The sequence below is a fragment of the Xanthomonas albilineans genome (genome assembly GCF_002939705.1).
Lineage (GTDB): Bacteria > Pseudomonadota > Gammaproteobacteria > Xanthomonadales > Xanthomonadaceae > Xanthomonas_A > Xanthomonas_A albilineans.
The window spans coordinates 173,015-230,685 of sequence record NZ_MDCB01000001.1 but is presented as its reverse complement, the minus strand read 5'-3'; the positions used below and the strand labels follow the sequence as shown (position 1 = coordinate 230,685).

General features: G+C 60.5%; 48 protein-coding genes (2 of these 48 running past the window's edge). 43 read left to right on the top strand and 5 right to left on the bottom strand.

Translation table 11 applies throughout. The features are described 5' to 3' along the window. From XalbCFBP2523_RS00975 to XalbCFBP2523_RS00850, 26 genes are all read left to right on the top strand, one after another. Window positions 1-1,028: the 3' portion of a FliI/YscN family ATPase gene (locus tag XalbCFBP2523_RS00975; protein WP_012915904.1), read on the top strand. It extends 349 nt beyond the left edge of the window; only the last 1,028 of its 1,377 coding nucleotides appear in the window; the start codon falls outside the window, past its left edge; the stop codon is at window positions 1,026-1,028. Window positions 1,029-1,031: 3 nt separating this feature from the next. Further along, window positions 1,032-1,499, top strand: a complete 468-nt coding sequence (gene fliJ / locus XalbCFBP2523_RS00970) for a flagellar export protein FliJ (RefSeq protein WP_012915903.1) — start codon at window positions 1,032-1,034, stop codon at window positions 1,497-1,499. Then, window positions 1,496-2,884 carry a flagellar hook-length control protein FliK gene (locus XalbCFBP2523_RS00965; protein WP_052687926.1) on the top strand — a complete coding sequence of 463 codons (1,389 nt, stop codon included), beginning with the start codon at window positions 1,496-1,498 and terminating at the stop codon, window positions 2,882-2,884. Before fliJ ends, XalbCFBP2523_RS00965 begins: the two co-directional genes overlap by 4 nt. Window positions 2,885-3,073: 189 nt before the next feature. Continuing rightward, window positions 3,074-3,601, top strand: coding sequence for a flagellar basal body-associated FliL family protein (locus XalbCFBP2523_RS00960; RefSeq protein WP_012915901.1), 528 nt, complete (start codon window positions 3,074-3,076; stop codon window positions 3,599-3,601). Between the two features lie 9 nt (window positions 3,602-3,610). After that, complete coding sequence (gene fliM, locus XalbCFBP2523_RS00955; RefSeq protein WP_104629878.1) at window positions 3,611-4,624, top strand: flagellar motor switch protein FliM; 1,014 nt, start codon at window positions 3,611-3,613, stop codon at window positions 4,622-4,624. Beyond that, window positions 4,621-4,959: a flagellar motor switch protein FliN gene (gene fliN, locus XalbCFBP2523_RS00950; RefSeq protein WP_012915899.1), complete on the top strand. Its 339-nt coding sequence runs from the start codon at window positions 4,621-4,623 to the stop codon at window positions 4,957-4,959. Before fliM ends, fliN begins: the two co-directional genes overlap by 4 nt. After that, window positions 4,956-5,372 (top strand): flagellar biosynthetic protein FliO, encoded by a 417-nt coding sequence (gene fliO, locus XalbCFBP2523_RS00945; protein ID WP_012915898.1) that lies wholly within the window; start codon window positions 4,956-4,958, stop codon window positions 5,370-5,372. Before fliN ends, fliO begins: the two co-directional genes overlap by 4 nt. Window positions 5,373-5,374: 2 nt before the next feature. Continuing rightward, the gene (fliP, locus tag XalbCFBP2523_RS00940) at window positions 5,375-6,190 is read left to right on the top strand and encodes a flagellar type III secretion system pore protein FliP (RefSeq protein ID WP_045760643.1); all 816 of its coding nucleotides are present in this window, start codon (window positions 5,375-5,377) and stop codon (window positions 6,188-6,190) included. Between the two features lie 4 nt (window positions 6,191-6,194). Beyond that, entirely contained in the window at window positions 6,195-6,464 is a 270-nt protein-coding gene (locus tag XalbCFBP2523_RS00935) for a flagellar biosynthetic protein FliQ (protein WP_012915896.1), read from the top strand. A 13-nt stretch (window positions 6,465-6,477) separates the two neighbouring features. After that, on the top strand, window positions 6,478-7,269 hold the full coding sequence (fliR, locus tag XalbCFBP2523_RS00930; RefSeq protein ID WP_012915895.1) for a flagellar biosynthetic protein FliR: 792 nt from the start codon (window positions 6,478-6,480) through the stop codon (window positions 7,267-7,269). Between the two features lie 139 nt (window positions 7,270-7,408). Further along, the gene (flhB, locus tag XalbCFBP2523_RS00925) at window positions 7,409-8,539 is read left to right on the top strand and encodes a flagellar biosynthesis protein FlhB (RefSeq protein WP_012915894.1); all 1,131 of its coding nucleotides are present in this window, start codon (window positions 7,409-7,411) and stop codon (window positions 8,537-8,539) included. Further along, window positions 8,536-10,620: a flagellar biosynthesis protein FlhA gene (gene flhA, locus XalbCFBP2523_RS00920; protein WP_045764426.1), complete on the top strand. Its 2,085-nt coding sequence runs from the start codon at window positions 8,536-8,538 to the stop codon at window positions 10,618-10,620. The genes flhB and flhA overlap by 4 nt, the downstream gene beginning before the upstream one ends. Before the next feature lie 169 nt (window positions 10,621-10,789). Beyond that, window positions 10,790-12,373, top strand: a complete 1,584-nt coding sequence (flhF, locus tag XalbCFBP2523_RS00915; protein WP_045765675.1) for a flagellar biosynthesis GTPase FlhF — start codon at window positions 10,790-10,792, stop codon at window positions 12,371-12,373. After that, window positions 12,360-13,244: a P-loop NTPase gene (locus XalbCFBP2523_RS00910; protein WP_012915891.1), complete on the top strand. Its 885-nt coding sequence runs from the start codon at window positions 12,360-12,362 to the stop codon at window positions 13,242-13,244. Before flhF ends, XalbCFBP2523_RS00910 begins: the two co-directional genes overlap by 14 nt. Beyond that, window positions 13,241-13,990, top strand: coding sequence for an RNA polymerase sigma factor FliA (locus XalbCFBP2523_RS00905; protein WP_012915890.1), 750 nt, complete (start codon window positions 13,241-13,243; stop codon window positions 13,988-13,990). Before XalbCFBP2523_RS00910 ends, XalbCFBP2523_RS00905 begins: the two co-directional genes overlap by 4 nt. Before the next feature lie 18 nt (window positions 13,991-14,008). Further along, entirely contained in the window at window positions 14,009-14,401 is a 393-nt protein-coding gene (gene cheY / locus XalbCFBP2523_RS00900) for a chemotaxis response regulator CheY (RefSeq protein WP_012915889.1), read from the top strand. Next, window positions 14,401-15,009 (top strand): protein phosphatase CheZ, encoded by a 609-nt coding sequence (locus XalbCFBP2523_RS00895; protein WP_012915888.1) that lies wholly within the window; start codon window positions 14,401-14,403, stop codon window positions 15,007-15,009. Before cheY ends, XalbCFBP2523_RS00895 begins: the two co-directional genes overlap by 1 nt. 4 nt (window positions 15,010-15,013) lie before the next feature. Beyond that, the gene (locus tag XalbCFBP2523_RS00890) at window positions 15,014-16,762 is read left to right on the top strand and encodes a chemotaxis protein CheA (protein ID WP_045765674.1); all 1,749 of its coding nucleotides are present in this window, start codon (window positions 15,014-15,016) and stop codon (window positions 16,760-16,762) included. Window positions 16,763-16,984: 222 nt separating this feature from the next. Further along, window positions 16,985-17,725 (top strand): flagellar motor protein, encoded by a 741-nt coding sequence (locus XalbCFBP2523_RS00885; protein WP_012915886.1) that lies wholly within the window; start codon window positions 16,985-16,987, stop codon window positions 17,723-17,725. 7 nt (window positions 17,726-17,732) lie between these two features. Continuing rightward, window positions 17,733-18,686, top strand: a complete 954-nt coding sequence (gene motD, locus XalbCFBP2523_RS00880; protein ID WP_012915885.1) for a flagellar motor protein MotD — start codon at window positions 17,733-17,735, stop codon at window positions 18,684-18,686. Beyond that, window positions 18,686-19,468, top strand: coding sequence for a ParA family protein (locus XalbCFBP2523_RS00875; protein WP_012915884.1), 783 nt, complete (start codon window positions 18,686-18,688; stop codon window positions 19,466-19,468). Before motD ends, XalbCFBP2523_RS00875 begins: the two co-directional genes overlap by 1 nt. Then, window positions 19,465-20,571 carry a chemotaxis protein CheW gene (locus XalbCFBP2523_RS00870; protein WP_045765673.1) on the top strand — a complete coding sequence of 369 codons (1,107 nt, stop codon included), beginning with the start codon at window positions 19,465-19,467 and terminating at the stop codon, window positions 20,569-20,571. Before XalbCFBP2523_RS00875 ends, XalbCFBP2523_RS00870 begins: the two co-directional genes overlap by 4 nt. Before the next feature lie 109 nt (window positions 20,572-20,680). Further along, window positions 20,681-20,989 (top strand): STAS domain-containing protein, encoded by a 309-nt coding sequence (locus XalbCFBP2523_RS00865; protein WP_012915882.1) that lies wholly within the window; start codon window positions 20,681-20,683, stop codon window positions 20,987-20,989. Beyond that, window positions 20,986-21,351 carry a response regulator gene (locus XalbCFBP2523_RS00860; protein ID WP_012915881.1) on the top strand — a complete coding sequence of 122 codons (366 nt, stop codon included), beginning with the start codon at window positions 20,986-20,988 and terminating at the stop codon, window positions 21,349-21,351. Before XalbCFBP2523_RS00865 ends, XalbCFBP2523_RS00860 begins: the two co-directional genes overlap by 4 nt. Window positions 21,352-21,381: 30 nt before the next feature. Beyond that, the gene (locus tag XalbCFBP2523_RS00855) at window positions 21,382-23,382 is read left to right on the top strand and encodes a chemotaxis protein CheA (RefSeq protein WP_012915880.1); all 2,001 of its coding nucleotides are present in this window, start codon (window positions 21,382-21,384) and stop codon (window positions 23,380-23,382) included. Window positions 23,383-23,924: 542 nt separating this feature from the next. Then, window positions 23,925-24,230, top strand: a complete 306-nt coding sequence (locus tag XalbCFBP2523_RS00850) for a hypothetical protein (RefSeq protein ID WP_196296866.1) — start codon at window positions 23,925-23,927, stop codon at window positions 24,228-24,230. A gap of 297 nt (window positions 24,231-24,527) precedes the next feature. On the opposite strand, the gene XalbCFBP2523_RS16180 is transcribed toward XalbCFBP2523_RS00850, so the two are convergent. Beyond that, window positions 24,528-24,785 carry a hypothetical protein gene (locus tag XalbCFBP2523_RS16180; protein ID WP_146084000.1) on the bottom strand — a complete coding sequence of 86 codons (258 nt, stop codon included), beginning with the start codon at window positions 24,783-24,785 and terminating at the stop codon, window positions 24,528-24,530. A gap of 39 nt (window positions 24,786-24,824) precedes the next feature. Here XalbCFBP2523_RS16180 and XalbCFBP2523_RS00845 point away from each other — a divergent pair, with 39 nt between their 5' ends. From XalbCFBP2523_RS00845 to XalbCFBP2523_RS00770, 16 genes are all read left to right on the top strand, one after another. Beyond that, entirely contained in the window at window positions 24,825-27,056 is a 2,232-nt protein-coding gene (locus tag XalbCFBP2523_RS00845) for a methyl-accepting chemotaxis protein (protein WP_045765672.1), read from the top strand. A gap of 462 nt (window positions 27,057-27,518) precedes the next feature. Continuing rightward, window positions 27,519-29,759 (top strand): methyl-accepting chemotaxis protein, encoded by a 2,241-nt coding sequence (locus XalbCFBP2523_RS00840; protein WP_104629875.1) that lies wholly within the window; start codon window positions 27,519-27,521, stop codon window positions 29,757-29,759. Window positions 29,760-30,068: 309 nt separating this feature from the next. Further along, the gene (locus tag XalbCFBP2523_RS00835; protein WP_045765671.1) at window positions 30,069-30,833 is read left to right on the top strand and encodes a transporter; all 765 of its coding nucleotides are present in this window, start codon (window positions 30,069-30,071) and stop codon (window positions 30,831-30,833) included. A gap of 376 nt (window positions 30,834-31,209) precedes the next feature. Next, window positions 31,210-33,462: a methyl-accepting chemotaxis protein gene (locus XalbCFBP2523_RS00830; RefSeq protein ID WP_045765670.1), complete on the top strand. Its 2,253-nt coding sequence runs from the start codon at window positions 31,210-31,212 to the stop codon at window positions 33,460-33,462. Between the two features lie 575 nt (window positions 33,463-34,037). Beyond that, a complete protein-coding gene (locus tag XalbCFBP2523_RS00825; RefSeq protein ID WP_080928078.1) occupies window positions 34,038-36,581 on the top strand; it encodes a methyl-accepting chemotaxis protein in 2,544 nt (847 codons plus the stop codon). A 476-nt stretch (window positions 36,582-37,057) separates the two neighbouring features. Then, a complete protein-coding gene (locus XalbCFBP2523_RS00820; RefSeq protein WP_045765669.1) occupies window positions 37,058-37,852 on the top strand; it encodes a flagellar brake protein in 795 nt (264 codons plus the stop codon). A gap of 108 nt (window positions 37,853-37,960) precedes the next feature. Beyond that, entirely contained in the window at window positions 37,961-38,452 is a 492-nt protein-coding gene (locus XalbCFBP2523_RS00815) for a chemotaxis protein CheW (protein ID WP_012915870.1), read from the top strand. A 185-nt stretch (window positions 38,453-38,637) separates the two neighbouring features. Continuing rightward, complete coding sequence (locus tag XalbCFBP2523_RS00810; protein ID WP_012915869.1) at window positions 38,638-39,018, top strand: hypothetical protein; 381 nt, start codon at window positions 38,638-38,640, stop codon at window positions 39,016-39,018. Between the two features lie 98 nt (window positions 39,019-39,116). Then, a complete protein-coding gene (locus XalbCFBP2523_RS00805; protein ID WP_045765668.1) occupies window positions 39,117-41,495 on the top strand; it encodes a methyl-accepting chemotaxis protein in 2,379 nt (792 codons plus the stop codon). Between the two features lie 368 nt (window positions 41,496-41,863). Continuing rightward, entirely contained in the window at window positions 41,864-42,730 is an 867-nt protein-coding gene (locus XalbCFBP2523_RS00800) for a CheR family methyltransferase (RefSeq protein WP_012915867.1), read from the top strand. Next, window positions 42,727-43,329, top strand: a complete 603-nt coding sequence (cheD, locus tag XalbCFBP2523_RS00795) for a chemoreceptor glutamine deamidase CheD (RefSeq protein WP_012915866.1) — start codon at window positions 42,727-42,729, stop codon at window positions 43,327-43,329. Before XalbCFBP2523_RS00800 ends, cheD begins: the two co-directional genes overlap by 4 nt. Next, window positions 43,326-44,402 (top strand): protein-glutamate methylesterase/protein-glutamine glutaminase, encoded by a 1,077-nt coding sequence (locus tag XalbCFBP2523_RS00790; protein WP_012915865.1) that lies wholly within the window; start codon window positions 43,326-43,328, stop codon window positions 44,400-44,402. Before cheD ends, XalbCFBP2523_RS00790 begins: the two co-directional genes overlap by 4 nt. Before the next feature lie 4 nt (window positions 44,403-44,406). Continuing rightward, window positions 44,407-47,001, top strand: coding sequence for an EAL domain-containing protein (locus XalbCFBP2523_RS00785; protein WP_080928077.1), 2,595 nt, complete (start codon window positions 44,407-44,409; stop codon window positions 46,999-47,001). Window positions 47,002-47,316: 315 nt separating this feature from the next. Continuing rightward, the gene (locus tag XalbCFBP2523_RS00780; protein ID WP_045765667.1) at window positions 47,317-47,517 is read left to right on the top strand and encodes a ribbon-helix-helix domain-containing protein; all 201 of its coding nucleotides are present in this window, start codon (window positions 47,317-47,319) and stop codon (window positions 47,515-47,517) included. Between the two features lie 130 nt (window positions 47,518-47,647). Continuing rightward, window positions 47,648-49,840: an argonaute/piwi family protein gene (locus XalbCFBP2523_RS00775; protein WP_045765666.1), complete on the top strand. Its 2,193-nt coding sequence runs from the start codon at window positions 47,648-47,650 to the stop codon at window positions 49,838-49,840. Then, window positions 49,765-50,985: a PD-(D/E)XK nuclease domain-containing protein gene (locus XalbCFBP2523_RS00770; RefSeq protein ID WP_211286551.1), complete on the top strand. Its 1,221-nt coding sequence runs from the start codon at window positions 49,765-49,767 to the stop codon at window positions 50,983-50,985. Before XalbCFBP2523_RS00775 ends, XalbCFBP2523_RS00770 begins: the two co-directional genes overlap by 76 nt. Before the next feature lie 116 nt (window positions 50,986-51,101). Here the strand turns inward: XalbCFBP2523_RS00770 and XalbCFBP2523_RS00765 are convergent, their stop codons facing one another. From XalbCFBP2523_RS00765 to tcmP, 3 genes are all read right to left on the bottom strand, one after another. Continuing rightward, on the bottom strand, window positions 51,102-52,382 hold the full coding sequence (locus XalbCFBP2523_RS00765) for a three-Cys-motif partner protein TcmP (protein ID WP_045765664.1): 1,281 nt from the start codon (window positions 52,380-52,382) through the stop codon (window positions 51,102-51,104). A gap of 9 nt (window positions 52,383-52,391) precedes the next feature. Beyond that, window positions 52,392-53,135 (bottom strand): DUF5131 family protein, encoded by a 744-nt coding sequence (locus XalbCFBP2523_RS00760; protein WP_045765663.1) that lies wholly within the window; start codon window positions 53,133-53,135, stop codon window positions 52,392-52,394. Between the two features lie 207 nt (window positions 53,136-53,342). Beyond that, window positions 53,343-54,170 carry a three-Cys-motif partner protein TcmP gene (gene tcmP / locus XalbCFBP2523_RS00755; protein ID WP_045765662.1) on the bottom strand — a complete coding sequence of 276 codons (828 nt, stop codon included), beginning with the start codon at window positions 54,168-54,170 and terminating at the stop codon, window positions 53,343-53,345. 1,017 nt (window positions 54,171-55,187) lie between these two features. On the opposite strand from tcmP, the gene XalbCFBP2523_RS00750 reads away from it, so the two are divergent. Continuing rightward, window positions 55,188-56,240 (top strand): IS1595 family transposase, encoded by a 1,053-nt coding sequence (locus tag XalbCFBP2523_RS00750; RefSeq protein WP_249027706.1) that lies wholly within the window; start codon window positions 55,188-55,190, stop codon window positions 56,238-56,240. Window positions 56,241-56,725: 485 nt separating this feature from the next. Here the strand turns inward: XalbCFBP2523_RS00750 and acnB are convergent, their stop codons facing one another. Then, window positions 56,726-57,671, bottom strand: partial view of a bifunctional aconitate hydratase 2/2-methylisocitrate dehydratase gene (acnB, locus tag XalbCFBP2523_RS00745; RefSeq protein WP_045765660.1) — the 3' portion only. 1,646 nt of this gene lie beyond the right edge of the window; 946 of the gene's 2,592 nt are visible here — the last part of the coding sequence; its start codon lies beyond the right edge, outside the window; the stop codon is at window positions 56,726-56,728.

The window sequence follows — 57,671 nt, the reverse complement described above, 5'->3', positions numbered from 1 at the left end:
TGCTCGGCCGGGTCATCGACTCCGACGGCGTGCCGCTGGACGGCAAGGGTCCGATCCGCGCCGAAGGCTCTGTGGGCATGGCCGGTGTGTCGATCAACCCGTTGGCTCGCGAACCGATCACCACTCCGTTGGACGTGGGCGTGCGCGCGATCAACGCACTATTGCCGATCGGCCGCGGCCAGCGTGTCGGCCTATTCGCCGGTTCCGGCGTCGGCAAGTCCACGCTGCTCGGCATGATGACCCGCTATACCGCTGCCGACATCATCGTCGTCGGGCTGATCGGCGAACGCGGCCGCGAAGTGCGCGACTTTGTCGAAACCACGCTGGGCGAGGAAGGCTTGCGTCGCGCCGTGGTCGTCGCCGCACCGGCCGACCGACCGCCGCTGGCGCGCCTGCATGGCGCTTACCGCGCCACCGCCATCGCCGAATGGTTCCGCGACCAGGGACTGAACGTCCTGCTGCTGATGGATTCGCTGACCCGTTTCGCCCAGGCGCAGCGCGAAATTGGCCTGTCGGTCGGCGAGCCACCGACCACCCGCGGCTATCCGCCCTCGGTCTTCGCCAAGCTACCGGCACTGGTCGAGCGCGCCGGTAATGGCGCCAAGGGCCGCGGCTCGATCACCGCGTTCTACACCGTGCTGACCGAAGGCGACGACCCGCAAGACCCGATCGCCGACGCCGCCCGCGCCATTCTCGATGGCCACATTCTGCTCTCCCGGCGCGTCGCCGATAGCGGCCTGTATCCGGCCATCGACATCGAATCCTCGGTCAGCCGCGTGGTTCAGGACATCGCCGACGAACCATGGCGGCTGCGCATCCGCGCACTCAAACGACTTGTATCGGCATATTCGTCCAACCGCGACCTGATCACCATCGGCGCCTACCAACGTGGCAACGATCCGGCCGTGGACGAAGCACTGGAACGCTGGCCGGAGATCATGGAATTCCTCGGACAAGACGTCGCCAAAGCTGCAGACCTTCCCCATAGCCAAGACGCACTGAAGCGGCTGGTTGAACGTGAGAACTAACCCATGATGCAATCAAAGCGTCTCGCACCTTTGCTCAACCGCGCCCAGCAACACCAGGACGAGGTCGCGCGCGATTTGGCCGAACGCCAGCGTGTGCTGGCGACCCACGAGTCGCGACTGGAGGAATTGCGCCGCTATGCCGAGGAATACGCCAACAGTCAGATGTCGGCCACCAACCTGGCACAATTAGCCAACCGTCGCGCATTCCTGGACCGTTTGGAAAGTGCTGTAGAACAGCAATGCCAGACCGTGGACCGCAACCGCGAGAAAGTGGAAATAGAACGTAGCCGGCTGCTGCTGGCCAGCCGTGACAAGCAAGTGCTAGAGCAGTTAGCCGCCAGCTACCGCGCGCAGGAACGCAAAGTCGACGACCGCCGCAGCCAACGCGAGATGGACGACCTGGGCGCGCGTCGCGTTCGCATTACCGCAGCGACAGCGCAGCGCGAGCACAGCAACGGAGACGGACAATGAATAACGCACTTTCCGCGCTGAGCGGCAGCGGTCGTTCCAGCCAACTCGGTAATAACGGCACCGAGACGCAGAGCAACGACTACAGCGGCGACAAGGATTTTGACAAGCTGCTCGGTGGCGACGGGCCGCGTGACGCATCCACGCCGACCCCACAGCCGAGCACACCGCAAACCACAGAGCCGAGCAAAAAAGCGCAACCATCCGCATCCAACCAAGACGACGCCGGCAAACGCCCTGTAGCAAGCGGCGACAGCGCCAACGATCCAGCACGCAGCGCACAGACTGGCGGTAACGTCGCGCAGGCAGGTGGCAACGTCGCTCAGGCTGGTGACAAGGTCGCGCAGGAAAGCGACAAAAGCAGCGCCGACGCCAAAGTACCGACCAAGGACAAGGCAGCAGCCAAGCAGGGCGACCAAAATAAGGACGATAGCGCCTGGCCACCGACCGGCTTGGCCGGGATCGGCTTGGGCCTGTTGCCGGCGATTGGTGCAGCTGTACTGCCCGCCGCGAATACCGCCCCTCTAGGTGCTGCCACCGGACTTGCGATCGGTATCGCCGGAACCGCCACCAAGGAGATCGGCGCCTTACTCGGCGGAGACACCTTATCTCCTGGCGTATCCCAGGGCGTGGGCGCCAGCGCAACGACCACAACGACCGCAAGCGGCACCGATACCACAACCACGTCGGCGACCAGCGCCACGGCTAATGCTGGGGTCAACGCCGCCAACAGTTTCGGTACAATGCTGGCCCAAGTCGCCAGCAACGCCAAGACGACTGGCAGCGAAACCGCAGCCCCAGTGGCGACCTTGGCAGCGATCACCGCTGCGATCGACGACAAGCACACCGACAGCAGCGACGCCACCCACGCAGATAGCACACCGATCAATCTGCTCGCATCAACCGGTATACAAACCGCCGCCAGGGCGATGGACGCGGCCACGCCGTTCACTGGCTCACCAACCCCGACCCCAAACCTGCACAGCACGCACTTCGACGAGGAACTGGGGGCACGCATTAGTTGGTTGGCCGACCAGACAATCGGCCATGCGCACATCAAACTCAATCCAGCCGAACTGGGGCCGATCGAAGTGCGCCTGCACTTGGCCGGTGACCAGGTCAACGCCAGCTTCACTAGTGCCCAAGCCAACGTCCGCCAAGCAGTGGAAAACAGCCTGCCGCGGCTACGCGAAATGCTGGGGCAGCACGGATTCCAACTCGGTCAGGCCGATGTTGGCCACCAGCCACAACAGCAACAAGCCGGAACGCCGAACATGCCGCAGCAGTATGCCAATGGCAGCGGCGAAGTGGCCGAAGAGCGGATCGGCAACGTCGAAATTCCGACGATGATGCTGCGCCAGCGAGGCCTGTTGGACGCCTACGCATAATCGGCACGCCCCGCTCTGTCGCACGGGACAGGGCACCGCATCGCACGGGAAGCTTGAGCCCTATAGAAATCAAGCTTTCCCAGATGACGAAGAGGGGACGATTACCCGTCAAATGTCCGGCACTTCGCCGGCGTCATTTCGGCACACAGATTGCATTCACAGGGGGAGCCTCCATTTTAGGAACGATCCGTGTCAGCCGCCGACAAATCGAATAAAGACGCCAAGGACGCCCCTGAGGGCGGCAAGTCGAAGAAGAAACTGCTGATCGTCGTCATCGCGGCGGTGCTGTTGCTCGGCGGCGGTGGCGCTGGCGCATTTTTCTTCCTGAAGAAGAAGCCGGAGGCAGGGGCAGGCCACGAAAAAGCCGAGGCCAAGGCCGCCGAGGTCCCCAAGCCAGCACAATACTTCGCGATGGAACCGGCATTCGTGGTCAATCTCAACGGGGGGCCTCAGGACGGCCCGCACTACCTGCAACTGGAGGTGCAACTGATGACCCGTGACCCGGAAGAACTGAAACTAATCACCGAAAACGCACCGGCAATCCGTGCTCACCTGCTGATGTTGTTCTCGCAGGTCAAGGCGCAGGACATCACCGATATCGCTGGACGTAAAAAGCTACAAGAAAGCGCACTGGCCGACGCGCAGAAGCTGATGACCAGCGAAACCGGCAAGAAGTGCGTGGAAGAATTGCTTTTCACCAGCTTCGTGACCCAGTAATAAGGCGCCATCACCATGAGCGACCTGCTTTCCCAAGACGAAATCGATGCCCTGTTGCATGGGGTCGATGCCGGCGTGGTGGATACCGAGCCTGCGCCTACGTCACCAGGCGAGGCGCGCCAATACGACTTCTCCAGTCAGGATCGGATCATCCGTGGGCGCATGCCCACGCTGGAGATGGTCAACGAGCGTTTCGCGCGGCTGTGCCGGATCGGCCTGTTCAACCTGATCAGGCGCTCGGCCGACCTGTCAGTGCGCGGCATCGATCTGGTCAAGTTCAACGACTACATGCATTCGCTGTACGTCCCCAGCAACTTGAACCTCATTAAATTCAAACCGCTGCGCGGCACCGGCCTGATCGTGTTCGAACCAACCCTGGTGTTCACGGTGGTCGATAACTTCTTCGGTGGCGATGGCCGCTACCCCACCCGCATCGAAGGCCGCGAGTTCACCCCCACCGAGATGCGGGTGATCCAACTGATGCTCAAGCAAACCTTCGCCGACCTGCACGAAGCCTGGGCACCGGTGATGAACGTGGAGTTCGAATACCTCAACTCCGAGGTCAACCCGCACTTCGCGAACATCGTCACCCCACGCGAGTACGTAGTGGTCAGCCGCTTCCACGTCGAGCTGGAAGGCGGCGGCGGGGAAATACACGTGACCCTACCGTACTCGATGCTGGAGCCCATCCGTGAACTGCTCGACGCCGGCATCCAGAGCGACCGCGTGGACCGCGACGAAAGCTGGAACATCATGCTGCGCGAGCAGCTGTACGGTTCGGAAGTCACTATTTCCAGTGTGCTAGCACAGAAGGAAATGAGCTTGCGCGAGCTGACCCGACTGAGGATCGGCGACATCCTGCCAATCGATCTGCCCAAGCAAGTACCGCTGTGCGTAGAAAACATCCCGGTGTTCACTGGGGAATTCGGCGTCTCCCAAGGTCAAAACGCGGTCAAGATCACCGCCACTCATCCCCCCGGCGCGCTGCGCCGCCGCCCCGCTTTCCAGGAAGACGCACCATGAGTCAGAACGAGACTAACCAGGCCGAACCGGCCCAGTTCGAAAGCCTCCAGCAGGAGACCGTGGCAGAAACCAACGACCTGAATCTGGACGTGATCCTCGACGTACCGATCACCCTGTCGCTGGAAGTCGGTCGCAGCCGCATCCCGATCCGCAACCTGCTGCAACTCAACCAGGGCTCGGTGGTGGAACTGGAGCGCGGCGCCGGCGAGCCACTGGACGTGTACGTCAACGGCACCTTGATCGCGCACGGCGAAGTGGTGACGATCAACGACCGCTTCGGCGTGCGCTTGACCGATGTGGTCAGCCCCAGCGAACGCATCCGGAGACTGCGGTGAGCACATTGCTTGCGGTCGCCACGCAGGCAGCCAAGAGCACCTCGGGAATCGGCAGCGCGGCGCCGTCACCGCCCAGCCTGCTCGGTGCGGTGTTCGCCCTGCTACTCGTGCTGGGCCTGATTCTGGCGATGGCATGGGTACTCAAGCGCCTGCCCGGCAGCGGCTTCCGTCCAACCGATGGCTTGCGCGTCGTCGCCAGCCTGGCGGTCGGGGCCAAGGAGCGCGTGGTGGTAATCGATGTCAACGGCGAACAATTGCTGCTCGGGGTCTCGCCTGGTGGCGTCAGCACCTTGCATCGCCTGCCCGAGCCGCTACCGCAGGTATCGGCACCATCGCTACCCACCCTCAAGCCACTCAAGCACCTTCCCGATTTCGCCCAGTTGCTGGCGCAGAAGCTACGCAAGGAAAAATAATCATGTCGCTTCGTTGGAACCGGAACGCGCGCCGCCTGCGTCTGTTACTGCTCCTGCTGACGTTGAGCCTGCTACCGACACTGGCCTGGGCGCAGGCGGCGCACACCGTTGCAGCGACCGCACAGAACAGCGGCCCCGCCCTGCCCTCGTTGCCAGACGTCAATGTCGGCAAGATCGGTGCACAGTCGGTCAGTCTGCCGCTGCAAACCCTGCTGTTGATGACCGCTATCACCCTGCTGCCATCGATGCTGCTGGTGCTGACCGCGTTCACTCGCATCACCATCGTGCTCGGCTTGCTGCGCCAGGCGATGGGCACCGGGCAAACTCCATCCAATCAGGTATTGATGGGCCTGGCGCTGTTCCTGACCGCCTTGGTGATGATGCCGGTGTGGGAAAAAGCCTGGGACCATGGCATGAGTCCTTACCTCAACGGGCAGATCGATTTTCAAACTGCCTGGACCCTGACCACCCAGCCGCTACGCGCCTTCATGCTGGCCCAGATCCGCGAAAGCGACCTGATGACCTTCGCCGGCATGGCCGGCAACGGCACTTATAGCAGTCCCGACGCGATCCCGTTCCCGGTGCTGGTGGCCTCCTTCGTCACCAGCGAACTGAAAACCGCTTTCGAAATCGGCTTCCTGATCTTCATTCCGTTCGTGATCATCGACCTGGTGGTCGCCAGCGTACTGATGTCGATGGGCATGATGATGATGTCGCCGATGTTGATCTCGGCACCGTTCAAGATCCTGCTGTTCGTGCTGGTCGACGGCTGGGTACTGACCGTCGGCACGCTCGCCGCGAGTTTCAACGGAGTGTGAGCCGATGAGTCCCGAACTGGCCCTGACCGAACTGCGTGGCGGCCTGGTCACCGTGTTATGGGTCGCCGGCCCATTGCTGCTGGCGATGCTGGTGGTCGGCGTGGTGATCGGCGTGTTTCAGGCTGCGACACAGCTCAACGAGCCGACCATCGCCTTCATCGCCAAGGTCATCGCCCTGACCGCGATGCTATTTGCCACCGGCAGTATGCTGCTCGCGCACCTGGTGGAGTACACCACGCTGCTGTTCCAGCGCATCCCGCATCTAATCGGCTAGCGGCCGCACCGGGATGGACGCCGCCACACAAATGGTCATCGACGGCTCGCGTGCATTCGCGATGATCGGCGCAATCCTGTGGACCATGCTGCGCATCGGCGCGATGCTGATGGTGATGCCACTGGTCGGCACCCGCGCGATTCCGGCTCGCATCCGAGTAATCCTGGCCGCCACCCTGGCAATGGCACTAGCCCCGCTGTTGCCGCCAGTGCCGGACTGGAATGGCTTTGACGCCACGGTCGTCCTCAGCGTGGCACGTGAATTGGCCGTCGGTGCCAGTATGGGCTTCATGTTGAGGATGATCTTCGAGGCCGGCGCAATGGCCGGGGAAATGATCTCGCAGAGTACGGGACTGGGCTTCGCGCAAATGGCCGACCCACTGCGCGGAGTCAATTCCGGCGTGATCGGGCAATGGTTTTACCTGGCTTTCGGCCTGCTGTTCTTCACCGCCAATGGGCATCTGGCGGTCGTGGCGCTACTCGTGGATAGCTACAAAGCGCTGCCGATCGGCAGTGCGTTGCCGGATGCGCAGGCCATGATCACCGTCGCACCGGACTTTTTTATGAGCATGATGCGCGGTGCGCTGACCTTGGCGTTGCCAGTGATAGTGGCGATGTTGGCGGTCAACCTGGCCTTCGGCGCATTGGCCAAGGCCGCGCCAGCGCTGAATCCGATCCAGATCGGTCTGCCGGTGGCGATGGTGCTTGGATTAGCGCTGCTGGCAATTCTGGTCAACGAAATGGGGCCGCCGGTGCAACGGCTGTTCGACGCCGCCTTCGATGCCGCGCGCCAGCTCACTGCGTAACGACGTCCCCCCGTCCTGAGTAGCAGTCGGGTTTAGAGTCCGGGGTTGGGTCACGTGCCAACAACAGGCCCGGCGGGCGTCAGCATCGCGGCATGGCCCTTGCAACAGGCAGGGGCACTCCCCCGCCACGCACACGCCCATGTCCGAAAACGAAGAAGGCGCAGAACGCACAGAACAACCGACCGAAAAGCGTCTGCGCGAAACCCGCGAGCAGGGCAATATCCCGCGCTCGCGCGAACTGGCCACAGCGGCGGTGTTCAGCTCCAGCATCTTCGCGCTGATGGGTATGTCCGGTTCGCTGACGGCAGGCGCGGTGGCGTGGATGAAACACGCACTGCAGCCCGATCCGCATCTACGCGACACTCCACAGGCACTGTTCGGCTATTTCGGCGACCTACTGATCGGGCTGTTCTGGGTGGTCCTGCCGCTGATCGGCATCTGCGTGGCCGCTGGCTTTATCGCACCGCTCCTAATGGGCAGCCTACGTTTCTCCGGCCAAGCGCTCATCCCCAAACTCGATCGGCTCAACCCAATGGCTGGGCTGGCCCGCCTATACGGTACTGAAAGCCTGGTCGAACTGCTCAAGTCGATGCTGCGTATGGGCTTCGTTGGCGGTGCCGCGTTTCTATGCATCTGGAAAGGCCTGGACGGCCTACGCGGCCTACTGCAGCAGCCGCTCGAACAAGCCATCGGCCATGGCCTGGGATTCACCCTGAGCATGCTGCTGTACACAGCCGGTGCGCTAGCGCTACTGGCCGCGATCGACGCCCCTTATCAAAAGTGGCATTACATCAACAAATTGAAGATGACCCGCGAGGAAGTCCGCCGAGAAATGAAGGAAAACGACGGCAGTCCCGAGGTCAAGGGACGCATCCGCCAGATGCAGATGCAAATGTCGCAGCGGCGCATGATGGAAGCCGTGCCCAAAGCCGACGTGGTCGTGGTCAACCCGACCCACTACGCCGTCGCGCTGAAATACGAGAGCGGGCGCATGCGCGCACCCACCGTGCTCGCCAAGGGCGTGGACGAGATCGCCTTCCGCATCCGCGAAGTTGGCGAGCAGCACCGCGTCGCAGTGGTGTCTGCGCCACCGTTGGCACGCGCCTTGTATAGGGAAGGCCAGCTCGGCAAGGAAATTCCCGTGAGACTTTATTCGGCGGTCGCCCAGATCCTCTCCTACGTGTATCAGTTGCGTGCCTGGCGCAGCGGCCCGATGCCGCCATTACCGGCACTGGAAGTGGATGAGTTCGCCCCGGAGAGCAAGCCATGAGCCAGCCCGCCGCGCAAATGAATACGCGCAAGATGATGGACATGATCAAGCACGGGCTCGGCGCCCCGCTGATCGTGTTGGTGATGCTGGCGATGGTGGTGGTACCGCTAGCCGCCCCGGTGCTGGACGCGATGTTCACCTTCAATATCGCCATTTCGCTGATGGTGCTGTTGGCCGTGGTGTACGTGAAACGGCCTTTGGAATTCAGCATCTTTCCCATCGTGCTGCTGATGACCACGATGCTGCGCCTGGCCCTGAACGTGGCCTCCACCCGCGTCATCCTGATCAACGGTCAAAACGGACACAGCGCCGCCGGCAAGGTGATCGAGGCTTTCGGCGAGTTCGTGATCGGCGGCAACTACGCGGTCGGCATCGTGGTGTTCGCGATTCTGACCATCATCAACTTCGTGGTCATCACCAAAGGCGCCGGGCGTGTGTCGGAAGTGACCGCACGCTTCATCCTCGACGCCATGCCCGGCAAGCAGATGGCGATCGACGCCGACCTCAATGCCGGCTTGCTGACCCGCGAAGAAGCTAAAGCACGGCGCGAGGAAGTGCGGGAGGAAGCGGACTTCTACGGTTCGATGGACGGTGCCAGCAAATTCATCCGCGGCGACGCGATCGCCGGCATCTTGATCCTATTCATCAATTTGATCGGCGGCATGGCGGTCGGCGTACTCCAACACGGCATGCCCGTGGCCCAGGCCGCCTCCACCTATACCTTGCTGTCGATCGGCGACGGTCTGGTCGCACAGTTGCCAGCGCTATTGGTGTCTTCGGCGGTGGCGATGCTGGTCACCCGTGCTTCGCGTTCGCAGGATATGGGCGCTTCGATGATGGGCCAGGTGTTCGGCCAACACAAAGCGTTGGCGGTGGCTGCGGCGATCATGGGCCTGGTCGGCCTGATCCCAGGCATGCCCAACGTCGCTTTCTTGACGCTGGCGCTGATCCTGGGCCTGTTGGCCTGGAAAATGTGGAAGCGCAGCCTGCAACCGCCACCGGCCGCGGCAGATGCAGTGCCGCCAGCAGCGGCTGCCGCGGCGCAAGCCAATGCCGAATTGGGCTGGGACGAACTACGACCGATCGATCCGTTGGGCCTGGAGGTCGGCTACCGGCTGATCCCGCTGGTGGACAAGACCCAGGGCGGCGAATTGATGGCGCGAATCAAAGGTGTGCGACGCAAGCTGACCCAGGACATCGGCTTTCTGGTGCCGCCGGTGCACATCCGCGACAACCTGGAATTGCAAGCCAATGCCTATCGCCTGCTGGTGCACGGGGTGCCGGTGGCCACCGCCGACATTCACCCGGATCGCGAACTGGCACTGGACCCCGGCGGTGCGCTGGGCAAGATCGAGGGCATCCCCGGCAAGGACCCGGCGTTCGGTCTGGATGCGGTGTGGATCCAGCCGCATCAGCGTGCTCAGGCCGAAACCATGGGTTATACCGTGGTCGACCCGGCCACAGTGATCGCCACCCATCTCTCGCACCTGATTCGCGAGCACGCCCCGGAACTGCTTGGCCATGAGGAAGTCCAGCAATTGCTGGCCACCCTGGCCAAGAGCGCGCCCAAGCTGGTCGAGGACCTCACCCCCAAGGCGCTGCCGTTGTCGGTGGTGGTACGCGTGCTGCAAAACCTGTTGATCGAAAAGATCCCGGTGCGGCAGCTGCGCAAGATCGTCGAGGCACTGGTCGAAAACGCCCCACAGAGTCAGGAACCCGCGGCGCTCACTGCCGCGGTACGCAACTCACTGGGCCGCTTCATCGTCCAGGAGATCGCCGGGATGGCATCGGAACTGCCGGTGTTCACCCTGGCGCCGCAATTGGAACGTGTCTTGCAAGACTCCAGCCAGGGCAACGGTGCAGCGCTGGAACCCGGATTGGCCGAACGCCTGCACCAGAGCCTGACCGATTGCGTCAGCAAGCAAGAAGCACGCAATGAGCCGGCAGTGGTGCTGGTGCCGGCGCAGGTCCGCGCCGCACTGGCACGGTTGGTCCGCCACAGCGTCCCCTCGCTGTCGGTGCTGTCCTACAGCGAGGTACCGGAAGACAAGCGGTTGAAGTTGGTGGGAACGATCAGTTGAAAGACCCGGCCCAGGCACTTTGGGACTCGGGAAAGTGTAAAGGCATGAATCGGACAGGACATATGAACATCTGCACACCCGCATACCACCGCTCGGAACGACAACAGCGTCTGTGCCGATTTTTCAGTCCCGCGCCCCCCCTCACGCGTCACGGCGCCAAGGTATCCCTATGAAAATCAAACGTTTCGTCGCTCCCGACATGCGTACAGCGTTCCGTATGGTGCGCGACGAGCAGGGTCCGGATGCGGTGATCCTGTCCAACCGGCGAACCGACGAAGGCATCGAGATCGTCGCCGCCAGCAACTACGACGAGACACTGGTGCAACGCGCCCTGGACGCCGTGCGTCCAGAGGAAACGCCACGTCCGACCACCGCAGCGGCGACGCCACGGCCCGCACGCCACAAAGCCGCAGGGCCCAACTCGGCGATGGCGATGATGGCCGCGATCAGCGAGCGCCGTAGCAATGCCATCGCCGCCACGTCGGAGCGGCCGCTGACACAACCCGCTGCCATCGCCGCCTCGGCGCTGCCGCTCGGCAAGCGCGTCACTGCAACATCGACGATCACGCCACGGGCAGCCGCCCAGGCGCCGGCCAGTGCAGAATGCAGCATTCCCGAGGATGTGTTCCGCAACGCGCCGATCAACGTGTCGCTGCCAACACCATTCCCCACTGCCACCACCGCCGTCTCCGCCGCCACGGATACAGCTTGGCACCAAGACATCGCTGCCGTGGCACTGGCGCCAGCCAGCACGCCCAACCTCGTCCCCGAGGCCCCGATCAAGAACGCCGAAATTCCGGCAGCGACCACACTCACAGCGGTTCCCAGTTTCCCGGCGCCGCAGAACGACGAACAATTGACGCAACTGCGCGACGAACTGGCGTTGATGCGGCAGATGATCGAGCGTGAAATGAATCGGCTCACCGACGAGCGCCTTCGCGGCTCGCCAGTACGCGCCCAGGCGCTGGAATTAATGGACGACTACGGCTTCGACGGCGGCATCACCCGCGACGTTGTCATGCAAATTCCCGCCGACCTGGAACTGCACCGCGGCCGCGGACTGATGCTGGGCCTGTTATCCAAACGCCTGCCGATCGCGGCATTGGACCCGCTCGAGCAAGGCGGCGTGATCGCCCTGATCGGCCCCACCGGCGCCGGCAAGACCACGACCATCGCCAAGCTGGCCTCTCTCTTCCTGGAGCGCAATGCCGCCCGCGACGTGGCCCTGGTCACGACTGACACCGTCCGCGTCGGTGGCCGCGAACAACTGCACAGCTATGGCCGACAGCTCGGGATCGCCGTCCACGAGGCCGACAGCGATGCCTCGCTACAGCAGCTGCTGCAGCGTCTGGCCGACTACAAATTGGTGCTGATCGACACCGCCGGCATGGGCCAGCGCGACCGTGCGCTGGCCGCGCAACTGCACTGGCTGCGCGCCTCGCGAGTCGTCCGCTCGTTGCTCGTGCTTCCCACCAACGCCCATTTTTCCGACCTGGACGAAGTGGTGCGCCGGTTCGCTAGCGCCGACCCACAGGGCGTCATCCTGACCAAGCTGGACGAAACCGGACGGTTTGGCAGCGCCTTGTCGGTGGTCGTGGACCACCGCCTTCCCATCACCTGGGTGACCGATGGACAGCGTGTGCCGGACGACCTGCACCGCGCCAACGCCGCCAGCCTGGTATTGCGCCTTGAAGATTTGCGGCGCGCTGCCGATAAGCCCTGTACTCCGGAGCAGAACCATGCCGTCGCGTGATTACGCCAATCTGACCAACGCGTTTCCCCTATCGGCGACGCGCAACGAACCGCTGGGTCCGGTGCGCACGATCGCTGTGACCGGTGGCAAGGGTGGCGTCGGCAAGACCAACATCTCGGTCAATCTGTCGATGGCGCTGGCGGACATGGGCAAGCGCACCCTGCTCCTGGATGCCGACCTCGGCCTGGCTAACGTCGATGTGCTGCTGGGGTTGACGCCTAGATTCACGGTGGCCGATCTGGTCGCTGGGCGCTGCACGCTGGAAGAAGCCCTGATCGACATGCCAAACGGGCTGATGGTGGTGCCCGCAGCCTCCGGCCGTCGTTACATGGCCGAACTACCCCCCGCTCAACACGTCGGCCTGGTCAATGTGTTCTCCGAGTTGCAGCGCGATCTGGATATCATGGTGATCGACACCGCCGCCGGCATCACCGACAGCGTGCTCACCTTCTGCCAGGCTGCGCAGGACGCAGTCGTGGTGGTCTGCGACGAGCCGGCTTCGATCACCGACGCCTACGCCCTGATCAAAGTGCTCGCGCGCGAGCGCGGCATGGATCGGCTGCAGATCGTCGCCAACATGGTCCGCGACATCAACGAAGGCCGCCTGCTATACGAAAAACTCAGCCGGGTCTGCGAGAAGTTCCTCGGCGACGTGTCGCTGAACTACTTGGGTTGCGTGCCGCAGGACGATTGGCTGCGACTGGCTGTGCAACGCCAGCAGCCCGTGGTCAAAGCCTACCCGTCCAGCCCCTCGGCCCAGGCGATCGCCGATATCGCCCGGCGCACTTCACGCTGGCAGGCACCGACTGTCCCACGCGGAAACGTCGAATTCTTCGTCGAACGCATCATCCAACGTGGAGTAGCCGCATGAACGCCGCAGCCCACTACCGCGCGGTGCAGCGCAACAGTTCCAATGACTACATCGCGCAACACTCGGACCTGGTGCGACGCATCGCCCATCACCTGGCAGCAAGGCTGCCGGCCAGCGTCGAGATCGACGACCTGATCCAGGCCGGGATGATCGGCCTGATCGAAGCTTCGCGCAGCTACGATGCCGACCAGGGTGCCTCGTTCGAGACCTACGCCTCGATCCGCATCCGCGGCTCGATGATCGACGAAATCCGCCGTGGCGACTGGGTGCCGCGCTCAGTGCACCGACGCGCGCGTGACGCGGCCTCGGCGATCCGCAAGATTGAACAAAACACCGGTCGCGCCGCCGCCGCCAACGAAGTGGCCGCAGCGATGGAAATGCCGCTCCCCGAATACATGCGGTTGATGGAAGATGCCGCACGCGGACAAGTACTGAGCCTGGAATCGCGCATCGAGGACCATGGGGAACTGGACACCATCGCCAAGGGCGGTCCCAATCCGCAGCAGATGCTCGAGCGCAGCGAATTCGGCCGCGAACTTGGCAAAGCGATCGCGCAACTACCCGAGCGCGAACAATTAGTGTTGTCGCTGTACTACGAGCAGGAATTGAATCTCAAGGAAATTGGCGCGGTCCTCGGAGTCAGCGAGTCGCGCGTGTGCCAGATCCACGGTCAGGCCACGGTACGGTTGCGCGGACGCCTGAAGGCATTCGAAGCCGCCGACGCAGGTCTGGAAGACGAAGAATAAGAACCTAGGGAGTTAGCGGTGAACAAAAACATGCGGATTTTGATCGTGGACGATTTTTCGACGATGCGACGTATCGTCAAAAATCTGCTTGGCGATCTTGGCTTCACCAACACCGCCGAAGCAGAAGACGGCAACAGCGCGCTAGCCGCATTGCGCTCGGCGCCGTTCGAATTCGTGGTCACCGACTGGAACATGCCCGGCATGACCGGCATCGATTTGCTGCGCAACATTCGCGGCGACGACAAGCTCAAGCATCTACCCGTGCTGATGGTCACTGCCGAGGCCAAGCGCGAGCAGATCATCGAAGCGGCACAGTGCGGCGTGAACGGCTACATCATCAAACCGTTCACCGCGCAGACGCTGGAAGAGAAGTTGGGCAAGATCTTCGAGCGCCTGGGAGCAACCGCCTGATGGAAGTCACTGCTGAACGCACTGCTCTGATCGAACGCCTGCAAGGTGCGCTGGACGCACTGGAGAGCGGTGACGAAGCCGGCTGGCGCCGGGAGATCGACACCCTCGCCGCCTGGCGCACACGCCCGATGATGCAGGGCCTGAGCCGACTTGCGCGCGACCTGGGCCAGGCACTGGGCGAACTGCCGGTGGCACCCAGCGACGCTGGCGAACTGGATGACGCCTGTTCGCGGCTGGACCACGTAGTGGCAATGACCGAACAAGCCAGTCACCGCACCTTGGATCTGGCCGAAGAATGCCGTGCGCTCGCCGAACAATTGCGTGCCGGCGGCCTGAGTGGCGACCAGAGCGAGATCCTGGACAAGATCCGCCACAACCTCACCGAAATGGCCCTGGCGCAGAGCTTCCAGGACCTGACCGGGCAGATCATCCGCCGCGTCGCAGGAATTGTGCGCCGTGTGCACGAAGGGTTCGGCGCGCTGGGATTACCGCCGAAGGAAGAACGCAAAGCCGATGGCGGCTTGGCCGGCCCGGCCCTACCTGGCCTAGACCGTCACGGCGTGTCGCAAAACGACGCCGACGACCTGCTGTCCGGATTGGGGTTGTAATCGCATGAGCGCCGTATCAGACGACATCGCTGCCGACTTCATCATCGAGGCCCAGGAGATCCTGGACCGCCTAGGCGAACAGTTGGTGTCGCTGGAACAGGCGCCTGATGACAGCAACCAGCTCAACGCCGTGTTCCGGGGCTTCCACACCCTCAAGGGCGGTGCCGGCTTCCTATCGATCAACGCCATGGTCGAGTTGTGCCATGCCGCCGAAGAGACCCTGGGCATGGCCCGTGCCGGTCAGGCTACGCTGGAAGCCCGTCACTTCGACGCCGCGCAGCAATCGCTGGACTACCTGCAATCGATGCTGGATGCGTTCAGCAGCGGCGAAGAGCCGCCACGCGCGCCGGCACAATTGATCGCGCAATTCGCCGCAGGTGGCGAGGAAACCGCGATGCCATCCACTTCTGCAACAGCCGGTAAAAGCAGCATGCCCGCTGGAGGAGCTGGCGCCGATTCGGACCTGATCAGCGACGACGAATTCGAAGCATTACTCGACAACCTGCACGGCGGTGCCGCGCCCGCGGCCAAACCGCAACTTGCCGCATCACCAAGTCCAAAACCCAACGCACCGGCATCCAAGCCGGGCGTGGCTGCAAAGACCAGCGAACCCGAACAAACCGTGCGCGTGGACACCAAACGCCTGGACGCCATCGTCAACATGATCGGTGAACTGGTGCTATCGCGCAATCGACTCAAGACACTGCGTGCGCGCCTGCACGACGAAGAGCTTGATCGTGCAGTCAGCACGCTGGACATCGCCACCGCCCGGCTGCAATCGGCGGTAATGCGGACACGCATGCAACCGGTCGGCAAGGTGTTCTCGCGCTTCCCGAAGGTCGCGCGCGACGTTGCCCGTTCTTTGCAGAAAGAAGTGGAATTGGAACTGATTGGTGCCGACACCGAGCTGGACCGCAATCTGGTCGAGGCACTGGCCGATCCGCTGGTCCATTTGGTGCGCAACGCGATCGACCACGGCATCGAGGCGCCAACGCTACGCGAAGCCACCGGCAAGCCGCGTGGCGGCAATGTGCGCCTGTCTGCACAACAAGAAGGCGACTACGTCAGCATCGAGGTGCAAGACGACGGTGCCGGCATCGATCCAGAACGCTTGCGTGCCAAGGCGCGCGAAAAGGGCCTGATCGATCCGGAAGCCGCTGCACGGCTAAGTACCGAGGAATGTCTGCATCTGGTGTTCCTGCCTGGGTTTTCGACCAAATCCGAAGTCACCGATATCTCCGGCCGTGGCGTCGGCATGGATGTGGTGCAGTCGCGTATCCGCGAACTCAGCGGACAAATCCAGATCCAATCCGAGCTGGGCCGCGGCAGCCGCTTTCTGATCCGCGTACCGCTGACCCTGGCTATCTTGCCAACCCTTCTGGTGCAGGCCGGCGATAGTGTCTATGCACTCCCACTGGCGCGTGTGGTCGAAGTGCTGCATGCGCCACGCCGCTCGCTGGGCTGGTTCGACGGCCGTGCCGTACTCGATCGGCAGTCGCATACGCTGCCACTGGTGGACCTACGCCAGTGGCTCAACGTCGACGCCCCACAACTACCACTGCTGACCATCGTGGTGCTGCAGGCTGGCGAATCGCGTATGGGCCTAGTGGTGGACCAGGTCCGCGGTCGCGAGGAGGTGGTCATCAAACCGCTACCGCGCGCCCTGCGCGGCCTGTCCGGGTATGCCGGCGCCACACTGATCGGCGATGGCCGTCTGGCATTGATTCTGGATGTGGATGGCCTGAAGAGCTGAGTGCTCGGGACGACAGCATCGCATCCCACGCCCAAACCGTTGTCAAACGCGTTGATGAAGCAAATTGCAAGATGTCGAAGAAGTAATCGCAACGTCCTGCCCAGGACATTGGCACTTTTTAAGTGAAATATTTGTGCTTTCGTAATCTCACGTTTCGGCACGTCTAAGTCTCCGATCCAGGCTGCCCATCAAGTCCCCCGCTCCCTTGCCGATACCTCCTGCATGGACAAACTCAGTCTCATCGGCCTGCTGCTGGCGATTATTTCGCTGATCGGCGGCAGCATCCTCAAAGGTGCCGGGATTTCGGCGCTGTGGTCGCCGGCTGCGTTCGTCATCGTCATCGTGGGGACCTTCGCGGCAATCCTGGTGCAAACGCCGCCGATGGTGTTCCGGCGCGCATTCAAGATCGCGAAGTGGATCCTGCAGCCGCCACCGAACAACCGTCAGGCGGTACTGCAACAAATCGTGGAATGGAGCAATATCGCACGACGCCAGGGTTTGCTCGGTCTGGAGCAGGAACTGCCCCAGCAGCAGGATTCATTCGTGCGCAAGGGACTACAGATGCTGGTAGACGGCGTCGAGCCCGATGCAATACGGCACATGTTGGAGATCGATCTGGAAGGCCAGGCGCACCGCGATCTAGCGGCGGCCAAGGTATTCGAGGGCATGGGAATCTACGCGCCGACTCTGGGCATCATCGGCGCGGTGCTGGGGCTGATCGCAGTGATGAAAAATCTCGCTGACCCGAGCAAGCTCGGCCAGGGTATCGCCGCTGCCTTCACCGCCACCATCTACGGCATTGCTTCGGCCAACTTGCTGTTCCTGCCGATGGCCAGCAAACTCAAAAGCGTGATCAAGCACAGCAGCGGCGAGCGCGAAATGCTCATCGAAGGGTTGATCGCCATTGCCAAGGGCGAAAATCCGCGCAACATCGAAGCGAAACTGGCCGGATTCCTGCATTGAGTCGCACATGGCCCGCAAACATTTCCAAGACGAGCACACCAATCACGAGGCATGGGCTATCCCATACGCCGACCTGATGACGTTGCTGCTCGCTTTTTTCGTGGTGATGTACGCGTTGTCCACGGTCAACGCGGCCAAGTATCGCGTCATGGCGAACGCGATGAACGCAGCCTTCGGTGGCACAGCGCAGACAATGCACCCGGTGCAAGTGGGCGAACAGCCGCTGCAAGGCCAGAGCGACGCGCGAGCGACGCCAATCCAATCCAGCCCGGCTCTGTCCATTCTCGATCCGAACCGGCTGCCAGCAACATCGCTGCCACGCCCCGCCGATGCGCTACGTGACGAACAGCAACTGCGACGCGCGCAGCAACAGCTCGACCGCATTGCCGAACGACTTGACTCAGCACTGTCGCCACTGATCCAGAAAAAGCTGATCACCGTGCACCGCTCCGGGCTGTGGATCGAAGTAGAGATCAACAGCGACATCCTGTTCGGCTCCGGCTCTGCAACACTGGATCAGAGCGCACATGCGACCCTGGCACAGCTCGCGCAGATATTGGCGAGCGTCCCCAACGGCGTACGAGTGGAGGGCTATACCGACAACACACCGATCGCCACTGCACAGTTCCCATCCAACTGGGAACTCTCGGCGGCGCGCGCGGCTAGTGTGGTGCATCTGTTCGCCGACCAGGGGCTGCAACCCTCACGGCTGTCGATGATCGGCTATGGCCAGTTCCGCCCGCACGCCAGCAACGATACCGCAAGCGGACGCAATGCCAACCGCCGCGTGGTGCTGGTCATTCTGGCCGATTCCGGCGATGGCACGAACAACGCGCCGTCGACGTCAGAGCGTTTCAGTGCCGTCGCCGCGTCGACTACCTCGATACCCACCGCCACGGCGGCCACCGGCAACGCCGGCAGCCACCGGGCAGTCCCTGCCGCCATTGAAGGAGTGAACTGATGCGTATCTGGGCGATCGCCAACCAAAAAGGTGGCGTGGGCAAAACCACAAGTACGCTGGCACTAGGCCGTGGCCTATCCATGCTCGGCCACCGCGTGTTGATGCTCGATCTCGATCCGCACGCTTCGCTGACCAGAGCGTTCGATGTGCCGCAGGAACCGCAACCGGCTGGCGTGGTGGATCTCTTCGCCACCCCATCCAGTGAACTGTCCGTGCTTGCCCACACCACCGCTATCGAACGCCTGAGCTTCGTCTGCGGGCAAACCGCGCTGGCCACGCTGGAGCGACGCAGCGCCAACCAGCCAGGATTGGGCCTGGCGTTGCAGCAGGCCATGGCGCGGCATGCAGGACAGCACGATTACATCCTGCTCGACTGTCCGCCGACCCTCGGCCTATTGATGATCAACGCGCTGGCCGCTGCCGATCGCGTGATCATTCCAACCCAGGCCGAGCCACTGGCGCTACATGGCTTGGCCAGCATGGTCCGCACCGTGGACATGGTCGAGCGTTCGCGTCGCCGCCCCCTGCCCGCATCGATCCTGCCGACGCTGTTCGACAAGCGTACCCGCGCCGGCAACGAAACCCTGCGGCAGATGCAGGACAGCTATGGCGAACGGGTCTGGGAAGACGCGATTCCGGTAGACACCAAGATCTGTAACGTCAAGGCACTGACCATCGCTGGCGTTCCCGGTGACTATCCTGGTCGCGGCCTGGCCGCTTATCGACGCGCGCTGGAATGGCTGCTGGCCAACGACGCGACGCAGATGGAACAAGCCGCATGAGTACTCCAGACATCATCGACGACTATCTGGAAGGTCTGTTGCACGACACGATCAGCGCAGCGCAGAACACCACGCTACCACCCGCAACGCCTCTTGCCGATACGACAACGCCCATGCCAGCCGGCCCGACGCCCGAACAAATCGCCGCCGCAGTCCTGGCCGAAGCCGACGCCGATCCCGCGCTGGCAGGCATCATGTCCCAGCAGGCGCTGACACCTGCGTCAACTGGCCCGACTCCCGAACAAATCGCCGCCGCAGTCCTGGCCGAAGCCGACGCCGATCCCGCACTGGCAGGCATCATGTCCCAGCAGGCGCTGACACCTGCGTCAACTGGCCCGACTCCGGAGCAAATCGCCGCCGCGGTCCTGGCCGAGGCCGACGCCGATCCCGCACTGGCAGGCATCATGTCGCAGCAGGCACCCAGCACCGACCGCCAGGCCGATCTAGACGCGGTCGCGTCGATGGAACGACAACGCTCGACGACGCCGCGCGATCTTGCCGCCGAGGACGATGCCGCCGCCGCGCGTGCCGTCAAGCGTCCAATGATGGCGGTGCCACCGGAGCGTCGCGCCGAGGCTGAACGCGCAAAAGCCGGCGCAACGCGGCTAAAGCCCAACCTACAAGCTTTCATGCAACCGCCCCTGCCAAACGGCTCAGCCACCGCCCCCGAACGCGTGACCGAACGTAGTACCCGTTGGCTACGTCTGCGCTGCGGCGAACAGGCCTACGCACTGGAGCTACTGAAAGTGCAAGAAGTCGTACTACCGGTGCCGCTACTGGCACTGCGTGGCACGCCACCATCGATGCTAGGCATCATGAACCTGCGCGGCCAAGTGGTGCCGGTACTGGATCTTGGACTGCATCTGGGCTCGGCTCCGATCGAGATGGACATGCAGACACGGGTCGTGGTGCTGGAAGAAAGTGGCGAAACTTTGGGCCTGCGCGTGTCCGCCGTTGAGGACGTCGCCAGCCTGACCGACCATCAGATCGAACCACCGGACAATGCCCGTATCTGCCGCATTTCCAACCATCTTTTCCGCGGCGTAGCACGGCTTGCCCAGCACCCGATGATCTTGCTAGACGCTGAACAATTGTTGCACTGAGCTAATAAATAAATAGAAACTGCAGACTACACCGCACTTTCCAGATGCAGCCTAAAGCTTTTCAAGCGACGGCCGTTACCTTCGATAGAACCATTCGTGCGGAGTAATGATGAGCACAGTCCCACTTGGCGAGGATCTCGGCATCGAGACCAGCGCCGACCTGAAACAACGCCTGACCACGTTCCTGACGTCGGACGAGGTGTTGCGGCTGGACGCCGGCGAAGTGCGCCGCATTCACACCGCTTCCGTGCAGGTTCTGTGCGCGTTCGTGGATGCACGCCGCAAAGAAGGCAAACACACTGAATTCAAGGCATGCAGCGCCACCTTCAGCGACGCAGCACGCCTACTAGGGGTCAGCGAATCGCTGGGCCTTCCTGACACTTCTGAAAATTTGAAATCTGTGGAGAACGCTGCATGAGCGCACGTATCTTGGTAGTGGACGATTCGGCGTCGATGCGCCAAATGGTCTCTTTTGCCCTCACCTCGGCCGGCTATGCTGTCGAAGAAGCAGAAGACGGCCAGGTCGCCTTGGGTCGCGCCAAAGGCCAGCGCTTCAACGCCGTGGTCACCGACGTCAACATGCCGAACATGGACGGTATCAGCTTGATCCGCGAACTGCGCCAGCTACCTGACTACAAGTTCACCCCAATGCTGATGCTGACCACGGAATCGGCGGCAGAAAAAAAATCCGAAGGTAAAGCCGCCGGCGCCACTGGCTGGTTGGTCAAACCGTTCAACCCCGAACAGCTGATCGCCACCGTCCAGAAAGTTCTGGGCTGATTTTCTCTCTCTTTTTCGGACTCCCTCCCTATGAGCATGGACCTGCAACGCTTCCACGCCACCTTCTTCGAGGAAAGCCGCGAAGGGCTGGACGCGATGGAGGCCGGATTGCTGTCGTTAGAAGAAGGCAACCGCGACCCCGAAACCATCAACTCGGTGTTTCGCGCCGCGCACTCGATCAAGGGTGGTGCCGCCACGTTCGGCTTCGAAGCGATGGCCGGACTCACCCACGTACTAGAAACGCTGCTCGATGAACTGCGCGCCGGCAAGCGCGAAGTCGAAGCGAACGCGATCGACGCCATCCTTGGATCGGTGGACGTCCTGCGTGCCCTGTTACGCGAAGCCGAGCACGGCGTTGCCGCCGACCCGGTTGCAGTCAAGGCCGTCCATGATCGCCTGCAGCGTGCACTGAACGGCAAAGACGTCGCAGCCGCCGCGGCGACGCCGGCCGCAAATCAGGCCGCCGAACCCGAAGCCTGGCAGATCGGCTTTACCCCATCGCCGTCGCTGTTCATGAGCGGCAACGATCCATTACGCATCATCCGCGAACTCGAACATCTCGGCCCGCTGCAGATTGCATGCCGTAACGGCCGCCTGCCCGGCTTCGTCGATCTCGATCCGCTCGAAGCCTATATGGCATGGGATCTTGGCCTGGTCGGCAAGATCCCGCGCAGCGCAATCGAAAACACCTTTGCCTGGGTGATCGACGATTGCGAATTGGACATCCGCGCCGTGCCACCGCCGAGCCTGGCCAGCGCACCGCCGCCCGTGCTGACTCCAGCACCGGCCGCGGCCACCGCCGCGCCAGCTGCGACCGTAGCCGCCAATGCTCCCGCCGGCAACGCCGCCGCCGCGCAGGAAGCAGAAAGCTCGATCCGCGTCAGCGTCGACAAGGTCGATGCGTTGATCAACTTGGTCGGTGAACTGGTCATTACCCAGGCCATGCTCAAGCAGGTCTCCAGCGGCTTGGATCCAGCCGCCGCCGAGCGCTTGTTCGCCGGCCTGGACCTGCTCGAACGCAATACACGCGACCTGCAGGAGGCCGTCATCGGCGTGCGCATGCTGCCGGTGGATGCGGTATTCCGCCGTTTCCCACGCCTGGTCCGCGACCTCTCCAGCCGCCTCGGCAAGCAGGTACGCCTGCGCACCATCGGCGAAGGCACCGAACTGGACAAGGGGCTGATCGAAAAGATCGCCGATCCGCTGGTGCACCTGGTGCGTAACTCGATCGACCACGGCCTGGAAATGCCGGAAGCGCGCCGCGCCGCCGGCAAGGACGAGACCGGCACCATTACTCTGGCGGCGTCCCACCAGGGTGGACATATCGTCATCGAAGTCAGCGACGACGGCGCCGGCCTCAACCGCAACCGCATTCTGGCCAAGGCCACCGAGCGCGGCCTGACCGTGCCGGATAATCCGAGCGACGCGCAGGTCTGGGATCTGATTTTCGCTCCTGGCTTCTCCACCGCCGATGCAGTCACCGACTTGTCCGGACGTGGCGTCGGCATGGACGTGGTCCGGCGTAATATCCAGGGCCTGGGCGGCGAAGTGCAATTGGAAAGCGAATTCGGCCGCGGCACCCGTGTGCTGATCCGCCTGCCGCTGACGCTTGCGATTCTGGACGGCATGACCGTATCGGTGGCCGGCGAAACCCTGATCCTGCCGCTTGCCTACGTCATCGAAGCGCTACAGCCACAGGCCGACGACATCCGCAGCATGGCCGGCGAAGGCCGAGTGCTTCGGGTCCGCGGCGAATACCTGCCGATCCTATCGCTCAGCGACTCCTATGGTTTCGGTGGGAACCCGCAGAGCGAGCCACTGGTCGTGGTCGTGGAAGCCGATGGGCAGAAGCTGGCACTGGAAGTGGACGAGCTGGTCGGTCAGCAGCAGGTGGTTGTCAAGAACATCGAGAACAACTACCGCCGCATCAGCGGAATCTCCGGTGCGACGATTCTCGGCGACGGCCGCGTGGCGTTGATCGTGGATATCGGCGGCCTGGTCCGCTCGCTGCGAGTGCAACAAGCGGCCTGAGCCAACGCTCTCAGCCCGGATCGCTTCCCGAGCGACCCACACAACACACCGCACGCCCCGGCAGTAATGCCGGGGCGTTTGCTTGTCTGGCCGTCACACTAGCCCCCCATCGCAGCCACTAAGGCACCAGCAGCAACCCGGCACCGTCAAGCCCTGCGCCTGAGGGTGGCGACAACAAGACCAACACTCAAGATTTGGCCAGAGCCGCCGATACTCGATTCATTGCACATTTTTTGTCTACAAAGTGCAACACATCATCGGCGCTTCAGATGGGATCGACCTGCACGACGAACAACACATCCGCTGAAGCAAAGCGTTGTATCCCACCACCTCTACACACATGGCAAGGCCCGTTCGAACACAGTGTGCAAATTTGCAAAGTGTCGTTTTATCCACGCTGCATCGAACGAACAGCATCCAGACAGACCTCTGGCGAGCACGTAGAACTTACGTCATTCCCCATCTCTTTCATCAAGAGGGCACCAAATGAATTCGTTTCTGCAACGCTACAACGTCGGCCACCGGCTCGGGGGGCTTGGGGTGTGCTGATCCTGCTCTCGTGCGTACTGGTCGTAGGTGGGGTACTGTCCATATCCAATGCCCGCAAGCAATTGGACAGCACCGTCAAGGTAAATGTGGGGAAAACCCGAATCGGCAATCGCATGGTCGATGCCAATTCCAGCATCCTGATCGCCATGGGCACCTTGGCGATGGTGACAAGACCAGAACTCAATCCACCAGCATTGGCCGAAATCAAGGCAAGTCGCCTGCATTACGAAGAATTTCCTAGCCGAAGCGCAAACCCTGCTGAGCGAACGCGCGCGGCCTGCAATTCACCAATACGCTAGCACTGTTCAAAATCGAGCAATCCGCAGCAAACACTGTTCCAGTCGTGGCTAAGAACCTGCTCCCCTACCGCAGCATCCTGCCTCCAGGCAAACGGCGCCAAGTGGAAGCGCCGCAGTTGCCAGAGAAATGCGTTGGCAAGAATTCTGAATCCATCGATGCGACCACCACACTTTGAGCCACGAAGAAAAGTCACGGAAAACACGGTGACGGCGCAGGCTACCGCGATTGATCGCCTGCAACCACATGAAAGCCCGCCATGTGAAGGCATCGCCACGAATTCAAACACAAAATATTCATCACACAAAAATCACATGATTAAAGAAAGAAATCGCAGCGATCAAGAAAATCACTGCGATGCCGCTATGTAGAGTCATGCGATTCTCGCGCATCGACTTCAATGAAGAGTGAGGCGCAAACCAATGCAGGCACCGATCAAACACCAATTCACCGCATGAAGACCCCTCCTTTTTGACGACATCAGCCAAACCGCATCGACGTAGAAACACCTTGCCATCACTAGCCGTGATGCCTGGAGTATGACGCCGATGCGCCATGCATGCGCACCGAACTCTCCCCGACATAGGAACTCCACAATGAAGCTTAAAAACTTCAGCCTTTCCGCGCTGCTCGCACTGAGCTTCGCGGCCATCGTTCTGGTAATGCTGGTCATCGGCACAATCAACCTGAGCAGCCTGTCCACGATCAATCATGCTACCGACATGAACGATCTGAGCTATAAGATCCTGTCGACCGGCGAAGTGATGCAGATCAACGCGCTCAATATCGAAACAGGTTCGCGTGGCTACCTGCTGTCGGGCGACAAGTCGCACATTCAGTCGTTTGAGCCAAGCCGGGAGGTCTTCGAGAAAAAATTCGACGAAGCCATGAAGCTCACCACCGACAACCCTAGCCAACAGGCGCGCCTGGAACAGCTGGGAAAGTCGTTCAAACAACTCATCGCGGTTGAGAAAGAGATCATCGCGGTGCGCGAAAGCACCAACGACAAAGAAAAAATCGCCAGCCTGTTTGCCGAGGCCCGCGACCGCGTGGCAATGACCACGATCCGCAAGATGCTTGCCGATTTCATCGCCGAAGAGGAGGGCCTTCTCGTCCAGCGCAGCTCGACATTGGTTTCCGTGCGCGCGGAGAGCAAGTGGGCCATCATGCTCGGCAGTCTGTTCGTGATCCTGGCCTCGATCGGCCTGGCGGTCCTGATCCGTCGCCGGCTGCTGAACCGGCTTGGCGCCGCGATCGTTGTCGCCGATTCCATCGCGGGGGGCAAGCTCGATAACCCGATCGATACCCAGACCAAGGACGAAGCCGGCGTGCTGTTGGTCAGCATGCACAAGATGCAGAGCCAGTTGCAGGCGGTCATCGCGGCACAAACCGAGATGGCCAAGCGCCATGACGCTGGTCAGACCAGCTACCGCATGGAAGAAGGCACCTTCCCGGGCGATTACGGCCGCATGGTCCGCGACAGCAATGCGCTGGTCGCCTCGCATATCGCGGTCACGCTGCGCCTGGCGCAGATCATGGGCCGCTATGCCATCGGCGACCTCTCCGAAGACATGGATCGCCTGCCCGGCGAAAAGGCCGTGCTCAGCGAGACCATGGACAAGGTCAAGCAGAACCTGACCGCCATGAACCGCGAGATCAAGCAACTCGCCGACGCCGCTGCCGCAGGTGACTTCAGCGTGCGTGGCGAAGCCGAACGCTTCCAATACGATTTCCGCGCCATGGTCGAGAGCCTCAACCAGTTGATGGCCACTGCCGATGGCAACCTGCAGGCGCTGTCCAAATTGCTTCAGTCCATTGCCGCCGGCGACCTCACCACGCGGATGCACGGCGACTTCCGCGGTGTGTTCGCCACCATGCGCGACGATGCCAACGCCACTGTCGAGCAGTTGACCGGTATCGTCGGCCGCATCCAGACTGCGGCAGTCAGCATCAATGCCGCCGCCACCGAAATCGCTACCGGCAACGACGACCTGTCGCACCGCACCGAGCAGCAGGCCGCCAGCCTGGAGGAAACCGCCGCCTCAATGGAGGAGCTGACCTCCACCGTCAAGCAGAACGCCGAAAACGCACGTCAGGCCAATCAGCTCGCCGCGGGCGCTGCCAGCGTCGCCTCTCAGGGCGGCGCAGTGGTCGGTCAGGTGGTGCAGACCATGAGTGGCATCGAGGCCTCCTCCAAGAAAATCGCCGACATCATCAGCGTGATCGACGGCATCGCCTTCCAGACCAATATCCTCGCGCTCAACGCAGCCGTGGAAGCGGCGCGTGCCGGCGAACAGGGCCGCGGTTTCGCCGTGGTCGCCAGTGAGGTGCGCACCCTCGCCCAGCGCTCGGCCAATGCGGCCAAGGAAATCAAGGGACTGATCGACGACTCGGTCGGCCGCGTCGCCGAAGGCTCGGCCCTGGTCGACCAAGCCGGCAAGACCATGCAGGAGATCGTCGCCTCGGTGCAGCGCGTCACCGACATCATGAGCGAGATCTCCTCTGCCTCGCAGGAGCAGTCCGCCGGCATCGAGCAGGTCAACCAGACCGTGACCCAAATGGACGAGGCCACGCAGCAGAACGCCGCGCTGGTCGAGGAAGCCACCGCCGCAGCGCGTTCGATGGAAGAGCAGGCTGGGCAACTCAGCAATGCGGTGGCGCTGTTCAAGATCGACAACACCGTGGCAACCCAGTCCCAGCATGCCAGCGTCGCGACAGCATCCCGCACCGTCAAGCCCATCGCAAAGGCAACTAGTCGTAAATCGCATCAACCCGCCAAACAACAGGCAGCCGTCGCCACCAGTGACAGCTCCTGGCAGGAGTTCTGATCCACAGGCGGACCTCCACACAAGGGCACCACTGCGAGCAAGTCCAACCCCGGGAGAGCAATCTCCCGGGGTTTTTTGTGCGCCAAGCATTTGCAATGCATGCGCTCACCGGCGAGCACAGCGTGATAGATCACACGCAGAAAATGCGCTTTTCACCGCAGCATCGCACTTTGCTAGTCAAGACATCTTTAGCGACGTCGATAAGAAAATCACCATATAAAATTTGCATATATACATATCAAAGTCTTAAATAATTGATATATATCACAATAAAATTAACGATTAAGATAGCCAAAAAGACCTTTTCGATCATTAAATCCTATCACATACATAAAAATATTCTATTCAAAAGAATCGATAGTTTGTCGCTATACGTTAGGAGCGTTATCTGTTCGCATGCCCCATTACCACGCGACATGCCGCTCCACCATCCGAACGTTCTCTACCTTCCGAGACACCACGATGACACTCAAGAACCTTAGTCTTTCCGCGCAACTCGCGCTCAGTTTCTGCGCCATTGTTCTGGTGACGGTGATCATCGGCACGATCAGTCTAAGCAGTCTTTCCTCGCTCAACAGCGCAGCCGACATGAACGACCACACGTACAAAGTGCTGGCCACCGGGGAGATGATGAGAAGCAATGCCCTCAACGTGGAAACCGGCGCACGCGGTTACCTGCTGTCGGGCGACAAGCAGCACCTGCAGCCCTTCACCAACGGCCTTGCCGGTTTCGAACAAAGCTTCACCGAAGCCAAACGCCTGACTGCGGACAACCCTCGGCAGCAGGCGCGCCTGGAACAGCTGCATACGTCGTTTGACAACTTAGTCTCTGCGGAGAAGCAGATCATCGACTTGCGCGAGCGTTCCACCGATACGGCGCAGATCAGCTCCGTGTTCCGCGAAGCCCGTGACCGCCAGGCCATGAAATCGATCCGCAGCCTGCTCGCGGCGTTTTCCGACGAAGAACGCCGCTTGCTGGAAAAACGCAGCGCAGCCGTGGTGACTTTCCGCGCGCAGAACAAATGGGCCGTGCTGTTGGGCAGTTTGCTAATCATCGTGGCCTCAATCAGCATGGCGCTCCTGATCCGTCGGCAATTGCTCAAGCGGCTCGGTACCGCGATCGGCGTGGCCGATGCCATCGCCAGCGGTAAGCTCGACAACCCGATCGATCTGCGTCGCAAGGACGAGGCCGGCATGGTACTGCTCAGCATGGATAAGATGCAGAGCCAGTTGCAGGCCGTCCTCGCCGCACAGGCCGAGATGACCAAGCGTCACGATGCCGGACAGATCAGCTATCGCATGGACGAGCATGCCTTCCCAGGCGATTATGGTCGCATGGTCCACGACAGCAACGCGCTGGCAGGCTCGCATATCGCGGTCAAAATGCGCCTTGTGCAAATCATGGGCCGCTACGCCATCGGCGACCTGTCAGACGATATGGATCGCCTCCCCGGCGAGAAGGCGGTCATTAGCGACACCATGGACAAGGTCAAGCAGAACCTGACCGCCATGAACCAGGAGATCAAGCATCTGGCCGGTGCCGCGGCCGCCGGCGATTTCAGCGTGCGCGGCCAGACCGAGCGCTTCCAGTACGATTTCCGCGCCATGGTCGAGAGCCTCAACCAATTGATGAGCACCGCCGACGGCAACCTGCAGGCACTGTCCAAATTGCTGCAGTCCATTGCCGCTGGCGACCTCACAGCGCGCATGCACGGCGAGTTCCAGGGCGTGTTCGCGACCATGCGCGACGATGCCAATGCCACTACCGAACAGTTGGCTACCATCGTCAGCCGCATCCAGACTGCGGCAGTCAGCATCAATGCCGCCGCCAGCGAAATCGCTACCGGCAACGACGACCTGTCGCACCGCACCGAGCAGCAGGCCGCCAGCCTGGAGGAAACCGCCGCCTCGATGGAAGAACTGACCTCTACCGTCAGGCAGAACGCCGAACACGCACGGCAGGCCAATCAGCTCGCCGCAGGCGCTGCAACGGTCGCATCCCAGGGCGGCGCCGTGGTCGGCCAGGTGGTGCATACGATGAACGGCATCGAGGCCTCGTCCAAGAAAATCGCCGACATCATCAGCGTCATCGACGGCATCGCCTTCCAGACCAATATCCTCGCGCTCAACGCAGCCGTGGAAGCCGCGCGTGCCGGCGAACAGGGCCGCGGTTTCGCCGTGGTCGCCAGCGAAGTACGTACCCTCGCCCAGCGCTCGGCCAATGCGGCCAAGGAAATCAAGGGACTGATCGACGACTCGGTCAACCGCGTTACCGAAGGCTCCGCCCTGGTCGATCAAGCCGGCAAGACCATGCAGGAGATCGTCGCCTCGGTGCAGCGCGTCACCGACATCATGAGCGAGATCTCCTCTGCCTCGCAGGAACAGTCCGCCGGCATCGAGCAGGTCAACCAGACCGTGACCCAAATGGACGAGGCCACGCAGCAGAACGCCGCGCTGGTCGAGGAAGCCACCGCTGCGGCACGCTCAATGGAAGATCAGGCGGGCCAGTTGAGTCAGGCCGTGGCACTTTTCAAACTCGATAGCACAATGAGCACTACCACTGCGCTTCCAGCAAAGGTCCAGTATCTCGCTCCAAGCACGGTCACAGCCAAACGTAAGCTGGCAGCGACCAGCACCTCGCAGATGCGCAACGTTTCGCACTCCACAGCGTATGCCGACACTGCACAGTGGCAAGAGTTCTGAACCCATCGATGGAGTGAAGTGACACAGTCTGAATAGATGGCGGGTCGCAACAATGCGTCCCGCCATTTTTTCGGCAACAGCGCCGCTTGTCGGGAAATCAACGAGCGTCTGCATCGGGCTTACTCACCCCAACGTATGCGGTTCGGTCCCATATGTCGGCCTCAAGCCATTAAAGAAATCACGCTCAGAGTCGATGCAAAGAGCTAACGCACGACGCTGCAAGAGACAGCGCAACGCTGATAACACCGGTTCCCGGCGCCATCCCGCCGACTCCAAGAGTGCTCCGTCCGACATACGAACAGGATTGTAATGAAATCCATTATAGCTCCCAGCTTCCTCGCTTTATATAGCATCGCCAACCTGGCATGCGCCGAACAAGAGCCGATCACCACCGATCGTCCCGATTTTGTCGAATCAAGCCTCACAGTAGGTGATCGCCACCTGCAAGTGGAAACCGGCATCGTCTGGGAACGCGATAACGCTGTGGACGGCTACGCGACACCAACCCTATTCCGCTACGGCATCGGTCGAACCTGGGAACTGCGCCTGGAAACCGACGGCTGGCAATACATCGATGTACCCGTCGGCAGCGATGCCTCCGGACTCTCCGATATTTCGTTGGGGCTGAAGCATCACCTGGCCAGCGTCGATTCCGACAACGTGTCGCTGGCCTGGCTGTTGCACGTGGACCTGCCCAGCGGCGCACGTAACGTCCGTGGCAGTAGCGCACGTCCCTCGTTTCGTCTTGTCGCCGAATGGTCCCTCAACGACAGCATTTCAATCGGGGCAATGCCCGGCGTGATCCACGCAGAAACCGAGGACGGACACCACTACACCGCCGGCATTTTCGGAGTAGTGCTAGGCAAGGCATGGAACGAACGCTGCCGTTCGTTCGTGGAATTGGCCTCCCCGCAAATCGCTCACAGCAACGATGGCGGCACCACGGCCATGCTCGATGTCGGCTCGGCCTGGGTACTCACAACGGACATGCAACTGGATGTTCTATACAGCCGCGGCCTCAACGACCGCTCACCAGATCACACATTTAGCACAGGTATTTCGTTCCGCTTCTGATTTAGCGATATCGATGGAAATTACGTCTCTGTAGGCAAGCTGGCTACACTACAGATACAGCATCCACGCCCCCCCAAAAACAGCAACAAGCGTCGGCCACAGCAGTCGCCGACGAGATCGATATACGCTGGCGACCCGCATTGCCGTCGCAACCTGCATCAAACGATGTCGGGAATTACCTTACAACCAAAGCAGCATCGGATTACGCGACCTCTCGCCGATACCAACTAGCATGAGCGGAAGCCAGAGTCGAACAAGAACGACATTGACTGGTTCCCAAGTCCCACTGGCTAAGCTGCACATCCGCCGAAACCTGCAAGGACGCAGCAGAACCTGGGCACTGCCCGGACATTTCAGTTAAACGAAGAGGTCGATTATGAATTCGTTCCTGCAACGCTACAACGTCGGCCACCGGCTCGGGGGCGCTTTCGGCCTGCTGATCCTGTTGTCGTGCCTGCTGGTCGCGGGGGGATTGCTGTCCATGTCGAATGCCCGCCGCGAATTGGACAACATCGTGAAGGTGAATTTCGAAAAATCCCGGATCAGCAACGGTATGCTCGATGCCAATTCCAGCATCCTTGTCGCCCTGGGCACGTTGGCGATGGTGACCAAGGAAGAGCTCAATGCACCGGCATTGGCCGCAATCAAGGAAAATCGCCAACGTTATAACGATCTGCGCAAAGAACTGGACGCCTTTCCAGCAGACAGCGAACGTATAGTAAAGCTACGCGCGGATATCGATGCGGGACGCGATGCGTCGCGTGCGTTAAATAATCAGGTGATCGCGCTTTCTATCGCAGACCGCAATGATGAAGCGCAAACCTTATTGAGCGAACGCGCGCGGCCAACCACCCAGGCATGGCAGGCGAAGATCCGCGAAAACGCACAATTGCAGGAAGCTCAGATGAAAATCGCCTACGTCAACGCGGGCCATGCGATGGCCAACGGTCGCAACATGCTCATTGCCGGTGGCGTGGCCGTGCTGGTAGTCAGCAGCCTGCTGGCCTGGGCGATCACCCGCAGCCTCACCCAGCCGCTCAGCCGCGCCACCCGCGCCGCCGAGGCCATCGCCAACGGCCGCTTGGACAACGACGTCGCCACCGACGCACGCGATGAACCCGGCCGCCTGTTGGTTGCCATGGACGCGATGCAGCAGCAGTTGCAGCGTTTCTCCAGAGAGACCACGCGCATGATCGAACTGCATGCCGACAAGGACATGAGCCACCGTATGCCCGTGGATTTCCCCGGCGTCTACGGCGAGCTCAGCAAGGGCATCAACACCATGATGTTCGAGCACCTCGATGCCATCGTCGATGCCATCGCAGTGCTCAACGAATATGCCAACGGCGACCTGCGCCGCGACGCCCGCCGCCTGCCAGGCAGCCGTGCGGTGCTGCACGAATCCATGGATGCGGCCAAGGCCAGCCTGCTGGCAATCAACACCGAAATCAAGCGTCTGGCTGCTGCTGCTGCCGCCGGCGACTTCAGTGCCCGTGGCAACGCCGAACAGTTCCAGCACGATTTCCGTCTGATGGTGCAGGACCTCAATGCCATGATGGAGGTCAGCGACCGCAACCTGGGCAAGCTCTCGGCGCTGCTGCAATCCATCGCAGCCGGCGACCTCACCGCACGCATGCACGGCGACTTCCATGGCGTATTCGCCCAGATGCGCGACGACGCTAATACCACCGCCGACCAATTGACTGATATCGTCGGCCGCATCCAGACCGCCGCGATCAGCATCAATTCCGCCTCCAGCGAAATCGCCACCGGCAACGACGACCTGTCGCGCCGCACCGAGCAGCAGGCCGCAAGCCTGGAGGAAACCGCAGCCTCGATGGAGGAACTGACCTCCACCGTCAAGCAGAACGCCGAAAACGCGCGTCAGGCCAACCAACTCGCCATCGGTGCCGCCTCAGTGGCCTCGCAAGGCGGTGCGGTGGTCGATCAAGTGGTCCAGACGATGAATGGCATCGAGACCTCCTCGAAGAAAATCGCCGACATCATCAGCGTCATCGACGGCATCGCCTTCCAGACCAATATCCTCGCGCTCAACGCTGCGGTGGAAGCCGCGCGTGCCGGCGAACAAGGCCGCGGTTTCGCCGTGGTCGCCAGCGAAGTGCGTACCCTCGCCCAGCGTTCGGCCAATGCCGCCAAGGAGATCAAGGACCTGATCGACGACTCGGTCGGCCGCGTCGCCGAAGGCTCGGCCCTGGTCGACCAAGCCGGCAAGACCATGCAAGAAATCGTCGCCTCGGTACAGCGCGTCACCGACATCATGGGCGAAATCTCCGCTGCATCCCAGGAACAATCGGCAGGTATCGACCAGGTCAACCAGACCGTGACCCAGATGGACGAGACCACCCAGCAGAATGCCGCCCTGGTCGAGGAAGCGAGCGCCGCCGCACGTTCGATGGAAGAACAGGCGGGGGAACTCACCAATACGGTAGCGCTGTTCAAGATCGACAACGCCGTGGCGGATATCGCCCCGCGCCGACCGAACGGCGTCGCAGCCACGACGATCACTCGCACGGCCAAGCTCCCATCCAAGCTGCCTGTCCGCGTCGCACATCAGCCCACCAAGTGGGTTGCGGTCGCCGGTAGCGACAAGCACTGGCATGAGTTCTGATCCAGGTGGTCGTCATGCCGACATGGCATGACGACCACACTGACAATCCGGCGATTGCGACAACCCCCCCTGCAACACAGGCATCCTCCACAGGTCCGTACCGGTACCCGCGATGTCGACCGTCCGTGGCGGATGACGCCAGCATGAGATGTCGGTAGAGCATCCGTTTTGCGCAACACAGCGTGCCATCGGCGACTATCGCCCGACTAGAAAGTGGGGCGACGGGATCCTCGGCACTGGCAACCCACGCAAAAGCCCCGCGCTCCTTGCATCATACTTCCGGGCAACCATAAGCCTTTGCATGCTCTCGCGACACATCCGTCGCCTACTGCGAGCATGTGCATCGACTGGACGACGACACCCCTAACACGGATTAACTCCGTCGCCTCCACAGGTTCAACATTCGCCCAGGCTGCCGCTATGGAGATGGCGGATCACCCGGACTGTGGCTGGAATCCCCTCGCAACCTGCCTGGATATGCCAACGCAACCGGCCATCCCGGCCCTTGTGCGATGGCTGTGATCTGAGGCTTATCGCATGTGTTTTTCTTGATACAAGCTCAGAGATCTCTTGCAATGACGTCACACCTGGCCACGACCAAGACATTGATCGCCTCGGACCGCCATCCCCTATTGCGCACCTGGAAAGACCTTCCTATCGCCCGCAAACTGAGCATGGTCGGCATTTTGGCTCTGCTCGGCATGGCGATTCCTTTGCTGCTCTACACCCACACCCTCAACGAGAACGTGCAAGTCAGCCGCAATGAACTGCGCAGCTACGGGCCACTGCGGCAGATGCTGGGGTTGTTGGATGCGCTGCAAGCAGAACAGACCAGAAGCGGTACCGATGCGAATACAGCCGCGCAGAGCGCGGATCAGTCCTTGCGCGAACTGCAACGCACCGTGCCCGAGATGGCGGGTTTCGAGCAAACGACCAAAGCACTGACGCTTCTGGGGCAAACGCTGCAAACGCAGCGCAACGATGCCATTGCCGTGTCCCAACAAGCGGCCGATGTCTTGGATGCCCTACGCGACGACAGCCAATTGGTCTATACGCCGTATGTGGAGAGCTACCACTTGGTGGTTGCCAGCTTGATCGATGCCCCCAATACCAGCGAGACGCTCACACGCCTGGATGCTCTGGAAGATCCGTCAAAGGCAAGCGGCGATGCCGCCTTATTACACGCACAGATCGGAGAACTCGAGCACGACCATGCACGCTTCCAACATGAACTGAAGAAAGCGATCGGCCTACTCGAACAGCCTAATCCGGCACTCGCCGAGGCAGCGGCGAACGAAGCGCGCGTGGCCGAGCAGGCGTTACCCGAACTCAAGCAAGCGCTCAACAGCAAGGCCGCCGATGTCGACCAACATTGGAACCAAGCCTTGCACGGCTGGGACGAAGCCTTGCAGGAGTTGAGCGTTACCTCCTTGCAAGCCTTACAACAACAATCGCAACGGCATCTGGATGCATCGCGTCAAGCGATGTGGAGCGCGATCACCGGGCTGGGCCTGCTGACCGTGTTGATTGCGGCGGTGGGGATACACACCCTGAGCACGCTGACGCGAAATGTGCGGCGCGCCGCAGCCGTAGCGGCAGATATCGCCAAAGGCCGCATGGACGCCGAGATCACGATTCCCAGCCGCGACGAAAGCGGACAACTGCTGGCCGACATGCAGCGCATGCAGCATCAGTTGCGAGAAGTTCTTGCCGCGCAGGCAGAAATGGCCAAGCGCCACGATGCAGGGCAAATCAGCTACCGCATGGACGAAAGTGCTTTCCCTGGCGATTACGGCCGCATGGTCCACGACACCAATGCACTGGCCGCCTCGCATATCGCGGTCAAGATGCGCCTAGCTCAGATCATGGGCCGCTACGCTATCGGCGACCTGTCCGAAGACATGGACCGCCTCCCCGGCGAGAAGGCGGTCCTGACCGACACCATGGACACGGTCAAGCAGAACCTGACCGCCATGAACCAGGAAATCAAGCATCTGGCAGGCGCCGCGGCAGCCGGCGACTTCAGCGTGCGCGGCGAGGCCGAGCGTTTCCAGTACGACTTCCGTGCCATGGTCGAAAGCCTCAACCAACTGATGAGCACCGCCGACGGCAACCTGCAGACGCTGTCCAAATTGCTGAAGGAGATCGCCGCCGGCAACCTCACCGCACGCATGCACGGCGAGTTTCAGGGTGTGTTCGCCACCATGCGCGACGATGCCAATGCCACCACCGCACAGTTGGCCGGAATGGTCGGCCGCATCCAGAGCGCGGCGCTCAGCATCAACGCTGCTGCCAGCGAAATCGCCACCGGCAACGACGACCTCTCCAACCGCACCGAGCAGCAGGCAGCCAGCCTGGAGAAAACCGCTGCCTCGATGGAGGAGTTGACTTCCACAGTCAAGCAAAATGCGGAAAACGCACGGCAAGCCAACCAGTTGGCAGTCGGTGCCGCCTCGGTGGCCTCGCAGGGCGGCGTGGTGGTCGGCCAGGTGGTGCAGACCATGAGCGGCATCGAAACCTCGTCCAGGAAAATCGCCGATATTATCAGGGTCATAGACGGCATCGCCTTCCAGACCAATATCCTGGCCCTGAATGCGGCAGTGGAAGCAGCACGCGCAGGCGAACAAGGCCGCGGCTTCGCCGTGGTCGCAAGCGAAGTACGCACCCTGGCTCAGCGCTCGGCCAATGCCGCCAAGGAAATCAAGGGGCTAATCGACGACTCGGTCGGCCGCGTCGCCGAAGGCTCCTCGCTAGTCGAGCAAGCCGGCAAGACCATGCAGGAGATCGTCGCCTCGGTACAACGCGTCACCGACATCATGGGCGAAATTGCCGCCGCCTCGCAGGATCAATCTGCCGGCATCGAGCAGGTCAACCGGACAGTGACGCAGATGGACGAGAGCACGCAACAGAACGCATCCCTGGTCGAGGAAGCCACAGCCGCCGCACGCTCCATGGAAGAACAGGCTGGGCAGCTGAGCCAGGCCGTGGCGCTGTTCAGGATTGAAGCGACTCCGGCTAGGCCGCCGATGCGTCCCGCCGCGGGAGCAGCGCACGCAACTACGATGAAGGCCAGCACGGCCGATGTTGCGATTGCCGACACGCAATGGCGTGATTTTTGAGCGCAATGCCGGTGAATTGATCCGAATCGGCCGCGGAACATTTCCGCGGTCGATCCCGTCCACGGCGTACAAAGGCTTTCTTCCGCAATTGGAGGCGCAGCAACGCCATTACTCGCCCACTCCCCCAGCGCGGCTCTGGAGCACCTCCAGGACATGCTGGTGCAGTTCATCACCGACATCGTGAGCGAAATTTCCGGCGCGTTGCAGCAACAGTCGGCTGGCTCAAGCAGACAATCGATTAGAAGACCAAGCAATCCAACAGCGCACCGCCCTCGGCGAGGAGGCCAGCGCCAGTACACGTGATGGAGGGCCAGACGGCCAGCCTGGCATCGCCCGCAGCCTCCTTCATGTTCATGCCCCGCCCGCACGGCTCCGATAAAGCACTAGATCTACAAAAACACCAGACTCAGCCGATAACATGCCCATGGCAGCCGAAAAGGTGCCTTCCCCTTCTACTCCAGCACGCACTTCCCAACATGGCCGAAGGTATTTCCAGCGATGCACCGCCCCCGTCTTCACCGGAAGAGGAGGAAGCAGACGATCGCTTCATGCTCACCAACAAGCGGCAGATCCGCCAGTTGTTGCAGTCCTTGATCAACCAACGCTCCCAGGTCAGCGCACATCTCAGTGGCCGCGATCAGTCTTTCTCGACCGCACTGTTGGCCCTGGACGAGGACACCTTATTACTGGATCTCAGCGTCAACGATGCCTGCAACAACGCCGCCGAACAGGCCGAATACCTGCTGTGCTTCGCCCAGTTGGACAGAGTGCGTGTGCGTTTTCGTATCCAGGGGCAGGAACGGGGGGAGTTGGATGGCATCGGCGGCTTCCGCGCTGCATTGCCCGATTCGCTCTATTACCTGCAACGGCGCGAGCATTTCCGTCTCGAAACACCGGTGACCGAATCACCGATGTGCATCCTGCGCCTAGACGATGCCAACCCGCCAACCGAACTGTTACTGCGGGTGCTGGACATTAGCAACGGCGGCCTTGCGGTCGCGGTCGCGGTGGCCATTGCACCGGATCAACCGCTGCCGCAGTTGCAACACAGCTACAAGGGCTGCGAATTGCAATTACCCGACACCCCTCCGATCCGACTGACCCTGGAGATCTGCAATATGTATGCCTCCAAGCTGGCAAACGGACAGGAAACGCTACGGCTTGGGGTGCGTTTTGTCGACCTGCCCCGCGGCGCGGATGCGGCGATCCAACGTTATATTTTCCGGATCGAGCGCCAACGTAACGCCCGCAAGAGCGGCACGCTGCCCTGAATGCAAGGCAGCGCGCCGCTAAAGTTCTGCGGCACCACGCCGATCTACGGATAAGTCACGGTTTCCCTTCCCCGCCCACCGCAACTCCGTGCGCACCAGGAGCACACGATGAACGACAAAAATACCTCCAATTCCGGCGCCACAGGCGGCGAATTTCTCAGCTTCACCCTCGGTGAAGAGCACTACGGCGTCGATATTCTGAAAGTGCAAGAAATCCGCGGTTACGATTCGGTCACCCGGGTCCCGGATGCACCAGAGTACATCAAGGGCGTCATCAACCTGCGCGGCACCATCGTCCCGGTGATCGACCTGCGGCTTAAGCTACGACTCAAGGAAGCCCGTTACGACGCCTTCACCGTGATGATCGTGCTTAACGTCAAGGATCGCGTGGTCGGTATCGTCGTGGATAGCGTCTCGGACGTGATTCCACTGAACGAAGAACAGATCCGTCCTACTCCCGAGTTCGGTGCCGCGGTAGACACTCGCTTCATCTCCGGCATCGGTACCCAAGACGACCGTATGCTGATCCTGCTGGACATCGAAACCCTGCTGGACAGTGCCGAATTCGGCCAGCACATGCACATCGAGGAAGCCGCCTGACCCATCGAGCGGCGGTTCCATCCCTGACCTCCCCTACTTCGACCCGCCGCAATGGCGGGTTTTCATTTGAAGTGCGAACTGCATATCACTTGAGTGAATCAAGTTCATAGAACAAATGCCGATAGCTGAAGGGTGGCTGACTCACATTCCCGTCACCTCACCCATCGTCCTCAAGGAGTCGTTCTATGAAATCGAACTTGCCACTGCTATTGGTCCTTCTACTGGCCGCCAGCCCCAGTGCATTCGCCCAATCTCAGCAGATGATCCCGCCGGAAATGGCAACCAAGTTCGTCGGCAAGGACGGCATGGTCTGCGGCAAGGTCGAGAAGGCCAAATATGCGCAGAATTCCGAGGGCGAGCCCACTTTTCTGTACATGGGCGGCATGTTTCCGCGTCACACCTTTTCCGCACGCATCGCCGGTGCCGACCGCAGCAAGTTCGGCTTCCCGCCAGAAAGCCTGGAAGGTAAGGATGTGTGCGTTATTGGCAAGATCGAACGCGACAGCTCGCGCGCGGAAATCCAGGTTAGCGCTCCCTCCAGCCTGAAGTTGGCGACCATCAAATAAGTATTGTGCACCGCCGGGCTGGAGCCTTTGGCCATCCAGCGCGGCGGCGTCGCTGTCTTTACCTTCGCCGTAGCTGTCAATACAAGGAAAACGCGCTAATGCAGTGGATAAAGAATCTCAAGCTGATGCCAAAATTGATGCTGGCCTTCGGCGTCGTACTTGTCCTGATGCTGGTTCAGGGTCTGACAGCCTACAGCGGTTTGAATTCGCTCAATCATGTAACCAGAAATCTTTCCAACACCGTGGTGCCCAGCGTGCGCATCGGCGGCGAAATGCGCGGCATCCTCGGCGATTACCGCAGCGCCGCGTACCAAAGTCTGATCCGCAGCAGCGATGCGGTAAAGAAAGAGTCCCAGGCGCGCAAGATCGCGCTGAAGAAGCAGATGGACGAGATTATCGCCAAGTATCCGAACAAGATTGGCACGACACAGGAAAGAGCGGCCTATGAGCGTCTGGTGACGGACTGGAAAAAAGCGATCGTCTCCTATGGCTCCGTGGACGAAATGTTGCAGCTCGACCTGCGCGACGACGCGATCGACACCTTCACCAGCGAGACCCGCGTTCTGGACAATAAGGTGGTGGATGACCTGATCGCGTTGATCGCCGAGAACGACCGTCAATCCAAGGTCGCGGCCGACAATGCAAGCAGCACCTATGGCAAGGCCTCCGCGACGCTACTGGTGTGCTTGCTGATCGGCATCGGTAGCGCGGTCGCCCTGGCATTCCTGTTCGGAAAGCTGCTGGCCAACAGCGTACGCGGCGCAGTCAAAGTGGCTAACGCCGTCGCCGGGGGCAAGCTGGACGGAGATATCGACGTCAGCAGTCAGGACGAAGTCGGCGAACTGATGCAAGCACTCAAACGCATGCAGCAAGACCTGCGTGAGCGCATCGAGCACGATGCTGCGGCGTCGGCCGAGAACCTGCGTATCCGTACCGCCCTGGACAACTCATCCACCGGCATGTTCATCGCCGACCTGAACTACACCATCGTCTACGCCAACCCGTCGATGCAGAGCATCACCGACAAGTACGCCGATGACATCCGCTCGGTCGCGCCGGCTTTCGATTCCAGCCTGCCGCTGGTTGGCTCCCTGGTTTCGATGATTGAGTATGGCAACCAAATCGATCCCAGAACCGTTGCAGCGATCGAAAACAAAGGCGTGGTCGAGCGCGAAATGGCCTATGGCGATGCACGCATCGCCCAGATCATCACCTCCATCCGCGATGTACATGGCAACCATATCGGCTACGTGTGCGAATCGCGCGATCGCACACTCGAGGCGCAGGTCGAGCGAGAAGTAGCAAAGATCGTGCAGGCTGCCGGCGCCGGCGACCTGTCCGGGCGCGTCGTCATCGACGGAAAGCAGGGCTTCTTCTTGATGCTGGCAGAGCAATTGAATAGTCTGCTGCAGGCCAACGGCGACAGCATCGGCGAGGTGTCCAAACTGCTGACTGCACTATCGCACGGTGACCTGACCATACGCATGCAAGGCGAGTTCCACGGCGTGTTCGCCACGATGCGCGATGACGCCAATGCCACCGCCGAACAGTTGGCGAGCATCATCAGCCGCATCCAGCATGTGGCGAACGCGATCAACGCCGCCGCCGGCGAGATCGCCACCGGCAACAGCGATCTGTCGCGTCGTACCGAGCAACAGGCGTCGAATCTGGAAGAAACCGCCGCCTCGATGGAAGAGCTGACCTCCACCGTCAAGCAGAACGCCGAGCATGCACGTCAGGCCAATCAGTTGGCGGTCGGCGCTGCTTCGGTCGCGTCCCAAGGCGGCGAGGTGGTCGGACAGGTCGTGACCACGATGAGCGGCATTGAGACTTCCTCGAAGAAGATCGCCGACATCATCGGCGTCATCGACAGCATCGCCTTCCAGACCAATATCCTGGCGCTCAACGCCGCAGTGGAAGCAGCCAGAGCCGGCGAACAGGGGCGCGGATTCGCGGTCGTCGCCAGCGAAGTGCGTACGCTTGCACAGCGCTCAGCCAACGCCGCCAAGGAAATCAAGGGCCTGATCGACGCCTCGGTCAGCCAGGTCTCCAATGGTTCGGCGCTGGTGCGTCAAGCCGGGCAAACCATGAACGAGATCGTGTCTTCGGTGCAACGCGTGACCAACATCATGAGCGAGATCGCCTCCGCCTCGCAGGAACAGTCGGCCGGGATCGATCAGGTCAGCCAGACCGTCACCCAGATGGACGAGGCCACCCAGCAGAACGCGGCGCTGGTGGAAGAAGCAACGGCTGCCGCCCGCTCGATGGAAGAACAAGCAGGCCAACTGATCGAATCGGTCTCGATCTTCCGTGTGGCACCATCGGCGCCCGACATGCATCCCTCGTCCTCGCCACCGGTTGCAGGGACGCGTAAAAAAACGCCGTCCCCAAAGAAGCCCCGGGCAACCGCGCCGAGCAAGCCAGCCGAGGTCGTGTACTCTCCGAAATCTGAACCGTCCACACCCGATTCAGACTAGTAAGAACGCTAATAACGGCGGCACCCGTCATCCTCACTCCGATCCCCGGCCTCGTGCCTGGGATCCTTTGCCATATTGCTTCAATGCATTCGCTACGCACGACCGACATGCACCGCATGCGTTGGAATGGACTCACAGGCGAAGCTGGCGAACACTTCTGGCTTCAGGATCACCTCCAAAACACCTCATCTGGGACACAGCGTTCCTCATAATATGGCCCACTAGACTGCAATCGCCTCTGGAAAAGTCGCAGTGGCAGGCGTTCGGATCGATATTTACCGGATGATGGACAACCGACTGCTCGAGAAACGTGTCAATTTTGCCGACTCGTGGCCGATATCTCCGTAGACCGACCACCGCTGAGACCTATGGCCACTCCGATCTCTGCTCCGCCACCCTCCGGTTCCGACAATCGCGACTTCGAGTTCAGTGATCGGGATTTCAAGCGTGTCTGCGACCTGATCTACCAGAAAGCAGGCATTGCCTTGGCTCCAGCCAAGCGCGACATGGTGTATGGCCGGCTTTCGCGACGCCTGCGTACGCTAGGACTGCGCTCGTTCCGCGACTACCTGGACTGGCTCGAGCGCGAAGGCGGCGATGAATGGGAAGCGTTCACCAATGCGCTGACCACCAACCTGACCTCGTTCTTCCGCGAACCGCACCATTTCGAACGGCTGAACGAGGAGCTCAAAAAGCATGCCGCTTCGGCACCGCTGAAGATCTGGTCCTGCGCCGCATCCACCGGCGAAGAGCCCTATTCATTAGCGATCACCGCCTGCGAGGCATTCGGAACGCTGACCCCACCGGTACGGATCCTGGCCACCGATGTGGACACCCAGGTGCTGGCGACCGCCTCGCGCGGCGTCTATGCGCTCGAGCGCATCGCCAGCCTGGACACGGCGATCAAGCGCAAGTATTTCCAACGCGGCAGCGGCGCCAACGAAGGCCAATGTCGGGTGATACCAGCACTGCGCGACCTGCTCGAATTCCGCCAATTGAACCTGCTTGAACCGCGCTACGACGTCGCAGGCCCGTATCTTGCTCTGTTTTGCCGCAACGTGATGATTTACTTCGACAAGCCGACTCAGCGCGGCATCTTGTCGCGGCTGACACCACATCTGGACGGCGAAGGCATGCTCTACACCGGCCATTCGGAGAACTATCTGCATGCGTCAGACCTGATCCAACCCTGCGGTCGCACCCTGTATCGCACCGTCAACAAGGCTCACACATGAGTACCGCCACCGTGTCTATGGACCAGGTGATGCGGTATCACGATACCCGCTTCAAGACGACGGCCGCCAAGCTATTGCCGACGCAATATCTCGTCGTGGACGATGACACTGCGCTGACAACCATCCTGGGATCTTGCGTCGCGGCGTGCATCCGTGACCCGTTGCTCAAGATCGGCGGCATGAACCACTTCATGCTGCCAGACGGCCAGAGCGGCGATGGTGCCCCGGCGCGTTACGGCAGCTACGCTATGGAAATGCTGATCAACGACCTACTCAAGCGCGGCGCCGCCCGCAACCGGCTGGAAGCCAAGGTGTTCGGCGGTGGCAACGTGCTCAAGGGATTCACCAACAATCCGGTCGGTACCCGCAACTCGGATTTCGTGCTGAACTACCTCAAAGCCGAGCACATACCGGTGATCGCCGAGGATCTGCGCGGCATCCATCCGCGCAAGATATGGTTCTTTCCTGCCACCGGTCGCGTTGTCGTACAGCGTCTGCCACACGCACACGAAGAAGCAGAAGTCGCCGCCGCCGAATCGGCCGTGCGTGCCCGTCTCGCCAAAGCTCCTGTCACCGGAGCAGTGGAGTTGTTCGAATGAATTTAGAAGCCCCTTGCCGTGTACTGATCGTCGACGACTCCGCCGTCGTGCGGCAAATCCTCACGGAGATTCTGTCGCGCGCACCTGGCATTGAAGTGGTCGGTTCGGCTGCCGATCCATTGCTGGCACGCGAAAAAATCAAACGTTTGAATCCGGACGTGATCACGCTGGACGTGGAAATGCCACGAATGGATGGGCTGGCATTCCTGGAAAACCTGATGCGGCTGCGGCCCACACCCGTGGTGATGATCTCCTCGCTCACCGAGCGCGGTGCCGACACCACACTGCAGGCGCTTGCCTTGGGCGCGGTGGACTTCGTCTCCAAACCCAAACTCGACGTGGCACGTGGCCTGGAAGAGTATGCCGAGGAGATCATTGGCAAGGTCATAGCCGCGTCCAAAGCCAAGGTACGTGCGCTGGACCGCGCAGACATACTGAAACCAGCCGGCCCCGCGACGGTCGCGCCCACTGCCCTGTCCTCGCTGAAATTCCGGACCACCGACCGATTGATTGCCATCGGCGCATCCGCCGGTGGCACCGAAGCACTGCGCGTGGTCCTGGAAGGCATGCCGGCCGACGCACCCGCCGTGGTGATGACCCAACACCTGCCTGCCGGCTTCAGCACCGCCTTCGCCGATCGCCTCAACCGACATTCGGCCATGGCGGTGCGTGAAGCCAGCGAAGGCGAGGCGATTTTGCCCGGACACGCCTATTTGCCACCCGGCGGCAAGCATCTGCAAGTGATCCGCGATGGTGCACGTTGGCGCTGCAAGATCGACGACGGCCCGCCGGTCAACCGCCACAAACCAGCGGTAGACGTGCTGTTCCAGTCGGTGGCGCGCAATGCTGGCGCCAATGCGATCGGCGCCATCCTGACCGGCATGGGCGACGATGGTGCACGCGGGCTACTCGAGATGCTGCAAGCCGGCGCCAGCACCCTGGTCCAGGACGAGGCAACCAGCGTAGTCTGGGGCATGCCCGGCACTGCCTTCCGACTTGGTGCTGCGCAGGAAGTGCTGCCATTGAACAAAATCGCAGAGCGCTTGATCGCACTGTCCGCACAGGCACGTTAGTACCATGCCGCACCGCCGCGTCACCAAACCGATCACGTCCGCCAGCAGCTCGGATGCGACGATCCAGACGCGTGTGGCGTCCAGCCAAGAGCTGGCACCGTTGCATTCCATGCAGCGCACGGCCGATGGCATCGTGGTCATCGACGCGCAATCGCGCATTGTCGCTTTCAACCACATTGCCGAAACTCTGTGGAACTTGCCTCAGGCGCAGGCGCTGGGCCGCGAAATCGGGGAATTGATCGACGAGGGAATTCGCGCCGATTTTCTTGCCAGTTGCCTACGCGATGGTAACGATTACAGGCTGCTTCTGCAAAGCGGCAAGGACGTGCAGCGTTGGATATCGATCAGCGCTTCGCCTGTGCCGCAGGAAGGTGGACCACTACAGGTACTGCAAGTGCGCGACATCAGCGCCGAGCGCGAGCGCGACACCAAGATGCGCTTGCTGTCACTGGCACTGGAACGTAGCGACAGCGCCATTATGCTGTGCGACAAAGACTTGCACATTCTTTATGTGAATGCCGGTTTCAGCCGCGTATTCGGCTACGACACAAAAGAAATCCTTGGAAAACTTCCCAGCGGAGTACTGCCGGGCCCAGGCAGTGATATGCAGGTGGTGTCGCAGACCCGCGAGCGCATGCGCGCTGGGTTCGGCCACCAGGTCGATTTGTTGGTCTATCGCAAGGACAGCACACCGTTGTGGATCACGATGGTGGCCAACCCGATCACCGAGGAAGACGGCTCTGTCCAGCACTACATGTTGTCCTTCACCGACATCACCCACAGCAAGATGCACGAAGTGCTGCACAAGAACGTGCTCGATGCGATGGTCCGCGAACAGCCACTGGTCGATGTCGCAACGCTGATCTGCCGGGAGTTCGAGCGCATCGCTCCGCAGCTATTGACCTCGATCTTCAGCGTGGACAGCAACAGCAATCTGCATCTACTGGTCGCACCGAGCATGCCCGAGCTATTACGGCAAAAGGTAGGAAACGTACCCATCGGCCCTAATGTCGGCGCTTCCGGCAGCGCGATCTGGCGCGGCAAACAGGTGATGGTCAAGGATGCACAGCGCGATGAGTTGTTCGCAGACTACCGCTCGCTGACAGAGGAATTGCATCTGGGTACCTGCGTAGCCACCCCGATCAAATCCAGCGGCGGGCGCGTGCTCGGTAGCTTTGCGCTGTACTATCGCGAGGTTTGCGAACCACTGCCCTGGCACATGCGCCTGATCGAACTGTGCGTACACCTGTGTGCGTTGGCGATGGAACGCGAACAGACAAAGGAACGCGTGCATCAGTTGGCTTTCTACGACGCGCTGACCAATCTGCCGAACCGGGTGATGTTCAGCGCACGCGCCGAACAGGCGCTGGCCGATGCCGAATACCATGGCTCCCCGGTCGCGATCCTGTTCGTGGATATCGACCGGTTCAAACGCGTCAACGAGACCCAGGGACATCACGCCGGCGACGGATTGCTGCGCGATATCGCGCAACGGCTGACCGAGGAAATGGGAGTGACCGACCTGCTCAGTCGTCAGTCCGGCGACGAATTCGTGATGATGTTGCCGCAATGCGGAGCTGAACAGGCCGCCGGCACCGCCGAACGCCTACTGCTGGCACTGGCCGAGCCGGTGGTGGTCGGCCATGTCACCCTGCATCCGAGTGCAAGCATCGGCGTGGCGATGTTTCCCGAGGACGGCGACGACATCGAAACACTGTTGCGCCACGCCGATCTAGCCATGTACCGAGCCAAGGACGAAGGCGGCGGCAGCTTCCGCTATTTCAGCTCCGACATGAACCGCATGGCGCAAGAACGCGTGGCGTTGGAGACCGCGCTGCGCGACGCCTTGCATCAGAACGAACTGCAACTGCATTACCAACCGCAGGTATTCAGCCAAGCACCGCATGCGCTGTATGGGGTGGAAGCACTGTTGCGCTGGGAACATCCCAATCTCGGCAATATCTCGCCGGCACGGTTCGTGCCGATGGCAGAGGAATGCGGGCTGATCGAGGAACTCGGCCAATGGGCGTTGCGCGAAGCCTGCCGTCAGATGGCCGACTGGCGTCTGCGCGGGATTCCAGTGCCGCGCGTGGCGGTGAACCTATCCGCCAATAATTTCGCCGAACCGCAATTACCCGCGCGAGTAGAGCAGATGCTGAGCGCCTATGGCCTGGTCGCCGACGATCTGGCCTTGGAAATGACCGAAAGCGTCATGCTGTCCAACACCGCCGCGGTACTGGACAATCTGCGGCAATTGCAAAGCAGCGGCGTATTACTATCGCTGGACGATTTCGGCACGGGTTATTCCAGCCTCAGCCATCTGCACCAATTGCCGATTAACGAACTCAAGCTGGATATGAGCTTCGTCCGCGACTTGGAGCACAGCCCGACCTCCCGTGCCCTGACCACCTCGGTGTTGCGCATCGGCGAAACCTTGGGCATGCACACCGTGGCCGAGGGCGTGGAGACCGACGCGCAGCGCAGCCTGCTGGCGGAACTGGGCTGTGGCGTGCTGCAAGGCTTCCTATTCTCGCGTGCGCTGCCCGCAAGCGCACTGGAACAGTGGTTACAGGCTCAACCTCGCACACCGACGCAATAAGCGCAGTAGCGTCGAACTTCGCCATGAGTCTGGCGGGGTGCACGACAAGGCGTCACGCCTCGATAGCCGAACGCACCAGTCACGCACTTATCCGTATTCCGGCTTACGAAAGAGCCGCCATGATGGCGCATGTGCCCCCAGCCCAAGAACGCCCTCCCCCCCGCGGGGGGCGTTCTTCACTTTGGTCGCTATTAGGGCTCACCTACTCCAACTTGGCGCGCTCTAAGATTTCCTAGACGAGACCGGGCGCCATCGATGGGGTGTGCACCACTTTGGTGTAAAGTGGTGCATTATCTAGTCCGAAGTGTTTAGGTCATGCCTGCGACGAAAGACATTGCAAGCTCACAGCCCGAGCGTGATCGGGCTTCGAGGGCGTCCGTGACATTCCCGCCCGAACTCTACGAAAAGCTTGAGGCCATCGCCCGGAGCAAGAAGGTGTCCGTAGCATGGGTCGTTCGCGATGCAGCAGAGAAGTACGTCGCTGAACAATGGCCTCTTCTGGAGAGGCAGCAATGAACACCGTGCTTGTCGTGAGGCCAGTCAAGCGGCAGGCCACGGCAGCCTTCACATCAATCTCATCGAGTACTAGGACCAACTCGCGGGGCACTGCGCGATGGAACCTTCACGAACATGAAAGGGGTGGATCTTGTCGATTGTCCTGAACGCATTTCCGCTGAAAGTCCCCGAGCTGGAGCTTGAAGTCCTCCAGATTCAGTACGACAAGGAAACCTTGGATGACCTTCGCGACCGTTATAGAGCGACGCACGCTTTCCGCCGGCAGGGCGACAACATTCTGATCTTCTCCGGGGACGGCACGTTCCCAGCATCTGGCACGCCGCAGACGATCGCGCTCAAGGACAACTTCGGTATCTTCTGCTCGCTGGTCAAGGACGGACTGATCCGGCATCTCGCCGGACTGGGCCGCAACCCGTCCGGCTTTAATTCCATCGAGTTGGTAAGCGCCAAGCCGGAGGACAATCTTCTAGTCACCATTCTTGGAGATGCGTACCCATTCAAGGTCTGCGCCAAATACTCAATTGACACCCGTACCGTGCAGGGCAATCCGTGCCTTGTTATTGATTGCACAACGCGCCGCGTAATCAAAGAGAACGGCCTGTTCTTCTTGAATGCTGGGTTTGATCTCATGAGCCGCTACGTTGTCACAGAGCAGGACGACGGATACAGAAAGCTTCTGGGGTCGGTGAGCAGCTGCAAGGGTGAAACGCTATATATCAAGCGGCCTGACGGCCAGTTTGTTCAGGCCGAGGCGAAGGACGTGTACCTGGAGGCTAGCCGGACGAATTTCGACGACTACATTCTGCATACACATGGAGCACAGAAAGATGCCATCGTCGATCGTATTCGGCAATCCGTTTCGATATTCAATGGAGGCGAGAACAAGAAGGCGCGCATCGACACGCTCAAGAAGTACATCCAGTCGAAGACCATCCCGCTGATCGACGGAACACGCATTGAGATCGAGGACTCACCTAACATCCAAAAGAACTGCGGGCAGATGCAGAAACCAGTGTTCGTCTTCAACGACAACGGCGAGGCGGATTGGGCTGAGAAGGGTCTGACACAGAGTGGCCCCTATACGAAGCGCACATTCGATAGGAATGACCCGTCGATTTGCGTGATCTGCGGCCAACACGACAAGGGACGCGTCGAGCAGTTCGTTCGCAAGCTCCTGAAAGGCATCTCAAACAGCAAATATTTCAGCAGTGGCCTTGAAGGCAAGTTCACGCTTGGAACCAGTCGCGTTGAAGTATTCGCGACAGTCACCGATAGCGTGGATGAATACAAGAACGCCATCGAAGCCGCGATCCGGAAGAAAGCGGATGATGGCGGACGCTGGGACTTGGCCCTCGTGCAGGTACGGCAGTCCTTCAAGAAGCTCAAAGTTACAGACAATCCGTACTATCTCGGCAAGAGCCTTTTCTTCCTGCATCAGGTTCCGGTGCAGGATTTCACGATAGAGCTTCTTGCGCAGCCCGACTATTCGCTTGGGTACTCGCTCAACAATATGGCGCTGGCCTGCTACGCGAAGATGGGTGGTGTCCCTTGGCTTCTCAAAGCCTCACCGACTCTCTCGCATGAACTCGTGATTGGCATCGGTAGCGCGAATATCGGGCAAGAGCGCGGCGCCGATCATCAGCGGATTATTGGCATCACCACGGTCTTCTCCGGAGATGGCAGTTATATCGTCTCGAATACCTCGAAGGCGGTCGTGCCGGAAGCCTACTGCGAAGCGTTGACCGCCGTGCTCGGGGAGACGATAGAGAAGATTCAGAAGCGGATGAACTGGCAGAAGGGCGACACGATCCGCCTGATCTTTCATGCTCAGGTCAAGAAATTCAACAAGGAAGAGGTCGAAGCCGTTCGCGCCGTGATCGACAACTACCGTGAATATCAGATCGAGTACGCCTTCCTGAAAGTCTCGGAGGATCATGGCTTGCACATGTTCGACTCCGCGACGGCTGGTGTGCAAAAGGGTCGGCTGGCTCCGCCGCGCGGGAAGACATTCAAGCTTTCCAGGCACGAAATGCTTGTCTACCTGATCGGTCAGCGCGAACTGCGTCAAGACACAGATGGACATCCGCGCGGCGTGATCCTCGATGTTCACAAGGACTCGACCTTTAAGGACATCACGTATCTGAGCGCCCAGCTCTATAGCTTCGCATCGCACTCCTGGCGCAGCTACTTTCCCAATCCGATGCCGGTGACTATCAGCTATTCCGACTTGATCGCCCGGAATCTCGGATGGCTGAACCAGCTTCCGGGCTGGAACGACTCGGTGATGATCGGGAAGATCGGGCAATCCCAATGGTTCCTATAGAGAAGGAAAACGCGTACCAGTTGCGCGAGTATTTGCACCGCAAGGTGAGCGGGAGCGCGCACGCCGACCCTTTCAAATCCTCCTTTCTGTGTTTTCTGGGTTTGTCGAAGGATGGTTTTCCGTCCTTCGATTTTGTGACGCTATCCTTGTATCAGCGGTGCGCGATTGCGGGCCTCGGCGTTCTACAAGAAGCCGTTTCGAATCTGGATGTCTCTCGCCTGCTCGGCCAGGCCGCCAAGATCGACGCCACGCCACGCCCGTGGGTTTCCGACATGTTCGGCGTCATGGCGGTGAAATGGCTGGCCGGGCAGATGAACGACGAGCGCATCGCACGCGAATTCGAGAGCTGGATTTCAGGGTTTCTGGCCCAGCAGGTCAGCGGCGACCATCTCAATCTCTTCGAGAAAGATATCGCTGCGTATGTATGCAGCGGCGACTCCGCCGTCTATGCCAGCGCTTGCGTTCCTCTCTTTCTTCACTATCGGGCCATACGACGAATCGACGATCACAAGACTCGCTTGTCCCTATTTAGCCGTTTCATGGCCGAGTTTCGGGCGCAGGCACAAGAAGATGCTTCGACGGCGCTGTTAAGCCTGATGGTTTACGTCTTCGACCAGGTCAATCAGGACGTGGCCGTGGTGCCGCCGAAAGGCTGGAGCCTCGACGACCTCCTAGGATTTCTGGAGCATATCTCCGTCGGTCTCAAACGATGGACGTGGGAGGACGTGGGGCGCACGAAAGGCGCAGAACCCGTCAAGTGGCAGGTAGAAAACGAATACCACGTTCAGAACCTTCTCTACGTCCTACTCGCGCCGATCTTCAACGATATAGCGGACGAAGTGAATCTCCAACCCGTCGGACAAAAGAATCCGCGTATCGATCTCTATCTGCCGTCACTCCATGTAATTATCGAAGTCAAGTACCGGAAAGACGTGAAGAAGTCCTTCCCGACACTCATTGGCGAGATCGCCGAAGATGCGTCTCTCTATCGTGCCGACGCAAAATACAAGGATGCTCGGATCGTTATCTTTCTGTGGGACTGTACACGTGCGACGCAGGAGCATGCCAAATTCAAGGAAGGCGTCTCTAAAATCGATGGAATTGATGGGTGCGTGGTAACTAGCGCGCCCTCCACAATGAGTTAGGCGCCCCGACGTCGCAGTACGCTAGCGGCGAGGCTTTGCGCACTTCCCTCATGGTTGTAAGTGACTTCTCTAAGAGCTTTCCTACCCACTAAATCAGGCGGCCGCTAGCAGTCTGTTTACTGACGAATGAGCGGCCATAAGATGGTTTGATTCGACACCCTGAGTACATCCTTATCGTCAATCGTCGACGCCTTCCTTCGCCGCTCGCCGTTCGGCCCTTCGACGATCAGTTCCTTGTGCCCAATGAGCTTTTCGATCGCAATGCGATAGCGAGCGCTGTCAGCCGGCGAGCTGTTGCAGTGAGTTGCATAGAGGTCTACGAAACGAATGCCTCCCTGGCATTCGTAAACCAGCGGGGCGATCTGCAATGCCAGAGACTCCACGCTTGCCTCGCTGGCCCGATCATCGAAGCAGAATCCAAGCTCACCTTGGCCGGTGAATCCACTGTCCTGTCGCGTGGCGTATCCCAAGGTCCGGAACATATCCAGCCCTCCGTCACCATAGTGGATGAAATGATTGTTGTTATTCCAGTGGACCGTGGTCATCACGTCGCGGGCGCGGTGATGCTGCGACAGATGCACGAGCCAGTAGTCGCCGTGTCCCGTCGTGCGGATGAAGAACACGGTGAAATAACGGGCGCCGCAATTGGCCACCAATGCCTGGTGCATGCAGCTCTGGATGTACAGGCGCACGTCTTTTTCATTCGACTTAATGTCGTCAAATGTTCGGCCTTTGAGCAGATCTGGGATATCCAGGCGTTCTAGCTGCTGCGCAGTCGCTGGGTTGTCGCCAGCAAAGTTTATAAATGAGTCGACTGCGAAAGTCAGGATGACTTCTGCACACGGCAATTGCTGAAAGATTTGGCGAATCTGGGATGTTGGGACATCCTTGTATCCATACTGGTCCAGCAGGAAGATCGATCGGCCGACCTTGGGGCTCTTGCCGCGGATGAAACTCAGGATCTGAGGATAGTGTTTCTCAAACGTGCCGTGTAGGAGATTGATGTCCTTACCGATGCGATCCTGGTAACCGCGTTCGGCGAGATTTTTCGACAGAAACGCGCAGGTGAGGCGCTCCTTCTCCACGAAGAAGTAATCCAGATTGAAAGCAAGTGGCTTTTTTCGATCGACCGCCAACAGCGCCTGAGCTTCCTGTGCGGCTTGAAGGAACACGAATGGAGAACCAAGGACCTCCACGCCAGTATCTTCGTGGACATAAAGACCGCCTCCCGCAAAGCCATCAACCAAAGTAACGGAAATGACATCCTGGGCAGGACTGACGACGAGTGTCTGCAGATAAGCCACCAAGTACTCACGCAGCACCTCATGCTTGGCGATGCTGTGCTGTTTGATGATCGCAGGCTTGTAATCGCTCCATCGATACCGCGACTGCGTCATGCGAATTCCTTATAGGCTGGCTTGCGCTGGCATCTGATCCCATGTGCGACCGTTGAGGGTACGGCCGTTTTTCGCCTTGGCGCGGCGCTTGCCATCGGCACCCCAGCCGCCCCACTGCTTGAAGAAGAAGGCTACACCCTGGTCCTCGCAGTGGAAACGGACCGCCTCTGCCCATTCTGGCTTCATCGGCCTGGCCTTGGCCCCAGATTCCCCACCGACGATCACCCAGTGGATACCCGCCAAATTCAGTTCGCCCACATCTTCGAGCAGCGGCTCGACCGATAGGAAGCGAATATGGGCATCCACAGTTCGCAGGTGATCGATGCGCGGGACGCCATGTCGCTGGTTCTCGACGGACACGCCTAGCCAGACGTTGCGGGGAACCGTCCGCGTCTGGAAGTAGCGAGCCATGCGGGCGGCACGCTTGGTGAGGATCTGGTAACTGTGGTGCGGGGTGAGGGCGACCGTCTTCATGACCTGGTCGATGTACTCGAACGGCACCTTCTCGTGGAAGAGATCGGACATCGAGTTGACGAAATAAATCGTCGGTTTCTTGCGCTTGACCGGATCCTCCAGCCGCTCGGGAATCAAACGCAGGGCGAAGCCGTTTTCGTACCCCGGCGTGCCCATCGCCTGGAGTCGGCGCGCCATCACTTCAGCGTAGCAGTGCTTGCATCCGGCTGAGATCTTGGTGCAGCCCACGATCGGGTTCCACGTCTGCTCGGTCCATTCGATGCGTGATGTCGTGGTCATGGTTGTATCCTCCGGAGGCGATGATACCCCGAACTGGCGCACGGGCTGCGACCGCTGAGTGGACATTGGACGAAGAGGAGATATATGCGCATCCAGACAGCCAGCGAGGCTGAAACCACTTTGCCTGACCTTGGCGCATCACCCCGTCTGAAGCGTCCCGGCCGTATGATGTCAGCGGTCACTGGGTGTGGCGTTTCGACTTGATAGTTACAGCAAACGCGGCTGCGGTGTGACGTTACTGACCTTGCCCCAAAACTTCTCGCCGAGCTCGTTCTTGCTGACCAGTACGAGCCAGTACAACGGTTGATTCTTGGCGCCGGAAACTCGCTCTATGTTGTCGCTAACGTGATAGCCCAATTTTCGGATCAGCCCGTACCAGTAATGGAAGACCGCAATGAGCGCTACATCGTTTCGCGCGGCCGGATTGATGTGTTCCCGCCATCCAGGTGCGAAGTTGTCGAGTTTTCCACCGGCCATGAGCGCCTTGATATTGCGCTGCATATCCATTGTGCTGAAGTGGATCAGCATATCCATTCTCGGCAGTTCTGCCAGCGTCTGTATTATCGAGAACGGCATAGCTTGGATGCTATACGGGTCGAGGAAAGCGAAATGCAGAGCCGTTGGCGAAAGGTCGCGTCGGATCGCACGTACTGTCGCATCAGCGGCACCATCTAAAGTCAAGACCGGGCCTAGATGCTCCTGAGCGAGGCGTTGCTCGCATGCATCCACATTGGTTGCATCAAGGTCACCGATGTAGATCTTGCCGAATGGGGCGTGCTTCGCAGCCTCGGACGCGGCCGCCACAGCGCCGCCAGGGATCACAGTTGAGGTGTTCTTGATTCTCGCCCGGCCGGGCCCGCAGTACAGATCGATGAAAGTGCAGTTGCCGTGGAACTTGCGTCGAGCGGCTCTGCTGATATCAACGTAGTGGCATAGTCGTCGGTGCTTCTCTTGGACCCATTCGCCGACTATTTCACGGCGCAACCCGTCAGTCGGGTCGATCTCGTAGCGTTCTTCCTCACGCTTAGTCGGCATAGGTTCTCCCCCCTGGTTTGAATCCTTGAGTAGTGATTAAGCGTCTTCCATGCTCGTGCTGCAACCCAGCCTGGTCTCTCCAAGTCATCCACCGAGAGAAGGCTGTCGATCAGATCTAGGACCCACTAGCGAAGGGTAGAGACGGGAATAGCCGGACCACTGATCGGTTACGTACCATTTGCCATCCTTTTCTTGCAGGTATGTCGGTACGCCCATGGTGAGCATCGGCTACGGGCGTGTTTGCCGCCGTTGTCGGAGAAGCGCTAGGCAATGGTGGCTCGGCCGTGCTTGAGGGATGGCTGTGCGCATCCGAGCAGCAATAAGGGCCACGGCAGATAGAACCGGGCAAACGATGATGTCATGGCGATCCTTCGTCAGTCGCCGAATCATAACGAAGGCACCAGCGGTATGCCGTTGAACTGACAACAAAATTTCTAGGTGATGGTGACACGACCCAGGGCAGAGAGAGCAAAACTGTCACCATTTCAGTTACTTACGTTGCACTTACCTCTTTCGGCAATGGCAGTGTCGTGCCAACATCATGAAAGGGATGGCATCTATGCCTCCCTTTCGGAGGCTCACTCAGTCCGAACAGCAAGCGCGTCAATGCCTGTGATTTGCTGAGACGCAGCCACTTCTTATCCGCCCTCGTTTAGCAGGAGAACCATCACCCAGTCAGTATTCCATCCATAGCCCCGATACGGGGCCAGCCATCAGCCCGTCAGAGGGCCATTTTTTCGTGGACGAGAAAGCAAAAAGCGCAGATCTCTTGCAGGAGATCATGGGCTTGAAGGCAAGCATCTCGAACGTCCTCTTGTCAGTGTGCTCCCCCTCCCGATCTTTGTCAACGTGCTGAAAACGCGCGGACGGGGGAGGCTTGCCCTGACCTTGAGAATGCCGGTTCAGCGGACGGCCCCACTCGTCCCTGATCCGGCCTAATCCGGAATTTTATTTATGGCACAGCACTTTTTGAGGAGCGCGGCGTACCGCGACCTCAACCTTACCACGATCTACGCCATGAGCGACCAAGAGATCCACGACCTGTTCGCTCGCCTGCGCTGGAACAGCGCCACTCATCAGGCATGCCCCGGGTGCGGCATGTGGGATCAGCATCATCCGAGACCCACGCGCCAACAATGGCGCTGCAAAGCGTGCAAGCGCGACTTCTCTGTCACGTCTGCAACCGTGTTCGCCAACCGGAAAAAATCCCTGCGGATCATCTTCATCGCAGTATTCTTCTATGTGACCGGAATGAAAGGGGTTGCATCCATGGGGCTGGGGCGCATGAACGACTGCTCCATAAAGGCAGCCCACGCCCTCCAGGGGAAATTGCGTGAATCGATCCTGCGGACGCAGGACCTGACACCTCTGACCGGCGTTGTCGAAATCGATGGCGGCTACTTCGGCGGGAAGCCAAGAAAGCCTAACCGTCGTGGGCGACGAAATGAAAAGGTGATTGTCGATCGCGTCGCGGGCCGGCTTCGTAGACAGCGCCATGCAGGACTTTCCCGGCGCAACCAGGACAAACGCCGAAACAAGCGTGTTGTGATGGTACTTCGTCAGCGCGGAAGCCAAGCAAAGGAGGGGGCCGTCAGGACTATCACCGTTGTGACGCGCTCGGAGAATGAACGAGACATCGCCGAACTTGTTCGGCGCTATGTCAGCCCAGGTGCGCGTATAGAAACAGACGACAACCCCGCCTATGCTGGCCTTGCCGCGACCCATGAACATGAGGCAGTTCGCCATGGGCGTGAATACGTCAGAGCTGATGGCGTCAACGACAATCAGGCCGAGTCGTATTTCACGAGACTTCGCCGGTGGGAGTTGGGCGTCGGGCATGGCGTCCACGGTGTATATCTGGCGGACTACGCTGCGGAAATGGCTTGGCGCGAAGACCATAGGCGTCGCACGATCCGACAGCAGGTTGAAGGCGTGCTTACCAAGGAACTACGGGGCGGTGGCTCGCGTTGGTGGCGCGGCTATTACCAAGGAAAGCGACGAGGCAAGGAAATCCTGATGAATGCGGGCGTGCATCACGTCGACCTGTCAGCCGGCGGCAACGACCAGTAGTTTTCGACGTTTCGCCGTCCTTCAACCGATATCGCGTCGACTCGCGCAATTCAGTAAAAAGCGGACTGTCCATGTTCAGGTTCGCTGCAGAAGCAACAAAAATTGCGATTTCCAACGTTGAACACCAAGCGCCATTAGCCAAGCGCAAGCATTTCATGATGTTTTTGGGGAGCCCCCGGATACGCCGCTGGCTCTTGATTGGCTGAATACTCTCCGGGTCTACTGCTATTTCATGCAGAGATAGCGCCCGATCAATGGCTGCGAGGTCACGCCTGAGCGCGTCGCAGCTCTTCTCCATTTCCAAAGCGATCAATTTGGCTTCCTCTCGCGGCGGTCTATCTCGCTGACGAGCCTAGCGTGCTTGTCGACAAGCCATTTCAGGGAAGATGGGGTCCTCGTCTGCATGACCCCACCTTACCGTTATCGCCAATCGCTATATTGGGCACATGCGCCATCATGGCGCTAACGCACGACAGCACGTTGTCTCAGGCGGTGACCGTATCGGCCACGTCCTGATAGTCCTGGATCTGATCGAAGTTCATGTAGCGATAGATCTGCTCACCACTGGTCTTGATCACCCCGACATCGGCCATGTATTCCTGCTTTGTCGGAATGCGGCCCAGGCGCGAGCAGATCGCCGCCAGCTCCGCCGAGCCGAGGTACACGTTGGTGTTACGGCCAAGACGGTTGGGGAAATTGCGGGTGGAGGTGGAGAACACGGTCGCCCCTTCGCGCGCCTGTGCCTGGTTGCCCATGCACAGCGAACACCCCGGCATTTCCATGCGCGCACCGGCGGCGCCAAAAGTGCCGTAGTGGCCTTCCTTGGTCAGCTCGGAAGCATCCATCTTGGTCGGCGGCGCAACCCACAGACGGGTCGGGATATCGCGCTTGCCTTCCAGCAACTTGGCCGCCGCGCGGAAATGGCCGATGTTGGTCATGCACGAGCCGATGAACACCTCGTCGATAGCCGCGCCAGCAACCTCGGACAGGGTCTTCACGTCGTCCGGATCGTTCGGGCAGGCCACGATCGGCTCGTGGATGTCGGCCAGATCGATCTCGATCACCGCCGCGTACTCGGCATCGGCGTCGGGTTCGAGCAGCTGCGGGTCGGCCAGCCATTCCTGCATCTTCTTGATGCGGCGTGCCAGCGAACGCGCATCGGCGTAGCCCTCGGCGATCATCCACTTCAGCAAGGTGATGTTGCTGGTCAGGTACTCGACGATCGGTTCCTTGTTCAACAGCACCGTGCAACCGGCGGCCGAACGCTCGGCGGAGGCGTCGGACAATTCGAACGCCTGCTCCACCTTCAGCTCCGGCAGGCCCTCGATCTCCAGAATACGGCCGGAAAAGATGTTCTTCTTGCCCTGCTTGGCCACGGTCAGCAAGCCCTGCTTGATCGCGTACAGCGGGATCGCGTTGACCAGATCGCGC

Excerpts from the sequence above, each read along its gene's own strand:
- XalbCFBP2523_RS00860 (WP_012915881.1), top strand. The coding sequence starts at position 20,986 with ATGAGCGCACGTATCTTGGTAGTGGACGATTCGGCGTCGATGCGCCAA.
- XalbCFBP2523_RS00910 (WP_012915891.1), top strand. The coding sequence starts at position 12,360 with ATGCCGTCGCGTGATTACGCCAATCTGACCAACGCGTTTCCCCTATCG.
- fliR (WP_012915895.1), top strand. The coding sequence starts at position 6,478 with ATGGACGCCGCCACACAAATGGTCATCGACGGCTCGCGTGCATTCGCG.
- XalbCFBP2523_RS00885 (WP_012915886.1), top strand. The coding sequence starts at position 16,985 with ATGGACAAACTCAGTCTCATCGGCCTGCTGCTGGCGATTATTTCGCTG.
- motD (WP_012915885.1), top strand. The coding sequence starts at position 17,733 with ATGGCCCGCAAACATTTCCAAGACGAGCACACCAATCACGAGGCATGG.
- fliJ (WP_012915903.1), top strand. The coding sequence starts at position 1,032 with ATGATGCAATCAAAGCGTCTCGCACCTTTGCTCAACCGCGCCCAGCAA.
- XalbCFBP2523_RS00895 (WP_012915888.1), top strand. The coding sequence starts at position 14,401 with ATGGAAGTCACTGCTGAACGCACTGCTCTGATCGAACGCCTGCAAGGT.
- XalbCFBP2523_RS00800 (WP_012915867.1), top strand. The coding sequence starts at position 41,864 with ATGGCCACTCCGATCTCTGCTCCGCCACCCTCCGGTTCCGACAATCGC.
- XalbCFBP2523_RS16180 (WP_146084000.1), bottom strand. The coding sequence starts at position 24,785 with ATGGCGCATCGGCGTCATACTCCAGGCATCACGGCTAGTGATGGCAAG.
- XalbCFBP2523_RS00965 (WP_052687926.1), top strand. The coding sequence starts at position 1,496 with ATGAATAACGCACTTTCCGCGCTGAGCGGCAGCGGTCGTTCCAGCCAA.
- XalbCFBP2523_RS00875 (WP_012915884.1), top strand. The coding sequence starts at position 18,686 with ATGCGTATCTGGGCGATCGCCAACCAAAAAGGTGGCGTGGGCAAAACC.
- XalbCFBP2523_RS00760 (WP_045765663.1), bottom strand. The coding sequence starts at position 53,135 with ATGACCACGACATCACGCATCGAATGGACCGAGCAGACGTGGAACCCG.
- XalbCFBP2523_RS00890 (WP_045765674.1), top strand. The coding sequence starts at position 15,014 with ATGAGCGCCGTATCAGACGACATCGCTGCCGACTTCATCATCGAGGCC.
- XalbCFBP2523_RS00780 (WP_045765667.1), top strand. The coding sequence starts at position 47,317 with ATGCCTGCGACGAAAGACATTGCAAGCTCACAGCCCGAGCGTGATCGG.
- XalbCFBP2523_RS00820 (WP_045765669.1), top strand. The coding sequence starts at position 37,058 with ATGGCCGAAGGTATTTCCAGCGATGCACCGCCCCCGTCTTCACCGGAA.
- flhB (WP_012915894.1), top strand. The coding sequence starts at position 7,409 with ATGTCCGAAAACGAAGAAGGCGCAGAACGCACAGAACAACCGACCGAA.
- fliN (WP_012915899.1), top strand. The coding sequence starts at position 4,621 with ATGAGTCAGAACGAGACTAACCAGGCCGAACCGGCCCAGTTCGAAAGC.
- XalbCFBP2523_RS00840 (WP_104629875.1), top strand. The coding sequence starts at position 27,519 with ATGACACTCAAGAACCTTAGTCTTTCCGCGCAACTCGCGCTCAGTTTC.
- XalbCFBP2523_RS00815 (WP_012915870.1), top strand. The coding sequence starts at position 37,961 with ATGAACGACAAAAATACCTCCAATTCCGGCGCCACAGGCGGCGAATTT.
- XalbCFBP2523_RS00790 (WP_012915865.1), top strand. The coding sequence starts at position 43,326 with ATGAATTTAGAAGCCCCTTGCCGTGTACTGATCGTCGACGACTCCGCC.
- flhF (WP_045765675.1), top strand. The coding sequence starts at position 10,790 with ATGAAAATCAAACGTTTCGTCGCTCCCGACATGCGTACAGCGTTCCGT.
- fliP (WP_045760643.1), top strand. The coding sequence starts at position 5,375 with ATGTCGCTTCGTTGGAACCGGAACGCGCGCCGCCTGCGTCTGTTACTG.
- flhA (WP_045764426.1), top strand. The coding sequence starts at position 8,536 with ATGAGCCAGCCCGCCGCGCAAATGAATACGCGCAAGATGATGGACATG.
- XalbCFBP2523_RS00750 (WP_249027706.1), top strand. The coding sequence starts at position 55,188 with ATGAGCGACCAAGAGATCCACGACCTGTTCGCTCGCCTGCGCTGGAAC.
- XalbCFBP2523_RS00865 (WP_012915882.1), top strand. The coding sequence starts at position 20,681 with ATGAGCACAGTCCCACTTGGCGAGGATCTCGGCATCGAGACCAGCGCC.
- XalbCFBP2523_RS00845 (WP_045765672.1), top strand. The coding sequence starts at position 24,825 with ATGAAGCTTAAAAACTTCAGCCTTTCCGCGCTGCTCGCACTGAGCTTC.
- XalbCFBP2523_RS00825 (WP_080928078.1), top strand. The coding sequence starts at position 34,038 with ATGACGTCACACCTGGCCACGACCAAGACATTGATCGCCTCGGACCGC.
- XalbCFBP2523_RS00835 (WP_045765671.1), top strand. The coding sequence starts at position 30,069 with ATGAAATCCATTATAGCTCCCAGCTTCCTCGCTTTATATAGCATCGCC.
- XalbCFBP2523_RS00765 (WP_045765664.1), bottom strand. The coding sequence starts at position 52,382 with ATGACGCAGTCGCGGTATCGATGGAGCGATTACAAGCCTGCGATCATC.
- XalbCFBP2523_RS00855 (WP_012915880.1), top strand. The coding sequence starts at position 21,382 with ATGAGCATGGACCTGCAACGCTTCCACGCCACCTTCTTCGAGGAAAGC.
- XalbCFBP2523_RS00805 (WP_045765668.1), top strand. The coding sequence starts at position 39,117 with ATGCAGTGGATAAAGAATCTCAAGCTGATGCCAAAATTGATGCTGGCC.
- XalbCFBP2523_RS00935 (WP_012915896.1), top strand. The coding sequence starts at position 6,195 with ATGAGTCCCGAACTGGCCCTGACCGAACTGCGTGGCGGCCTGGTCACC.
- XalbCFBP2523_RS00870 (WP_045765673.1), top strand. The coding sequence starts at position 19,465 with ATGAGTACTCCAGACATCATCGACGACTATCTGGAAGGTCTGTTGCAC.
- XalbCFBP2523_RS00905 (WP_012915890.1), top strand. The coding sequence starts at position 13,241 with ATGAACGCCGCAGCCCACTACCGCGCGGTGCAGCGCAACAGTTCCAAT.
- XalbCFBP2523_RS00785 (WP_080928077.1), top strand. The coding sequence starts at position 44,407 with ATGCCGCACCGCCGCGTCACCAAACCGATCACGTCCGCCAGCAGCTCG.
- tcmP (WP_045765662.1), bottom strand. The coding sequence starts at position 54,170 with ATGCCGACTAAGCGTGAGGAAGAACGCTACGAGATCGACCCGACTGAC.
- XalbCFBP2523_RS00770 (WP_211286551.1), top strand. The coding sequence starts at position 49,765 with ATGGCTGAACCAGCTTCCGGGCTGGAACGACTCGGTGATGATCGGGAA.
- XalbCFBP2523_RS00830 (WP_045765670.1), top strand. The coding sequence starts at position 31,210 with ATGAATTCGTTCCTGCAACGCTACAACGTCGGCCACCGGCTCGGGGGC.
- XalbCFBP2523_RS00810 (WP_012915869.1), top strand. The coding sequence starts at position 38,638 with ATGAAATCGAACTTGCCACTGCTATTGGTCCTTCTACTGGCCGCCAGC.
- cheD (WP_012915866.1), top strand. The coding sequence starts at position 42,727 with ATGAGTACCGCCACCGTGTCTATGGACCAGGTGATGCGGTATCACGAT.